Origin of the sequence: Edwardsiella piscicida (assembly GCF_001896205.1) — a bacterium.
In the GTDB taxonomy this organism is placed as follows: Bacteria; Pseudomonadota; Gammaproteobacteria; order Enterobacterales; family Enterobacteriaceae; genus Edwardsiella; species Edwardsiella piscicida.
The window spans coordinates 1,968,542-2,026,212 of record NZ_MPNU01000001.1 but is presented as its reverse complement, the minus strand read 5'-3'; the positions used below and the strand labels follow the sequence as shown (position 1 = coordinate 2,026,212).

Genomic DNA, 57,671 nt, shown 5'->3' with positions numbered 1-57,671 from the left:
CGCCTGCTGTTTTGTGATAGCGTGAGGAGTAACCGGTTGAATTCAGGCATGGCTACCGCGCTGCGGGGCGATGCCGCATGACCGGCGCGTCGCATCGGCCGGTCGCCAATACTCGGACGCGGCGTATGGCAGGGGTGGGCCGGTGAGCCCGCGGAGCACACACTATGGACAGGATTTATGCGCATGATCCCTCGGCTTTCGCCATCGACGGGGTTTGACCCGGCGGTTACGGCATTTATTCAGACGCTGAAGCAACACGGCTTTAACGGCGAGTGCGACACGCGCTATGGGGCGCGTCTGACCATGGCGACGGACAACAGCATCTATCAGCTGTTGCCGGACGCCGTTCTATTTCCGCGCTCTACGGCGGACGTGGTGGCGATCGCCCGCCTAGCCCAGGAGGCGGCGTTTCGCCACCTGAGCCTCACCGCGCGCGGCGGGGGCACCGGTACCAATGGCCAGGCGCTGAACGGGGGCATCGTGGTGGATATGTCGCGCCACATGCAGCGGATTCTGGAGATAAATCTGCAGGAGGGGTGGGTGCGAGTCGAGGCGGGGGTCGTCAAGGATCAGCTGAACGCCATCCTCAAACCCCACGGCTATTTCTTTGCGCCGGAGCTCTCCACCAGCAACCGCGCGACCCTGGGTGGGATGATCAATACGGATGCCTGCGGTCAGGGCTCGCGGGTGTACGGTAAAACCTCCGACCATATTCTGGGGCTGCGCAGCGTGCTGCTGGGCGGTGATATTCTGGATACGGCGCCGATGCCGATTCGGCTGGCCCAGACCCTGGCCCGCCAGGGCGATCGGATCGGCGAAATCTATCGCGGGGTACTGGAGGTCTGTCTGGGGCAGCGCGAGGCCATCGTAGCCAAGTTTCCGCCGCTCAACCGGTTCCTGACCGGCTACGATCTGCGCCACGTTCTCAGCGACGATCTGCAGCGCGTCGATCTGTCGCGGCTGCTGGCCGGTTCGGAGGGAACCCTGGCCTTGGTGACCGAGGCGCGTCTGCGCATCATTCCGCTGCCGCAGGTTCGTCGGCTGGTCAACGTGACGTATGACAGCTTCGATGCGGCGCTACGCAACGCGCCGCTGATGCTGGAGGCCAACGCGCTGTCGGTCGAGACGATCGACTCTCAGGTGCTGGCGCTGGCGCGTCGCGACATCATCTGGCACGGCGTGCGCGATCTGATCGACGATCGCGCCGATCGCCCTCTGCAGGGGTTGAACATCGTCGAGTTTGCCGGTGATGATGAACACGTCATCGCCGCTCAGGTGGCGGCGCTGTGCCAACGGCTAGAGGCGATGGCGAACGCGGGCGAAGGGGGCGTGATCGGCTACCGTCTGTGCGGCGATGAGGCCGGTATCGAACGGATCTACGGCATGCGCAAGCGGGCGGTCGGCCTGCTGGGTAACGCCCAGGGGGCGGCCAAGCCTATCCCGTTTGTCGAGGATACCTGTGTGCCTCCGCCGCATCTGGCGGACTATATCGCCGAGTTTCGCGCCATTCTGGATCAATATCAGCTGAGCTATGGCATGTTTGGCCACGTGGACGCCGGCGTACTGCACGTGCGCCCGGCGCTGGACATGTGCGATCCGCGCCATGAGGCGCTGGTCAGCGAGATCTCCGATCGGGTGGTGGCGCTGACGGCCAAATATGGCGGCCTGCTGTGGGGGGAACACGGCAAGGGATTTCGCGCCCAGTACAGTCCCGCCTTCTTTGGCGCGGCGCTGTACCATGAGCTGCGTCGCATCAAGAGCCTGTTTGATGCAGATAACCGGATGAACCCCGGCAAGATCTGCCCGCCGCTGGGCTGCGATGCGCCGATGAAGCGGGTGGATGCGGTAAAGCGCGGCACCTTCGACAGGCAGATTCCGGCGGCGGTGCGCGGGGCGTTTCGCGGGGCGCTGGAGTGCAATGGTAACGGCCTGTGCTTTAACTTTGATCGGCGCAGTCCGATGTGCCCCTCGCTGAAGGTGAGCGGCGATCGTCTTCACTCACCGAAAGGCCGGGCGGCGCTGATGCGCGAATGGCTGCGCCTGCTGGCGGAGCAGGGCGTCGATCCCCTGGCGCTGGAGCAGCGTCTGGGCACGCTGGCGTCGCTGCGGGCGCTGATCGCCAAAACGCGCCACGGCTGGCGCGCCCGCGGCGGCGAATATGACTTCTCGCATGAGGTCAAGGCGGCGATGGACGGCTGTCTCTCCTGTAAGGCCTGTTCCAGTCAATGCCCGATCAAGATCGATGTGCCGGCGTTTCGCGCCCGCTTTCTGCAGCTGTACCACACGCGCTATCTGCGCCCGCTGCGCGACCATCTGGTGGCCGGGGTGGAGCGCTATACGCCGTGGATGGCGAGGGCGCCGCGGGTCTTTAACTTTTTCCTGCGTCAGCCGCTGCTGGGGCGCCTTGGCGAACGCTGCGTCGGAATGACCGATCTCCCGCAGCTTTCAGCGCCGACCCTGCGCCATGCGCTGGCCGGCCACCCGGCGCTGCTGGACTCCCTGGAGTCGCTGGAGGGGCTGGATGCCGCGGCGCGCGCGCGACGGGTGCTTATCGTGCAGGACCCCTTTACCAGCTACTACGACGCGCGGGTCGTCGAGGCGCTGATCCGACTGTGCGATCGGTTAGGCCTGCGCGCCCAGCTGCTGCCCTTTGTTCCCAACGGTAAGGCGCAGCATATCAAGGGATTCCTGCGCCGCTTTGCCCGTACGGCGCGCAGCGGCGCCGAGTTTCTCAACCGAGTCGCCCGGCTGGGGATCCCGCTGGTGGGCGTCGATCCGGCAATGGTGTTATGCTATCGCGATGAATATAAAACTATTCTGGGTGAGCAGCGCGGCGAGTTTCAGGTACAGTTGATTCAGGAGTGGCTGGCGCAGGTGCTGCCGTCCACCGAGCGGCTCAGGCCCGCGACTGACGAGACGTGGTATCTGTTCGGCCACTGTACCGAAACCTGTGCCGAGCCGGCCAGCGTGGCGCAGTGGCAGCAGGTGTTTGCCCATCTGGGCGCCCGCCTACAGAATGTCAGCGTAGGCTGCTGCGGCATGGCGGGAACCTATGGCCATGAGGTGGCCAACCAGGCGGCGTCGCGCGGCATCTATGCGCTGTCGTGGCAGCCCGCGCTGGCTGCGCTGCCGCCGGCGCGCTGTCTGGCGACGGGCTACTCTTGCCGCGGTCAGGCGCTACGCCAGCAGGGGGTGGCGCTGCGCCATCCGGTTCAGGCTTTACTGGAGATATGTGATGATTTGGAAACGCGCGATAACCCTGGAGCAGCTTAATCAGGTCGGGGAGGCGTGCATGGTCGGCCATCTGGGCATTGCGATCACCCGAATAGGGGACGATACGCTGGAGGGCAGTATGCCGGTGGATCAGCGCACCCGCCAGCCCTTTGGCCTGCTGCACGGCGGCGCATCGGCGGTGCTGGCGGAAACGCTGGGCTCGCTGGCGGGCTACCTGTGCAGCGAGGGGACTCAGCAGGTGGTGGGGCTGGAGATCAACGCCAACCACCTGCGCGCCGTGCGCAGCGGTACGGTGCACGGCGTATGCCGGGCGCTGCATCTGGGGCGCCGGCATCAGGTGTGGCAGATCGATATCCGCGACGATCGCGACCATCTGTGCTGCACCTCGCGCCTGACGACGGCGCTGCTGGACAAGCGCCAATGATGGGCGAGGATCTGCCGCTGGGGCAGGCGATATATGCCCTGCAGCTGGATGGGCAGGGCGGCTGTCGGGCGCTGACGGGCCACGCGCAGGCCTCGCTGGCGCAGCCGGCCTGGCTACACCTGGACTACCGCGAGGCGCCGATCCGCGACTGGCTGGCGACCACGCCGCTGCTGCCGGATCCGCTGCGCCAGAGCCTGTCCGGGGAGAGCCTGCGTCCCCGGCTGACGCGTCAGGGGGAGGGGGTCCTGATCACCCTGCGCAGCATCCATCTCGATCCGGCGGCCGATACGCACCCGGATCCGTGGGTGGTGCTGCGAATGTATGTGACCGGCTCGCTGATCCTCACCTCCGCGCATCGCGACAGCGCGATGCTGGCGCCGGTGGTAGAGGAGTTGCAGGGGGGCAGCGGCGCCGTGAACGGCGCGGGGCTGCTGGTTGCGATTGCCGATGCGCTGGTGGATCAGCTCAGCGACGCCATCGATGCGCGCCATGACTGCATCATCGATATGGAAGATCGGCTGCTGGATCAGCAGTTTCCTCCCCGCGGCGAGCTGGCGATGCTGCGTAAGCAGCTGATCGTGATGCGTCGTTACCTGGCGCCGCAGCGCGATGTGCTGGCGCGATTGGCCTGCGAGCGTCTGGGGTGGCTGGGCGATGACGACCGGCGTCGTCTACAGGATATCGCCGATCGCCTCGGCCGTGGTCTGGAGGATTTGGATAGCTGTATCGCCCGTACCGCGCTGCTGGCAGATGAGATCGCGTCGCAGGTGGCCGATGCGCTGAACCGTCGCACCTATACCATGTCACTGCTGGCGATGCTGTTTCTGCCCGCCACCTTTCTGACCGGCCTGTTCGGCGTCAATCTGGGGGGGATCCCCGGCAGCGAGTCGCCGCTGGCGTTCGTGCTGTTTTGCCTATTGCTGCTGATTTTGGCATTTTGCGTTGTTATCGGGTTAAAACGCAGTAAATGGTTGTAATCTATCGCGCGAGCAATCTTTGTGGCGTGTCAAAGTTCATGCGGTAGGTGGGGAAAAGGCCGGAGGAAATTGAGCAATATCAAACTTCACTCGAAGTAGGTAGGGCAAACTTCATTTCGCAGGTGAATGCAACGTCAAGCGATGGGCGTTGCGCTCCATATTGTCTTACTTCCTAATTTTGAATTATTGCATAGCACAATTTAATTCGTCATATGCCGGTGATTACCGGCATTTTTTTTATTTCTGAACGCGGCGAGACGTCCAGACGCCCCGCCGGGCAGATCACTTCACCTCGACGACGTCCAGGCGCATGCCGTCCGTCTGCGGACGATCGTCGTCGTCGCTCAGGCCGACCGGCTGCAGCGGAATCGTCTGGCGATCGAAGGCCAGATCGCCGCCGTCGATGATCTCACCGCCCTGCTGCAGTCCCTTAAAGTCAAACAGAGCGCCGTCCGCCAGATGCGACGGCACCACATTCTGCATGGCGCTGAACATGGTTTCGATGCGTCCCGGATAGCGCTTGTCCCAGTCGCGCAGCATCTCTTTGATCACCTGGCGCTGCAGGTTAGGCTGGGAGCCGCACAGGTTACACGGAATAATCGGGAAAGCCTTGGCGGCGGCGAAGCGCTCAATGTCTTTTTCACGGCAGTAGGCGAGCGGGCGGATCACGATATGCTGGCCGTCATCGCTCATCAGCTTGGGCGGCATCCCTTTGAGCTTGCCGCCGTAGAACATGTTGAGAAACAGAGTCTCCAGCATGTCATCACGGTGGTGGCCCAGCGCGATCTTATTGCAGCGCAGCTCGTTGGCGGTGCGGTAGAGAATGCCGCGGCGCAGACGCGAACACAGGGAGCAGGTGGTTTTGCCCTCTGGAATTTTCTCTTTGACGATGCCGTAGGTGTTCTCTTCGACGATGCGGTATTCGACGCCCTGGGTCTCTAGGTAGGCCGGCAGGACGGTCTCCGGGAAGCCGGGCTGTTTCTGGTCAAGGTTGACCGCGACCAGGGTAAAGTTCACCGGCGCACTCTGCTGCAGGTTGCGCAGGATCTCCAGCATGGTATAGCTGTCTTTGCCGCCGGATAGGCACACCATAACCCGATCGCCCTCTTCAATCATATTGAAGTCGGCGATGGCTTCACCGACGCAGCGGCGCAGGCGCTTTTGTAGCTTGTTCAGGTTGTACTGCTCTTTTTTGCTGATTTCTTGATTCACTGACATCGTTTCTGTTACCCGGCATAGACAAAAGGGTTGCGGCGGCGCGTCGGGCGACGGCGCAATTATCGGGGGCTGTCATCGTGGACGGCGTGGCGTGTATGGTACGGATTACGGCGGCGAATGCCAGCAGGAATTATGCGGCGCCGGCGCCTCAGGGGCGATAGACGTTGCGTCGCCGTGGCCGTTGCTGTATTTTGTAATAATCCATACAAAATATGGCAGGGAGGTGGAGAGATGCAACGGATTCTGACGTGGGGACTACTGATTATTTTTCTGGCCTCCGGCGCGGCGAAGCTGGCGGGGCTGGCGTTTGAGCAGGCGGCGTTTGCCCGCTGGAGCTATCCGCTGTGGTTTATGTATGCGGTCGGCGCGGCCGAAACTCTAGGGGCGCTGGGGCTGCTGAGTCGCCTACGGCGCTGGGCGGCGGGAGGACTGCTGCTGCTGATGCTGGGCGCCCTGCAGACCCATCTGCGCTTTGGCGAGTGGGGAATGCTGCTGCTGGCCCTGATACTGGCCGCCGGGCTGCTGGTGCGGATCCGTCGCTGAGTCGCGGTGAGGCGCAGGGGAGCGCTCGACGCGAGCCGCCCGTCCCCTGGCTTAAAGGGAGTCACGCCCGCCGGACGGCGGGCGATAGATCCGTCGATCAGGCGATATCCTGCACACGGATATGCGGACGCTGCGCCTCAACGCCAAAGTAGCGCATCATGCCGGCGGCGGCGTGACGCCCTTCGGCGATGGCGGTGACCACCAGATCGGCGCCGCGTACCGCATCGCCGCCGGCGAAGATCTGCGGATTGCTGGTCTGATAAGGAATGTCGCTGTCTACGCGGGCGATGATTCGCCCGGCACGGTCAACGTTTACCCCCTGGGCCTCCAGCCACGGCATGGCGTGCGGGGTAAAGCCGAAGGCGATCACCACCGCATCGGCCGGCATGAGAAACTCGGAGCCGGGGATGGGCTTGGGACGGCGGCGTCCGGCGGCGTCCGGCTCGCCCAGCGCGGTGCGCAGCATGTGGATCCCACAGACCTTGCCCTGCTCATCGACGGCGATGGAGAGGGGCTGCACGTTAAATTCGAACTCGACGCCCTCTTCACGCGCGTTTTTCACCTCTTTCTTCGAGCCTGGCATATTGGCCTCGTCGCGGCGATAGGCGCAGGTTACCCGGGTGGCACCCTGGCGGATGGAGGTGCGCACGCAGTCCATGGCGGTATCGCCGCCCCCCAGCACCACCACCTGCTTACCTTCCATGCTGATATAGGGCGCCTCATCGCTGTGCGGCAGTCCCATCACCTGCTTGGTATTGGCGATCAGGAACGGCAGGGCGTCATAGACCCCCGGCGCCTGCTCGTTTTCTATCCCCGCCTGCATGGAGGTATAGGTGCCGGCGCCGACGAACACGGCGTCAAAGTCGGACAGCAGCTGCGCCAGGCTGACGTCACGTCCCACCTCCGTGTTCAGGCGGAACTCGATGCCCATATCGCTGAAGATCTCCCGGCGCCGTGCCAGGATCGCTTTATCCAGCTTAAACGCCGGAATGCCGAAGGTGAGCAGACCGCCGATTTCTGGATGGCGATCGAACACCACCGCCTGAATGCCATTACGGGCCAGAATATCGGCGCAGCCCAGTCCGGCGGGGCCGGCGCCGATGATGGCGACGCGGCGGTTGACCGGCTTGACATAGGAGAGGTCAGGGCGCCAGCCCAGGGCGAAGGCGCTGTCGCTGATGTAGCGTTCAATGTTGCCGATCGTCATGGCGCCGAACTCTTTCCCCAGCGTACAGGCGCCCTCGCACAGGCGATCCTGCGGGCAGACGCGGCCGGTCACCTCCGGCAGACAGTTGGTTTGGTGAGAGAGTTCGACGGCCTCAAGGATCCGCCCCTCTTTTACCAGACGGATCCAGTGCGGAATATGGTTGTGCAGCGGGCAGGTCCACTCGCAGACGCTGTGGGTGCCGCAGGCCAGGCAGCGTTCGCTCTGCGCCTGCGCCTGTGGGCGGTCAAAGGTCGGGTAGATTTCGTCGAAGCGGGTCTTACGGATAGCCAGCGCGATCTTGACCGGATCCTGGCGCGGCGGGGTTTGACGCATCTGCGCCACCTTGCTGCCGCCGCTGCCGCCGATCGCGGCGCCGCGGGCATCGGCCGCCGCGCTGCCGTTAAACATCCGTCCGGCCTGCTCGTTGAACACGGCGCGCAGCTGACGCTGTTGGCGCAGCTGGGTCAGGGAGGCTTCGCTGATCAGCTGCAGGGCATTGCTGGGGCAGGCGGCAACGCAGGAGGGGCCATCGGCCACCTCATCGCACAGGTCGCACTTATGGGCGTTGGCGCGCACGCTGTCAGGGTGGTTGCTGCGCGGATCGGACTGGGTAATGACCTCGATGGCGCCAAACGGGCAGGCGACGACGCAGGTTTTGCAGCCGATGCACTTCTCCTGCCTGACCTGGATGCTGTCGTTATATTTTTCAATGGCGCCATTGGGGCAGACGTTGGCACAGGGCGCATCTTCGCAGTGACGGCACAGTAGCGCAGTGCGGCGATCGCCGCGGCGGATAACGTGGATGCGCGGCTGAAACTGCGCCGCCGTGAGAACATGCTCACCGTGGTTGTGGGCCATTACGCAGGCGACTTCACAGCTACGGCAACCGATGCAGTTGTTGGCATCGGCAATGACAAAACGATTCATAACGACCTCACCCAAAGACGAAAAGGAGACAACATGTTTGGGATATATGCACATCGCGTGCACAAATGACTGGAAAACCCTTATTAACGACAAGGAAACCTGACGGCTGCGCAATGTATCACAGTTTTTGTTATGAATTGATTAAAAAAGCGCTAAAAATGGGGAAATAATGAGTTGCATCAAAATAACAGGGCAAATTAATTAATCTGAATGTTTCTTTATTATTTATCACGATTATCACTGTGACACGGCGTGAGTTTTTCTATGCGCAAAGTGATAATCGATGTTGTAAATGTAATCGAAAAGTAAAGCGGCGCTGCCCGGGGGACAGCGCCGGTGGGTTACTCGGTGGCAGGGGGCGTTTTCCCCGCCAGCAGGCTGAGCAGGGCGAAACGCTGACGCAGGTTCTCCTCTGCCTCGCGGTATAGCGTCTGCGCCTCCTGCGGCGCCAGGCTGTTCAGCCGACGGAACCGCTGTTCGGCCAGCAGCGTTTGCGCCAGATCGCCGCTGGGCGGCCGGGAGTCCAGCGCCAGGGCGTTCTGCCCCTCGGCGCCGCGGCGCGGATCAAAGCGGTACAGCGGCCAGAATCCATTGGCCGTCAGGCGCTTCATCTGCTCATGGCTGTCGGCCAGATCGTAGCCGTGCTCCTCACAGGGGCTGTAGGCGATCACCAGCGAGGGGCCCGGATAGGATTCGGCCTCCTGCAGCGCCTTGACGGTCTGGTTCAGCTGAGCGCCCAGCGAGATTTGGGCGACGTAGACGTGGCCATACATCATCATGCTGACGCCGAGATCCTTACGCGCTTTGCGCTTACCGTGTTCGCCAAACTTGGTGACCGCTGCCAGCGGCGTCGCCTTGGACTGCTGTCCGCCGGTATTGGAGTAGCACTGGGTATCCAGGACCAGGACGTTGACGTTTTCGCTCAGGCTCAGCACGTGATCCAGCCCGCCGAAGCCGATATCGTAGGCCCAGCCATCGCCGCCGATCAGCCAGATGGATTGCTCTACCAGGGCATCGGCCGTCTGCGCCAGCGCCTGGGCCTGCGGATCGTCGAGCGTCGCCAGGGCCGCGCGCAGCGCCGCTATCTGCTGACGCCGCGTCTCGGTGGGCGTCTCCTCCTGCTGCAGCGCCGCGACCAGCGCCTCTGGCAGCTGTCCGGCCAGCGCATGGAGCAGGCGCAGCGCCCGCTGGCGGTGCTGCTGGGCGCTCAGGCGGAAGCCGAGGCCAAACTCGGCGTTATCCTCAAACAGCGAGTTGGCCCAGGCCGGCCCCCGTCCCTGTGCATCGGTGGTATAGGGGCTGGTGGGGAGGTTGCCGCCATAGATGGAGGAGCAGCCGGTGGCGTTCGCGATCAGCATACGATCGCCGAACAGCTGGGTCAGCAGCTTGATATAGGGGGTTTCACCGCAGCCGGAGCAGGCGCCGGAGTATTCAAACAGCGGCGAAATCAGCTGCGAGGTGCGTATATCGATGCGCTCCAGGCGACGGCGGTCGATCTCCGGCAGGGCCAGAAACGCGTCGTAATGCGCCTTTTCCCGCGCCAGGTGCGCCAGACGTGGTTGCATATTGATGGCCTTGACGCTGGGGTCCTGACGATCCGCCGCCGGGCAGACCGTCACGCACAGGTTGCAGCCGGTGCAGTCTTCCGGTGCCACCTGCAGCACATAGCGCTCGCCGCGCAGATCGCGGGCGCGGACCTCCAGGCTCTCCAGCGTGGCTGGCGCGTGCTCCAGCGCCGCCGGCGCGACCACCTTGGCGCGGATCGCCGCGTGGGGGCAGGCGGCGACGCAGTGGTTACACTGGGTGCAGAGGGCGGGCTGCCAGATGGGGATGGCCTCGGCGATATTGCGCTTCTCCCAGCGGGTAGTGCCGACGGGCCAGGTGCCGTCCGGCGGGAAGGCGGAGACCGGCAGGCTGTCGCCCAGCCCGGCCAGCATGGCGGCGGTAACGGTTTTGACAAAGTCCGGCGCCTGGTCGGCGACGATCGGCGGCCGGCGCGGGCTCTCGGCATCGACCGGGCGCAGGGGAACGGCGTGCAGCGCGCCCTCGACCGCCCCCAGCGCCTGCCAGTTGCGTTCGACGATCTCCTGTCCTTTATTGGCATAGCTGCGGGCGATGGCATCCTGCAGCAGCGGCAGGGCGCCGCCGTTGGGGATCAGGTCGCTGAGGTGCAGGAAGGCCATCTGCATGACGGTGTTGATACGGGCGCCGAGCCGACACTCGCGGGCGATACGGGCGGCGTTGATAACGTAGAACTTCGCCTGCCGTGCGTTGAGCAGCGCCTGCACCTCCTGGGGCAGCCGCGCCCACGCCTCGTCTGCGGCATAGGGGGTATTTAGTAGGAAGATCCCCCCGAGGCGCAGACGCTCAACCATCTGATAGCGTTCAATGAACTGCCACTGGTGGCAGCCGATAAAGTCGGCCTGCTCCACCAGGTAGGCGGAGTGAATGGGCGTTTCCCGTACTCGCAGGTGTGACACGGTCAGGCCGCCGGCCTTTTTGGAGTCATAGACAAAGTAGCCCTGGGCATGCAGCGGCGTGCTGTTACCGATAATCTTGATGTTGTTCTTCGCCGCCGAGACGGTGCCGTCGCTGCCCAGCCCATAGAACAGCGCCTCCAGCCGGTTGCTCACCGGGTGGACATCCGTCCGGCGCGGCAGGGAGAGGTGGGTCACGTCGTCGTTGATGCCCACGGTAAAACGCGGTCGAGGCCGCGGGGTCTCCAGCGCCTCAAATACCGCCAGGGCGCAGTCGGGGCCAAACTCCTTGCTGGAAAGGCCGTAGCGCCCGCCGATGGTGAGCGGCAGCGCGGCGCGTTCGCCGCTGCTAACCGCCTGCGCCAGCGCGGCGATGACGTCCAGGTACAGCGGCTCGCCCAGCGCCCCCGGCTCTTTGGTGCGGTCGAGCACCGCGATGCGCTGCGCGGAGAGGGGCAGCGCGGCGAGCAGGTGACGGGCGGAGAAGGGACGGTACAGCCGCACCTTCAGTACGCCCACCTTCTCCCCGCGCGCGCGCAGCATATCGCACACCTCGGCGCAGGTGCCGCAGGCGGAGCCCATCACGACGATGACCCGGGTGGCCTCGGGATCGCCATCGTATTCAAACGGCTGGTAGCGGCGCCCGCACTGGTCGGCGAAGGCCTGCATGGCGTCGGCCACGTGGTCATAGGCGGCGTCGTACCACGGGTTGCTGGCCTCTCGTGCCTGAAAATAGGTGTCCGGGTTGGCGGAGGTTCCGCGGATCACCGGGTGCTCCGGGGTCAGCGCATGGGCGCGGTGGGCGGCGATGGCCTGCGCTGGCAGCAGCGTCTGCAGCGTATCGTCGGCCAGCGGCACGATTTTGTTGATTTCGTGAGAGGTGCGGAAACCGTCGAAGAAGTGGATAAACGGCAGACGGCTGTTGAGGGAGGCGATATGGGCTATCAGGGCGAAATCCTGGGCCTCCTGCACGCTGGCGGCGCACAGCATAGCGCAGCCGGTCTGGCGTACCGCCATGACGTCGGAGTGGTCGCCGAAAATGGAGAGCGCATGGGTGGCGACGGTGCGCGCGGCGACGTGCAGAACGAAGGGGGTTAATTCGCCGGCCAGCTTATACAGGGTGGGGATCATCAGCAGCAGCCCCTGGGATGAGGTAAAGCTGGTGGCCAGTGCCCCGGTCTGCAGCGCGCCGTGTACGGCGGCGATGGCGCCGCCCTCAGACTGCATCTCGACGACGCGTGGAATATCGCCCCAGACGTTGGGGCGTCCGTCGGCGGACCAGGCGGAGGCCTGCTCGGCCATGCCTGAGCTGGGGGTAATCGGATAGATGGCAATGACTTCGCTGGCTCGATAGGCCACGGACGCCACTGCGCTGTTACCGTCAATGGTGATCATGAAGGTTACCTTTGGCTTCACATTGTGATGTTGTTATTAACAGGATTCTAGCAAACGCGATTTCAGCGTCTTATCAGTTTTATGGCAAATGGTCGGCCCGGCAGGTGATGAATGAATGTGTCTGCGGGTGGATTGCCGCTGGCGTCGACGCCGGATAGAATTGCGCCATATAGACGCAATAGTAATGGGATGAATAAATGAACGGATATCTGTATCTGGCGATGGCGATCGGCGCCGAGGTGATCGCCACGACCGCCCTGAAAGCCACCCAGGGGTTTAGCCGACTCGGCCCGAGTCTGGTGGTGGTTGTTGGATATGCCATTGCTTTCTGGGGACTTTCTCAGGTAGTGAAGAGCATCCCGCTGGGCGTCGCCTATGCGATTTGGTCCGGTATGGGGATCGTGCTGGTCTCGCTGGCCGCCTACTGGCTGTACCAGCAGACGCTCGACTGGGCGGCGCTGCTGGGGATGGCGATGATCGTCGGGGGCGTGCTGGTGATTAATTTATTCTCCCACACGTCGGCACATTAAGTTACATTCTGCAACCGCTCTGTCCATCGCAGACGGCGGCGCTCAGCGGATTTCGAGAAAGCGTACGGCGTCAAGCTTCTGCAGCTGTTGATACAGCTCGCCGACGCGCTGCCGGGGGCGCAGGGTGATCTCCAGGCGGATCTCGCACAGCGTCTCCTCCTGTCGCTGGCGCAGCGACAGGCGCTCCGGCTTCAGATTCAGCTGCTGCAGCGTCAGCAGCAGCGCGCTGACCTCTTCCGGCGGCAGATGGATGATCAGGCCGTGGTGCTCTCCCAGCAGCAGGTTGCTCAGCTGGCGGAATAGCTCCAGCACGATCAGCGTCATCAGCGTGCCATAAATCCCAATCTCATACAGCCCGCTGCCGATCACCAGGCCGATCGCGGCCGTCACCCACATGCCGGCGGCGGTCGTCAGCCCTTTAACGGCCTGTTTCTGAATGATGATGGTCCCCGCGCCGAGAAACCCCATACCAGAGACGACCTGTGCGGCGATACGGCTGGGATCCAGCCCGACGTGGGAGAGCGCGAGAATATCGGCAAAGCCATACTTGGAGACGATCATAAACATCGCGCTGCCGATACCGACCAAAATATGGGTGCGTAGCCCGGCCTCTTTGGCCCGCAGCTGGCGCTCAAGGCCGATTAACCCGCCCAGTAGCCCCGCCAGGGCGACGCGCAGCAATAAGTCGGTGACCATGCTAACCTCTCGTTGTTATCTACCCGCTTGTTTTCTGCCATCATTCGGCGTAAAAACCCATGCCACGCTATCCTTAGCCTGCAGGGCTATGGTAACAAAGATTCCGCACGCTTGCCCTGTGCTGATGGCGCTTGGGCGCGGTGGCGATGGGCGGCAAAGCGTTACGTTTTATGTCAGGGGAGTGATGAGAATGAGAGGGGTTGCTATGGGGATCGGGGGGCTGCTGGTCGTGATGCTATCAGGCTGCGCCAGCGAGCCTGCGGCACAGACGGCCGGCGCGCGGCCGCATATCGCCGCCAGCGCGGCGCTGAGCGAGGGATGCGCACTGATCGGCGGCGAGGTCGCGCTGGCGCATCAGTTGGACGGCACCTCGCTGGTACAGTGTCAGCTGCCGGACGGCAAACGCTGTACGGAGCGGGGCGTGATCAGCGGCCGCTGCCCCAACTGATCGCACGGCCGCCGCTACATCCAGTCGCGTAGCCTATAGCGCCACACCGTTCCCTGCGCATCGCGCAGCGCCAGCGTCTCTCCCCGCAGCGTGAGCCGGGCGCCGTGTCGCAGCATCGTCTCCAGACGGCGCTGCGCCGCCTGCCAGGCGGGATCGGGACAGGGGGACGGCGTGCGCTGCAGCGCGGCGATGCGCAGCGTGCCCCGCCGCAGGGTCGCTTGGCCACTTAGCTGACCGCACAGGCTGACGCTGATCCACAGCCCTTCACCAAACTCCAGATCCGGCGTCAGCGCGCGGGACGCCGCCGTTGCCGCGAGGGGATGGCCATCGATCGTCTGCAGAACATAGCGATGGTGCAGCAGCAGCTGCGCCGTCGGCGGGGCGCTGCAGGCGCCGAGCAGGCCGCACAGCAGGGCGGTCAGGATCCTTTTCATATCAGCTTCTCTCTCCAGAGGGGGGTATCCGCAGGCAAGGCGTAGAATAAATGCAATGATGTCCCGCTTTTCACGGCAGCTTTCTCTGTCTCATCTATACTTGTTATTCGTACGGCAATCCAGCGAGACCACCGCGATGACGGACACGACGTCCGTCGGCTCGCTATCGCCGTAGCGCAATGTGCGGCGCGTTTTCTGCGCCGGTCGCCGTCGTCCGCAGCACGGACGCCGACGATGATTTTGACAGGCAATTGGCATCAGCATCAATACAGAAAGAGGAGTGTGCGAATGGCGATGGTATCCGACCGGCCGGCGGCTGCGTTTAGCACAAACACCATGGATTTTCTGGCCAGCAGTATTGCAATGATGGAGTCACAGGGGCGCAATATCAGTGCGACCGAGGTACAGGGAAATATGACGGCGAAACAGCGGGCGCTGTTCAACGAGCGTCTCGCCTACTATCGCCAGCGCTATACGCAGGAGGAGTTGGTGTAGGCCGCCGCCGCAAATCGTGAACGAAAAAACCCGCCGCAGCGGGTTTTTTTGTGCGCCAAGACACACGTGGCGATCAGGCGGTAAGCCGATTCGGGCAGTGACGATGATGGATCAGATCATCGATGTTCTGCAGGGTGGTCAGCGAGATGCTGGTCAAGGCCTCTTCGGTCAGGAAGGCCTGGTGGCCGGTAAACAGCACGTTATGGCAGGCGGAGAGGCGGCGGAATACGTCGTCCTGGATCACGTCGTTGGACTTGTCTTCAAAGAACAGGTCGCGCTCATTCTCATACACGTCCATGCCCAGGGCCCCGATCTTCTGTTGCTTCAGCGCATCGATAGCGGCGCAGGAGTCGATCAGGCCGCCGCGGCTGGTATTGATGATCATCACCCCGTCTTTCATTTGGGCAAAGGCATCCTGGTTTAGCAGATGGTGATTCTCCGGCGTCAGCGGGCAGTGCAGGGTAATGACGTCGGACTGGGCATACAGGGTCTTCAGATCGACATACTCTGCGCCGAGCTCCAGCGCCTGTGGGTTGGGATAGGGATCGAATGCCAGGATACGCATGCCGAACCCCTTGAGGATACGCATCGTGGCGATCCCGATTTTCCCGGTGCCGATGACGCCGGCGGTACGGTTGTGCATGTTGAACCCGATCAGCCCTTCGAGCGAGAAGTTAGCGTCGCGGGTGCGCTGATAGGCGCGATGAATTCGACGGTTAAGGGTCAGCATCATGCCAACGGTATGCTCGGCGACCGCCTCCGGCGAGTAGGCCGGGACGCGGACCACCTCGATACCCAGCGCTTTGGCGGCGTCCAGATCGACGTTGTTAAAGCCGGCGCAGCGCAGGGCGACGATACGAATGCCCATGGCGGCCAGCTGCTCCAGCACTTCGCGTCCGCCGTCATCGTTGACAAAAATGCAGACCGCATCGAACCCCTGGGCGGTTTTCACCGTCTGTGGGCGCAGCAGAAAGTCAAAAAACTCCAGTTCAAAGCCGAACTGCTTATTTACCAGCTCAATATATTTTCGGTCGTATTGTTTGGTGCTGTAGATGGCGAGTTTCATAAATATTCCCCCAGCTGAAATTGTGATCATCATAGCAAAAATAGAGAAGGTGGACAAAACGGACGGGGAAGTGTGATGTAAATCATTTTTTCCTGTTAGCGCCTTGAATGGCAATAGATTAATCCACTGTCGTCCGGGGTACATTTAGCTAAACTGGTAAGTATGGTATGGTGCGGCGCCGTGGCGTAACGGGTGGGGAAGACGAGTGAAAAAGCGATATATCGGTGCGATAGGCGCGGCGGTGTTACTGTCGGGCAGCGTAGCGGCGTGGTGGAGTTCGCCCTACTGGCTGTCCGCGGCGCTGCGGCCCTGGCTGCCGGCCGGCGCCGATGTGATGATTCCCGCCCGGCCATACTGGTCCGATGGTGCCCTGCGGCTGCCGCGGCTGGACTATCGTCTGGGCGCATGTCCACTGCTGAGCCTGCGCGGCGCGGCATTGAGCTACCGGCGCCCGCACTGGCAGCTCAATGCCGATACGGTCGATCTGGACAGCCGCTGCTTCTCTGCCGCGCCCGGCGGGGGCACCATGCCGTCGATCGCCTCGCTGCAGCAGTCGCTCCCGCCTCTGGCCCTGACCATCGGGCGTCTCAATATCCTGCCGTGGCAGCGCTACGGCGGAACGTTCCGGCTGAATAATCAGGATGGCGCCCAGCGTATCGGCCTGGACGGCGAGCAGCTTAAGCTGGATCTGGCGCTGGAGCATCAGGCCCTGAGCGTGCGCTCGCTGCTGCTGCGGCTGCCGCAGCTCGACGATGCCCTGCAGCTACAGGGGAAGATAGCGCTGGGGCTGGATCTCGCGACCGTGCCGCCGGGAGGACTGCTGCAGGCGCAGTTTCGTCTGTCCGGGCTGCCGCACCCGCTACGCCTACGGCTTATCTGGCAGCGCCAGGGGGGGCGCCTGCTGCTCAACGCGCTGGATCAGCCCCGCCCGCTGGTCGATTTGCCCTGGCAGCAGCAGCAGGGGGCGCTGACGGTCAGCGATGGGCAGTGGTTTTGGCCCTATGGGCCTCAGCCGCTGCAGGGTAGCGCCGCGCTGCAGCTGCGCGACTGGCTATCGGGGTGGCGGCATACCCAGCTGCAGGGGCGGGTCAATATGCTGACTCGGGGGACGCAGGGAAAGGCCAACATGGTGATGCAGCTGGGGCCGGGGCGGCTGGATTTTCAGGCGGGGGCTTTTCCCCTGCGCCTGAACGGCTTGGTTAATCATGGCGGTCTGTCGTTTTCCGCCGCCCTCGATGCGCGGGTCAGCGGCACGCCCGAGGACCCCACCCTAAGGCTGCTGCCCGGTGCGCTGCTGCGCATCTGGGGTAAAACCGATGCCCAGACCACCCTGCAGGAGGTGCGCTGGCCGCTGGCGGGGGTGCGCGTCAGCCGCGACGGCGTCAGCGGACGTCTCCAGGCCATTCTGCGCGTCAGCCACCGCTACTGGGGGCAGGGACAGCTGCATCTGGATGGCCAGGCCGAGGCGTTTCGCCCCGATAAGGGACTCTGGCGCTGGCGCTACTGGGGAAAAGGGCAGATGCCGCCGCTGCGGGCGCGCTGGGACGTTAGCGGGCAGGGCGCATGGCAGGATGATGCGCTGCACCTGGACTATCTCTCCGCCGGCTTCGATCGCCTGACCTATGGGCTGGCACGGGTCATCCGCCCACGCCTGACCCTGACCCAGCCGCTGATGTGGCTGCGGGCGTCGCAGCATGCGGCATTCCACGCCGGGTTTGCCCTGGCCGCCCAGCGGATTGATTTTACCCACGGCGGCTATCTGCCCACGCCGCGTCTCCAACTGACGGCGCAGGGTGAATCGCCGGCGTCGATGCAGCTGCGCGGCGATCTGCGCGCCGGCGCCATCGGCCCGATCCGGCTGGATGGGCGTTGGGATGGTACGCGTCTGCGCGGTCAGGCCTGGTGGGCCAGCCAGCCGGTAACGGTCTTTCAGCCGCTGCTGACGCCATCGCTGGGGGTACGTCTGCACGAGGGGCGATTCCATGCCCAGGCGGCCTTTTCGGCGGCGCGTGGCCAAGGCTTTGTCGCCGGGGGGCATCTGCAGGCCAAGGGCGTGGGCCTGTGGTTAAAGGATGGCCGGGTGGACGCGATGGATCTGACGCTGCCTTATCGGCTGCACGACAGTCGCTGGCAGCTCGGCCCACATACGCCGGTCACCCTGCGTATTGATCGACTGGTCAATCAGTTCGATCTGCGGAAGATCCGTGCCGATCTGCAGGGTTATTACCCATACGACGAGGCCTCCCCGCTGACCCTGAGCGACGTGACGGCCGACATGCTGGGGGGCGAGGTCGGTTTTTCCAGCCTGCGTCTGCCGCAGCATCAGCCCACGCTGCTGCGGCTGCACAATATTGAGCTGAGTGAGCTGATCACCGCGCTGAAGGTGAAGCAGTTTGCCCTGTCGGGCAAGGTGGATGGCGAGCTGCCGCTTTATCTGCATAACCCGCAGTGGATTATTCACCGCGGCTGGCTGGGTAACACCCGCCCCGTCACGCTGCGCCTGGACAAGGATATGGTGGATGCCATCGTCAGCAATAACCCGATCGGTGGGGCGGCCCTTGACTGGCTGCGCTATCTGGAGGTGGGGCGCTCCCACACCTGGATCGATTTAAGCAATCTGGGGGAGCTGACGCTGGATGCGACGCTGTACGGCATTAATCGGCAGAAGGACCATCGGCGGGTTATCGAGCTCAACTACCGCCAGCAGGAGAATGTATTCCAGCTGTGGCGCAGCCTGCGCTTCGGCGATAACGTACAGGAGTGGCTGCAGTCCCGCCTCTCCCGGGCAACGAGGAGTCAGCATGAGTAACCGTAATTTTGCGCTGCCGGCGTTGCTGCTGGCGCTGTGGGCCACGGGGTGTACGCCGCGCATCGAGGTCGCGGCGCCCACGCAGCCTATCACCATCAATATGAACGTGAAGATTGAGCATGACATTCACATTACGCTGGATAAAGAGGTTGAAACCCTGCTGAAGTCCAAGCCTGGGCTGTTCTAAGGAGGAGGGGTGAAACGCTATCGGATTCTGCTGTTTTGCGCCGCGCTGGCGCTGAGCCTGCCGCTGCGGGCGGTAACGCTGGATGAGGCCCGGGCCAGTGGTCGGGTCGGGGAGACCCTCAGCGGCTATCTGGCTGCCCGCAGTCAGGACGCCGAGACGCTGGCGCTGGTGGCGCGGGTCAATCGGGGGCGGGCGGAAAGCTATCAGGCGCTGGCGCAGAGCAACGGCGTCAGTCGCGACAGCGTGGCGCGCCTAGCGGGCGAAAAGCTGGTGGCTCGCGCTCGGCCCGGTGACTACGTGCAGGGCATCAACGGTATGTGGCTGCGCAAGCCGTGATCAGCGTCGGACATCGGGGGTAAAGTGCGCGCCCTGTCACACTCTGACCCGGCGCCCGTCTGTGGTAAGATAGGGAGATAACAGGATATCAACTGCCGCGCCGGGCGAATACGTATCGCACCGGCGCCTTTCCAAGGAATTCTGAACGTGAAATCCCCGCTTGGTGCGCTGGCCGACCAGCTTGATGATGTCATGCTGCGCGATCGCCAGCGTTTGATGCGCCGTCTCCAGGGCGCCAATAAAATCACCCAACCCGATACCCTGCAGGCGACCGCCGCGACGCTGGCGGAGGAGATCGCCCGGGCGCGTCAGGTGACGGCCAACCGGCGCGCCGCCTGTCCGACGATTAGCTATCCGCCGGGGCTGCCGGTCAGTCAGAAGAGCGAGGCGCTGCTGGCGGCGATCCGCGATAATCAGGTGGTGATTGTCGCCGGGGAGACCGGCTCCGGTAAAACGACCCAGCTGCCCAAAATGTGCCTGGCGCTGGGGCGCGGAGTGCGCGGGATGATCGGTCACAGTCAGCCGCGCCGCTTGGCGGCCCGTTCGGTGGCAGAGCGTATCGCCCATGAGCTGGATACCCCGCTGGGTAGCTGCGTGGGCTATAAGGTGCGCTTTAGCGATCGGGTCGGCGACAACACGCTGGTCAAGCTGATGACCGACGGGATTTTGCTGGCGGAGATCCAGCAGGACCGACTGCTGATGCAGTATGACACGCTGATTATCGATGAGGCCCACGAACGCAGCCTGAACATCGACTTTATCCTGGGCTATCTGCGTCAGCTGCTGCCCAAGCGTCCCGATCTCAAGGTGATCATCACCTCGGCGACCATTGACCCGCAGCGTTTCTCCCGCCACTTCAATAATGCGCCGATCGTCGAGGTATCCGGACGGACCTATCCGGTTGACGTTCGCTACCGGCCCATCGCCGATGGCGAAGGCGATCGCGATCAGACCCAGGCGATTATCGATGCGGTGGATGAGCTGCGCCATGAGGCGCCGGGCGATATTCTGATCTTTATGAGCGGCGAGCGAGAGATCCGCGATACCGCCGATGCGCTGAACCGCCTTGAGCTGCCCCATACCGAGGTGCTGCCGCTGTATGCTCGCCTGTCCGCGGCCGAGCAGAACCGGGTCTTTCACGCCCATAGCGGACGGCGCATTGTGCTGGCGACCAACGTGGCGGAGACCTCGCTGACGGTGCCGGGGATCAAATATGTTATCGATCCCGGTACGGCGCGCATCAGTCGCTACAGCTATCGGACCAAGGTTCAGCGGCTGCCGATTGAGCCGATATCCCAAGCCTCGGCCAATCAGCGTAAAGGGCGCTGCGGCCGCGTCTCCGATGGGATCTGTATCCGGCTGTACGATGAGCAGGACTTCCTGTCGCGTCCCGCCTTTACCGATCCGGAGATCCTGCGCACCAATCTCGCGTCGGTGATCCTGCAGATGACCGCGCTGGGGCTGGGCGACATTGCCGCCTTCCCCTTTGTCGAGGCGCCGGATAAGCGCAATATTCAGGATGGGGTGCGTCTGCTGGAGGAGCTGGGTGCGGTCACGGTCAATGCGCGTGGACACCAGCAACTGACCGCGCTGGGACGTCAGCTGGCGCAGCTGCCCATCGATCCGCGTCTGGCGCGCATGGTGATCGAAGGGGAGCGCAACGGTGCCCTGCGTGAGGTGATGGTGATCGCCGCCGGGCTGTCGATTCAGGACCCGCGCGAACGGCCCGCCGACCGTCCGCAGGCGGCGGATGAGAAGCACCGTCGCTTCAGCGATAAAGAGAGTGACTTTCTGGCGCTGGTCAATCTGTGGAACTATCTGCGCGAACAGCAGCAGGCGCTCTCCGCTAACCAGCTGCGTCGGCTGTGTAAAAGCGAGTTTCTCAACTATCTGCGGGTGCGCGAGTGGCAGGATATCTATACCCAGCTGCGTCAGTCGGTGAAATCGCTGGGGTTCCATATTAACAGCGCCCCCGCCGATTACCGGGCGCTGCACTGCGCGCTGCTGAGCGGCCTGCTCTCCCATATCGGACAGAAAGATGTCGAAAAGCAGGAATTTACCGGCGCGCGCAACGCCCGTTTCGCCATTTTTCCCGGTTCGTCGCTGTTTAAGAAGCCGCCCAAGTGGGCGATGGTGGCGGAGCTGGTGGAGACCTCTCGCCTGTGGGGGCGCGTCGCCGCACGGATCGACCCGGAGTGGATCGAACCCTTGGCACAGCACCTGATTAAGCGCAGCTATAGCGATCCGCACTGGGAGAAAAGCCAGGGCGCGGTGATGGCCAGCGAGAAGGTCACGCTGTATGGTCTGCCGATCGTCAACGAGCGGCGAGTGAACTACGGACGCATCGATCCGCTGCTGTGCCGAGAGCTGTTTATTCGCCATGCCCTGGTTCAGGGGGAGTGGCAGACAAAGCACGCCTTTATGCGCGCCAATCAACGTCTGCGCAGCGAGGTCGAAGAGCTGGAGCACAAGTCGCGTCGCCGCGATATTCTGGTGGATGACGAGACGCTGTTTGCCTTTTATGACCGACGGATCGGTCAAGAGGTGGTGTCGGTGCGTCACTTCGATAGCTGGTGGAAGAAAGCGGGGGCCGCGCAGCCCGAGCTGCTCAACTTTGAGAAGTCGATGCTGATCAAAGAGGGGGCCGCCCGCATTAGCGCGCAGGATTACCCCAATGCCTGGCAGCAGGGCAACTTTCGCCTGCGTCTTTCCTACCAGTTCGAGCCGGGCGCGGATGCCGACGGCGTGACGGTGCATATTCCGCTGGCGATCTTGAATCAGATCGAGGATCGTGATTTTGATTGGCAGATCCCCGGTATTCGCCGTGAGCGCGTGATGGCGCTGATCAAGTCGTTGCCGAAGCCGCTGCGGCGTAACTTTGTGCCGGCCCCCAACTATGCCGATGCCTTCCTGGCCCGTGCGACGCCCTTTGAGCTGCCGCTGCTGGAGTCGATGGAGCGCGAACTGCGCCGCATGACAGGTGTGACAGTGTCACGTGATGACTGGCAGCTGGATCAGCTGCCCGATCACCTGAGCGTCACGTTTCGGGTGCTGGACGATCGCAACCGGCCGCTGGCCGAGGGTAAGTCGCTGGAAGCGCTGAAGCAGCGTTTGAAGGATCGTGTACAGCAAACCCTGTCGGCGGTGGCGGACGATGGCCTTGAACAAGCGGGGCTGCATCTGTGGAGCTTTGGTCAGCTGCCGCAGTGCTATGAGCAAAAGCGCGGCGGCTATGCCATCAAGGCCTATCCGGCGCTGGTGGATGAGAAGGAGAGCGTGGCGATCCGGCTCTTTGAGACCGAACAGGAGCAGCAGCAGGCGATGCGCCGCGGTCTGCGCCGGCTGCTGCTGCTGAATATTCCGTCTCCGGTGAAGTATCTGCATGAAAAGCTGCCGAACAAGGCCAAGCTGGGGCTCTACTTTAACCCCTATGGCAAGGTGCTGGAGCTGATCGACGACTGCATCGCCTGCGGCGTGGATACGCTGGTGGCGCGCCACGGCGGCGCCGTCTGGGAGACCGCGGCGTTTGAGGCGCTGCATGAGCGGGTGCGCGGCGAGCTGAATGAGACGGTGGTTGCGATTGCCGCACAGGTCGAGCGCATTCTGACCTGTGCCAACGGGATCAATAAGCGCCTGAAAGGGCGGGTTGACATGACGATGGCGCTGGCCCTCTCCGATATTAAGGCGCAGCTGGGCGGGCTTATCTACCGGGGCTTTGTCACTGCGACCGGCGCGGATCGCCTGGCGGACGTGGAGCGCTATCTGCACGCCATCGAGCGTCGCCTGGAGAAGCTGGGTATCGACCCGCACCGCGATCGGGCCCAGATGCTGCGCGTTGAACAGGTACAGCAGGCCTGGCAGCAGTGGCTTAACCGTCTGCCGCCGGTGCGGCGTCAGACGCCGGAGGTACAGGCTATCCGCTGGATGATCGAGGAGCTGCGCGTCAGCTATTTTGCTCAGCAGCTGGGCACACCCTATCCGGTGTCAGACAAGCGTATCCTGCAGGCGATGGAGGCGGCGGAGCAGCCATAGCCGCGCCGCCCGGGGCCTCAGCGCATTAGACGCTGCAGCCCCGCGTTAATCGCGGTAACGGCGACGGCGCGATTATCGGCCAGCGCTCGGTTTTCCGCCGCCGGCGCCGAGCTTTGGATCGCGACCAGCGTCCATCCGGTCGCCTGACGCATCAGCAGCGGCGATCCGCTGTCGCCCGGCAGCGTATCGCAGCGGTGGCTCAGCACGCCGCTCTGTGCCCAACCGGTGATGAGGCAGTCGCGATGGCGATAGAGCACATCCAGATGATCCTGCGGATAGCCGGCCTGGGTCACCTGGCGGTGCTGCGCCTTCAGCGCCGCGCTCAGCGCTTTCGGTGTCCCTTGCCATACCGGCAGCGGACGCAGATCGGGCAGGGGACCGGCCGTGATCTCCACCAATCCATAATCCTGCGGCGCCGCCGCCGGCGGAACAATCCAGCCATCGCCGTCGGCCTTGAGCTTTTTGTACAGCTGCGGATTGACCCGCGTCTGTAGATGGCGTGACTGGTAGCGCCACTTACCGTCCTGAGACATAAAGCGCAGCGCTACGGCGCGATCGGTTTTTCCCGGCGGTGCCAGCAGACAGTGGCCCGCCGTCAGCGCCCAGCGCGGCGCGATCAGGGTGGCGGTGCACAGGTTGCCGCTGGCGGTTTCGACCTGGCCGATGGCGTTCCATGGCCCGTCGGCGACCTCACTGACGCGATCGCGATCGTCGTGACCGAAGAACAGCTGTCGCTGCTGAGCGGGGGTAAGCCCGTCATCCGCCAGGGCGGCGTGCGGTAGCCAGGGAGTCAATAACAGCGTAATGCTCAAAAGGGCAGGGAAGCGCATGGTTAATTCCGTGAATCATCGTGTTATTTATCGACAGTGTAGTCAATCGGCGGGGCGCTATGCACGTCATCTGATGCAGCTAAACATAAAAACAGGCTGCGATGATGGCGCACAGAATGAGCAATAGCATCAACAGCTCGAAGCGATAGTGACGGAACATAGGAGTACCCCAGGGGCAGAGCGGGCCGATAGGATAATGGTAGAAGATTGGCTGCGCTCCGACTGTGGGGGAATGGTTTCGGCATGTAACCCTTTGTACGGCGTCGCGAGATCTCCAATTAGTTACAACATACATTTATCTCTCTTTTCCCTCTTCTGAACGCTTCCCGCCGTCAGACAGTCACACCGGTTATGAAGGAAAGGAGAGATCGCTGGGTCCATTAGGCGAGGGGCGGGGTAACGACCGCTCGATTTACGCCATTCGTCGATGTCTCCCTGAGGCTAATAAGGCGGCGGCGGGAGCGGTCTTCGCTTACTGCTCGCGGATTGATTCATTAGGTCATAGCGGCTCAGGCTTCCGGCGTTATTCCTCTGCTTAGCGTCAGAAGCAAACGTGCAGTTACCCAGCGCGACATCTAATGATCCTGCCATGACCTCTGAGACGAGACGATGCGCCAATCATAGATGATGCCGATGTTTTAAACTTACAAAATCAAGGATTTCAGCCTAATTGAGGTAATGGCATAATCAGGCCGACGAAAGCGAGAGTGAGCATGAGTGTGAAAATGGATAAAACATCTAAAAATCAGATAGTCGATAGCGACATTGCGCGCTTATTGCTTAAACACAGAAAAACACGCGGCTGGACGGTTGCAGAGCTTGCGCAGCGATCGGGCGTCAGCCAGGCCATGATTAGCAAGGTCGAACGGGGCACCTCCAGTCCCAGCGCGACAATACTGAGTCGCTTAGCTAGCGCCATGAATATTACGCTCTCAACATTTTTCGCAGAGCTTGAGCAACACCAGAATTCACGGGTGCGCTTTGCCCATCAGCAGCAGCATTGGACAGATGAACAGTCGGGCATTACTCGCTGGTCTCTCTCCCCCGTGGGCGCATGTCCAGAGCTGATAAGAGTCGACATTCCCGCGCTGGGTCAACTAACGATCCCTGCCTGCGCGAATGAGCATCTTTCAGGGCAAACACTCTGGATGCTGAGTGGCTGCCTTGATTTTCGGGTCAATCATCAGAACCATCATCTCCAGGCTGGAGACTGTATTGCCCTTACCTTTACAAGCGAATATCAAATGAATAACCCTGATAGGGAGCAGAGCTGTTCATACGTTGTGGCTTTTTGCCAAAAAAATAAATGATATTCTCCCTGCAGCCGCCGTTAACATCCGTCGGCTTTGCGCAGGTGTAATAGGGGATACGGCCTTCCCTGGCTATCCAGGTCGGAACGCCCTGAGACGTTAAAGCCCATATGTTGATAAAACCCTACGGCCTGCTGGTTTTGTTCATTTACATCGACGCTTAAATCAGGGTGAAGCGCCAGTGCATGTGATATCAACCGTTTGCCGACGCCAAGCCCGCGCGCAGAAGCATCGACAAAAAGCGCCTCTAGATGGCCATCATGCAAAAACATAAAGCCCAGTGGACGATCTTCCTGGTTAGTTGCAACCCAGACGGGGGTTTGTGAAAAAAAGCTGATAACCTCATGTTCGATCTGTTGCCGGTCGTGGGCGGTGAGAAAATCGTGCGTAGCATCTACAGCATTGCGCCAAATTTGTATAATTTCGGGTGCCTCAGATAGTCGTGACATTCTGATTTTTAACATTTTGCTACCTTCTCGTGGCCATTATTGGGTGTAGTTACGTCCAAAATTCACCTGCGCAAATTTACTATAGTGGAATTAAATTCACAATAGTGTTCTCGTCGCGATCTCGTATCACGCGTTCAGGATGAACGTTAGCTATCATAGTATTTCTATCCTCTTGGGGTTCTACGCCGGAACCGCCGAAATTTCTGTCAACTCTGGGCTAAGCGTTTAAAACCATAAACCTGTGGTTTATCCTGTATGAGCGGTCGGTTCTTACTCGCTTTTCCGTTACAATTCGATAACAAATAAGAGTGATATTTGTTTGAGCCAAATAGATATTTTTGTATTGACCCGTCTATTGCTTCATAGTTGATACTTCACTTCTGGAGGTGCGGTATGTTCCGAATATCAGAGGTTGCCGCCATTGTAGGTCTATCTCGCACGGCGCTGCTTTACTATGAAAAGCTCGGTATTATTAAAAGCATCAGGCTTCCTAATGGTTATAGGAGTTACAGCGAAAAAGATGTTCAAAGACTGCAATTAGTCATCCATCTGCATGCTGCAGGCCTGACTCTCAAGGAGTGTCTGGTATGTATAAATGTGAAGAGTGATAAGCAACTCTTAACAGCAAGGTTGAAACAACTCGAAGATGATATAGCCATAAAGTTACGGGCTAAAATGTTACTGGAGTCTATGTTAGGTGTTTCAGAAGAACGGACTTGGCATCTGGAGTTGGAAAAAATATCGCCAGATGTGCATTTGCGCTGGCTCAATACTCAGGGGATTAATGAAAAAGAGGCTCTAAGAATTCGCAACCTTTCAAGAAATATTCATGAGCATGATTCATATATGTCTGACTTTAATGAAATATTTCTCGGTCTCATTCGCCTTGGACCAGGCTCTGATCCAGATACGTTAAGAGCGTTAAGCATGGTTCCCGATAATCTAGATAACATTCTTGAGATTGGTTGTGGACGTGGGGTGGCGACTCGATTGTTGGCTTCAAATACTCAGGCTCACGTTACAGCTCTAGATAATGAACCACTATATTTGAATGAGTTATATGGTCTGCGTCACCGCGTAAATCTGTGCTGTGCCAGTATGAGAGCACTTCCTTTCGCCTATGGCGTATTTGATCTTATTTGGTCAGAAGGCAGTGCCTACATCATGGGATTTAATAATGCTTTATTGTCATGGAAGAAGTATCTGAGAGTTGGTGGATGTCTGGTCATCAGTGAAATAGTTTGGTTAAGTAATACACCTAGTGAAAGCGCTAGAAATTTCTGGTTGAAAAATTATCCAGCCATGTTAAATGTTGCACAAAATAAGATGCTGATTAAAAAAGCAGGTTACGATCTAATCTCAGATTTCGAAATAAGTAAAGAAGCCTGGGATCTTTATCTTTCGCCGCTGAAAAAAAGAATTGAACTTTTAAAAAGTAAATTGAGCCACTCGATGGCTTGGCAGGACCTGAAAAGAGAAATAGATATCCATGATACCTGTCTGGGGGAGTATGGATATCAAATTTTTATTATACAAAAGAGACAATAAAATGATTATCAGAGAAGAAAAGAAGCAAGATATAAACCATATAGAAAGGTTAACTTTATTGGCGTTTACAGGACATCCTCATCATGAACCGGGTTCATCCCCAAATGAGCATATGATTATCAATAGATTACGTGATGCGGAAGCAATGACATTATCATTGGTCGCGGAGGATGATAGTGGGATTATTGGTCATCTTGCCTATTCATCCGTAAAAATAGATGGGATAACAACCCGCTGGCATGCTCTGGCGCCTATCTCTGTTTCACCTTCGCGGCAGAGGCAGGGAATTGGCAGTAAAATGATAGAACAATCGATTTTGTTGTTAAAAGAAAGAAATATTGATGGCCTTGTTGTTTTGGGTGACCCAGAGTATTACTCACGTTTTGGTTTCCATCATAATCATCGGTTCATTGTTGAGGGTGTTCCTGCTAAATATTTTTTGGCACAATCACTAATCAATATTAATCAATTGCCTTCTGGGATAGTTACATTCCATAAAGCTTTCGAGTAAAGCTCATTATTTCTTATAATAGGAAAAATCTCTCCCAATTTTTTTGGGGGGGATGTTATTTCGCTACAGTTGCATGAGAAAGTGTTCGATAAACTGTGGGTCTGGAAACCGAAAATTGAACCGTACCGGTTTTGTGGGAGAGTTTTTAGTCCGGGAACTCAGGCTGGCATAACCCCGTTTCCGATGGAAGCGTAATACGCTTTTTCGGCTTCAGCCGGGGGGATGTGACCGACTCGTTCCAGTAACCGACGATTCACGCTGTATCTCCAGCTTCAGATGTTCATCTCGCTGGTCACGCTGACTGCGTGTTTCAGGGAGCTGACGGTAATTTTGGTGCCGGTAGTACATCGATGGGGCGATATTCAGCTCATGACATACCGGTCCGACCCCATGACTACCGCAGAGGGTATCTAGCAGCGGCATTATTTTTTCCACAGACGGTCGAACTCCGCCTTCGCAAAATAAGCAGAGGTCTGCCGCAGGATATCGTTGCTGCGTCGACGCTCTCTAACCTCCCGCTCCAACGCCTTCAGCCGTTGGCGTTCGGCAGTCTTGAGTCCAGCATCACCGCCGCCAACATCGCGTTCATGCTGGCGAAGCCAATAGCGTAGGGTGTCGATGCTACAGCCGATTTTAGGAGCAATGGATTTGATGGCAGCATGTTCAGAAGGGTAACTCTCCCGCTGTTCTATCAGCATTCTGACAGCTCGCTCACGGAGCTCGGGAGAATAACGCTTGGATGATGTCGATGTCATATCGGGTCTCCTTTCACTGAGAGTGTAGTCTCCCAGAAACCCGGTACGGTTCAGTTGCGCCCGCCGCACGGTGGCGATAGCGCAGGGCGACCATCACACTGAGGATAAGATCCCGCGGGGGATATCGCATCGGGCGATGCGATCCATCCTGATTGATTATACGCGGTAGATATTTTAACTTGTTATCTATGGTTTCGCGGTTGTAAGGCAAGGGTATATGCATGATATTAATGATATATTCGCACGGCGTGAGGTCGACGTTCAACGCCTGAGCGCCTATGGGTTTCGCCAAAATGAACAATGCTATATTTACTCTCGTGATGTAGCCGACGGTCAGTTCGTTATGACGGTAACAATCACTCGGCATGGCGAAATATCTGCGGCGGTTGTGGATAGGCTCACGGAGGAGGAGTACATATTACATCGTATCAGGTCGGCGACCGGCGCCTTCGTGGGTAAAATTCGTGAGGAGTATGAAAATGAATTGATAAATATAGCGGAAAAGTGTTTTTCTCTCCATCCGTTTAAAACGGAACAGGCAAAGGAGGTCATTCGGTTTATCAAAGAAAAATATCACAGTGAGCTGGAGTTTTTATGGCCGCGCTCTCCTGATAATGCCATCTTTCGGCGGTCGGATAATGGAAAGTGGTACGGCGCCATATTGCGCATCAAGAGCGCAAAGCTGGGCGGTCTCGACGACGATATGGTTGAAGTTATCGATTTAAAAATGGCCCCGGACGATATTTCGACGCTTGTTGATGGCAGAAGATACTTTCCCGGCTATCACATGAACAAAAAATATTGGGTCACCCTTCGCCTAGACGGCGTGGTTCCTCTCGCTGAGATTTGTAGGCGCATAGACAATAGTTTCACACTGGCGGCCACGCCGGCGATGGCACAGCGGCCAAAGACGGTGGGCTGACGGTGGGTGACATCATCACGATAGGCGATCCGATCGTTAAAAATACCCTGACCGACTCGCGCTCTCACCATTTTTCCCCTGTTACATGGCGCTATTATGCAAAAAAAAGATGATACCCCCGGCGCGAGACAGGGCGCCGGGCGGCAGTTTACCTCTCCGGCAGCAGGCCCGGGGAGGGCACAGCGCGTCTTCCCCAGGGCGTATCGGCGTAAGATTACTGCGCCGCCTGATTGAGCACCGCATTAAATTGCTCGACCGGGCAGAAGCCGTTGGCATCTATCGGACAACCGCTGAGCTCAAGCGTCACCCGCTGCGGCGGTGATGCCAGCGTCAGGGGCACGGCATCGCGTAGCTGGCGAGTGCTTTGATACAGGTACTCAATCTTCATCATCTCCTGGTTTTTTGCCGTATCCCGCCAGCGCTGGAACACGATTTTGCCGCCGATGGGCGTACGCTCATACTGGTCATGCAGTCGGTAGGGTTTGAAATCCAGCGCCGTCAGCAGCGAGGCGATGTTCGAATCATGCCCCACCAGTAGGGTTATCTTCGGCGTTTTCGCCGCGTCGGTCACCAGTGCCTTATCCAGGTATTTTACCAGCGGCTTGGCGACGTTACGCGCCACCGCCGGAGAGGTGAACAGGCTGTCTTGGTAACCGTTTTTCAGCTGCGATAGGCGCTGCCACTGCGCGTCGGTGTTGATCTCGCCCCATGCGACCCGATCCACCGGAAAACCTTGGTAATACTGCAGGGTAAAGGCATCGACCAGCGAATTACCGATCTTCAGCGGCCCAGAGACGCTCGGCTCCTGTCCCACGTTGGCGCTAAAGCGATCCTGCCCGTCCGCCAGCGAACACAGGTGCTTCTCTTTGCATGCCGGGGAATCTTGATAGTCCACGATCTGCGCCAGCAGCCTGTAGCTATCGCCCAGGTGCATTTTCTGCCGTTCACTTTCCATCGCCTTCAGCGCCTGTTCGCGAAACGTCGGCGAGGCATCCGTAATCACCGGGTTAAACGTGGGATCCATGGTGCCCATCTTATCCTGGTGGTGCACCGTGATATCGCACCCTGGAAACGCGCCGGTAATGAAGAACTGCGCAGTGGCGACGGTGCGCTGCAGGCTGTTGGCGTAGGCATACACCGCCTCGGGGGCAGGACATTCGCCGCTGCTGATAAGCCCCTGCTGCGCCAGCCATTCACGCACATAGTGCCCCATGTACACCTCTAGCACGCCGCCTTTGGTAGTGAGCTGTCCACCCGGGACATCCCACTGCGGCCAGGCTTTGGGGGTTGATTGCTCCAGCACGCTCCCGTTATTGGCCAGTGGGGCACGTAGATTGTGCCGACTCATGATCAACACCTGCTGCAGCTGGTATCCCTGCGGTTCACTTTGCGCCTGCGCGGCGCCGGCCGCCAGCAGTGCCCCGACAATAACTGCGACTATCTGTTTTTTCATCCCTAACTCCTTACGCTTTTTTAATACGCCGCAAAAGTGTGACAGGTTGGCAATAATTTGCCTGGCGCTATACCGCAAAGTTACACCTACGCTGCGTTTATACTTTATCGGCAGGCGCTGACCATGGCGCGAGAGCGGGGGGCACAGAAGGCGAAGAGGCGGGGCGCAATAAGCCATCAGAGCCAATCAATCGCCGATGCTAAATACGTCGTCCCGCTTACCAATGGGGCGGTCTTATTATCGCTGGATAGGGCGGTTGGATTTTTAAATAACGCCGCGTTTTTCCAAAGAAGGGTGAGCGTTTAAACGTGATAATCATGGACTCTCATCGTGTAAAGGACGTTCCCTGTGCCAATTAACCGAGCCGCTTTGACGCTTAGCCTCCCGCCATTTCAGGTCGGGGCCCCCGCCGGGAGGCCGCAGATGCCCCCAATGAATGAGAGCCTAAAAAGCAATTTCGACACGCTGCACCGTCAAATGCGCCAGATGCCGCTTTCCCACTTCACCGTAGAGCCGAATGCGCCGGACTACTCAGGGATACGCCAGAGTGGCTTCTTTGCCCTGAGTCAGGGATTTCGCCTGTCGAACGCGAGTGATGATTTCTTCATTCACGCCCGTCGCGAAGCGCCGCAGTACAGGGGCGAATTTATCGGTGACAAGTTCCACATCAGTGTGCAAGAGCAACAGGTAGCGCAGGCCTTTCAAGCGCTATCTGGACTGCTGTTTTCAGAGGACAGCCCGATCGATAAGTGGAAGGTGACCGATATGGCGCGGGTCGATCAGCAATCCCGCGTTGGCGAAGGGGCGCAGTTTACGCTGTATGTCAAGCCGGATCGGGGCGATTCGCAGTACAGTGCGACGGCGCTTCACAAGACGCGGCAATTTATAGCCAGTCTGGAGTCGAGGCTATCGGAGCAGGGGATTATCCCCGGACGCGTCCCCGAGTCGGACGTCCATCCCGACAGTTGGCGGTATATCAGTTATCGTAACGAGCTGCGCAGCGAGCGCGGCGGAGGCGAGATGCAAAGCCAAGCGTTACGAGAAGAGCCTTTTTACCGTTTGATGACAGAGTAGACGCGGCGGCGCGACGAGAAGACATCGCTGACCTGCTCGCCTTGGGCTTTTGCGGAAGGACGGGCAGGTCGGTTGTCATTTCCCGCAGAGGATGGCACCGCGCGTTTGCCGCCGGTCACGCTGACCGAGCGCGACGAGTACGCCGCGCCGGCGGCCGCATCATTATCCTCTAGGCCATCGGAACAGACGGAGTTCTGGGGCTGCTCCCCGGTGCCACCGCCTGTTGGCCCTCATCGCGAACGACGCCGAACGGTGGCCAAACGCCTTAGCGCAGGCTATCGTCCGTCTCACTCCCCAGATAGCGCTGCTCCAGATGGCGCCGCAGGTAATCTGGGTTCAGCGGCTCACCGCAGACGTTGCGGATCAGGGTATCGGTATCCCAGCGCGAGCCATGGCACCAGATATGTTGACGCAGCCAGTGGCCGATCGGGGCGATATCGCCGGCGGCGATCTGCGCCGGGAGATCGGGGATATCGCGGCGGGCGGCGGCGTACAGCTGCGCGGCGTACATCGCGCCGAGGGTATAGGTGGGGAAGTAGCCAAAGGCGCCGTCAGTCCAGTGAATATCCTGCATACAGCCGTCGCGGTAGTTGCCGGCGGTACTCAGCCCCAGCGTGCCGCGCATCTGGCTGTCCCACAGCGCCGGAATATCCTCGACCTCAATCTCGCCTTCAATCAGCGCCCGTTCGATCTCATAGCGCAAAATGATGTGCGCCGGATAGCTGACCTCATCGGCATCGACCCGAATATAGCCGGGCTTGACGCGCTGATTGAGGCGGACAAAGTTTTCCGCGCTGAAGGCCGGATCGTCGCCAAAGGCCTCGATAACCCACGGGCGCAGGAAGTTCAAAAAGCCGTGGCTGCGCGCCAGCTGCATCTCAAAAAACAGGCTCTGAGACTCATGGATCGCAGTAGAACGCGCTTCGCCCAGCGGTTGCCCCGCCCAGGCAGACGGTAGATTTTGCTCATAGCGGGCGTGACCGGTTTCATGCACGATGCCCAGCAGCGCGCTAAGAAAGTCATCGCGGTTATAGCGGGTGGTGATGCGAACGTCTTGAGGCACGCCGCCGCAGAAGGGATGGGCGCTGACGTCCAGGCGGCCGTGGGCAAAGTCGAAGCCCAGCTGCGCCATGATACGCAGCCCCAGCTGACGCTGCGCCTCTTCATCGAAGGGCCCGCGCGGCAGCCGCGGCGGCGTGCGCTGCTGTCGCTCCACTACCCGCTGCAGCAGCGTAGGCAGCCAGCCTTTAATCTCGCCAAACAGGGTGTCCAGGCGCGCGCTGTTCATCCCCGGCTCATACAGATCCAGCAGGGCATCATAGCGGCTGCATCCGGCATGATCGGCGCGGATTTTGGCCTCCTCGCGGCTTAGCCGAACGACCGGGCGCAGATTCTCCATAAATCCATGCCAGTCATTATTGGCGCGCTGCGTCCGCCAGGCATGCTCGCAGCGCATTCCGGCCAGGGATTTCTCCTCGACCAGGGCGGCGGGGAGCAGGCTGGCCCGCGCGTAGCGTCGCTGCATTTCGGCCACATTAGCGCGCTGCTCATCGCTGAGGCTCTCCTGCGCGGCGCGCTGCAGCCAGACGCCGGTCTCTTCGTCGCACAGGATTCGGTGCATCAGCAGGCTAAGCTCGGTGAGCGCCGCTGAGCGAGCGCCGCTGCCGCCGCTCGGCATATAGGTCTGCATATCCCAGCCGGCGATGGCTGATAGATGGTCAAAGCGCGCCAGGCGCTGAAAGATCGTTTCCAAACGTTGATAGGCACTGGTCATAATCGCGACTCCACGGCCCACGGGGGCCGTTAGTAGGGTGATGGGGGTCAGGCTGAGGCGGCGGACGCCGATGGGAGCGTAGCGCTATGACGCGGCCAGGTAAACAGGAAACAGGCGCCGCCCAGCGACGAGCTGCTAATCGCTATTTGTCCCTGATAAGCCTGTACGATACTGTAGACGATGGCCAGACCCAGGCCACAGCCGCCGGTGGCGCGATCGCGGCTGGGATCCAGTCGAACAAAGGGTTCGAAGACCCGCTCGCGCTCGGCGGCGGGAATACCGGGCCCGTCGTCCTCCACCTGGAGGCAGCCATTATCACCGTCAAACCACAGCCCGATACGGAGCTTGCCCTGACTATAGCGCAGGGCGTTGTTGATCAGGTTATCCAGCAGACGCTCGAACAGGCGGATATCGATAGCGCCGAAATCGCCCCGATGGGGGATATCCAGCAAGATCTGCTGCTGGGGATGCATCTGGCGCAGCTCATTGGCCTTATCCTCCAGCCAGGCTGGCAGGTCGATCGCCTCCAGATGGGTGCTGACCTGCGGGCGATCGAGGCGTGCATAGGTCAGCAGCTCATCGATCAGCCCCTCCAGCTGGCCGATATCCCGGTTAATCGCCGCCTGCTCCTCGGCGCTGAGGCTATCGCTCATGGCCAGCCGGTAGCGCAGGCGCACCAGCGGCGTCCGCAGCTCGTGGGCAATGCCGTCAATCAGCTGCTTTTTACTGGCGATCAGGGTATTGATGTTGTCGGCCATGCGGTTAAACGCGACCCCTAAGCGATGCAGGCTGGAGGTGCTGTCGAAGTGCGTGCGCTCCTGCAGGTGCCCTTCGCCCAGGCGCTGGGCGGCGTTCTCCAGCCTGAGCAGATCCTGCCAGTGGGGGCGCATCCACAGAAATACCGGCAGCGCCAGCGAGAGTCCGATAAGCAGCATCAGGGCAAAATCAAACAGGCGCATCTCATGCAGAAAAAACAGGTAGGGGATTGGCCCGACCGCCAGGACATAGTGGCTGCGCGGAATGCGCTGTAAAAAAATGTACTCGCTGTCCAAGGCGACGATCTCGCCCTCACGCAGTTTACGATCCTGTCCGGGTGAGAGATGGCGCTTGCCGAGAGGCTCGATATGAAACTGAAACGACAGATTCCAGTCGAGTTTGTCGATGGTCTTGTTCCAATCGCGCGGCGGGATCTCACGCAGCTGGCTGCGGATCAGATACAGCGAGCTTTTCATCAGATCATCCATCGACTGACGGCCGGCGCGCTCGGCGGTGACCTTATAGACCAGCCCGACCAGCATGGCCATCACCAGAAAGCAGACGAACAGCAGCAGGTAGAACTGAATGAACAGTTTGCGCATCGGTACTATTCCCAGGCGTTAGGCGCAAACAGGTATCCCTTATTGCGTACGGTCTTGATGCGCACGGGCTCCGGCCCGGTATCGTTCAGCTTGCGGCGCAGACGGGAGATGGCCACATCGATGCTGCGATCCAGACCGTCATAGCTGACGCCGCGCAGATTCTGCAGCAGGGCATCGCGATCCATAATGGTGCCGGCGTGGGTTGCCAGCTCCCACAGCAGGTCAAAATCGGAGGTGGAGAGATGTACCTCCGCGCTGCCGAGGCGCACCTCGCGGTTGACCGGATCGATACAGAGCTGACCGAGCTGCAGCGGATTGAGTCGGGCCGACGACGCCGGCGCGGCGCGCGTACTTTCCGGCAGCGGCGTCGCATGCTGGCGCAGGTGCAGACGCAGGCGCGCCAGCAGCACCGCCGGCGGCGTCGTTTTCAGAATATAGTCACTGGCGCCCATCTCCAGCGACAGGATATGGTTCATATCGCTGTCGAGCGAGGTCAGCAGCACGATGGGCCCCGCGTAGGCCGGCCGCAAATCCCGGCATAGGCTCATGCCATCCTTCCCCGGTAGCATGATATCCAGCATCACCAGATCCGGCTTTAGCCGAATGATGGTGTCAAAGGCGGTATCGCCGCGCGGCTCCAGCGTGACATCAATGTCATGTTTCCCCAGATAGGCGGCAATCAGCTGGCCTACGTCGGGATCATCCTCAACAAATACAATTCTGCTCATCGTCTCTACACCTGGTTAACGGTTAGCGCAGGGGACGGCCACCGTCGACCCCTATGGTACGACCGGTAATGAAACGACTATTCAACAGGAAGTCAATGGCATTGACAATCTCTTGTTCGCCTGCGGCAATTTTCATCAGCGACTTATCCAGCGCTTTTTGCCGATAGGCCTCATCATCCTGCGGATTGAACAGGATCAGCGCCGGGGCGATGGCGTTGACCTTGACCTCTGGCGCCAGCTTGCGGGCAAAGGAGCGCGTCATATTGTCCAGCGCGGCCTTGCCGGCGGCATAGGCGATATGGCTATCGCTGCCGCGCTCCACGACATAATCGGTCAAATGGATGATATCGGCGCCGGCGTCTCCCTGCCCACGCAGCAGCGGCTCTAGCAGCAGATTCAGCAGGTAGGGCGTGTGGACATGGATCTGCAGCATGGCATTGAGCGTCTGCTCCGGCGCTACGTCGGGGCGTTCGGCCTGCCAGGCGCTGGCGTTGTGTATCAGCGCCCGCAGGCGGGGCGTGATGCGCTGCACCCGCGCGGCGAAGTCATAGATCCCCTCCGTCGTCGAGAAGTCACTCTGTAGGCAGTGCGCCCCGGCCTGACGCAGCGAGGCCAGGGCAGGGTATTCACTGCGGTAGGCCACCAGTACGGGGATCTCTCTGGCAAGCAGGGAGAGGGCCAGCGCCAGTCCGACGCGGCGGGCGCCGCCGGTGATCACCACCGGCGGCATGGACAGCGTATCCATCTGCAATTTCCTTAACTGAAAAAGGTGTGCGACGGCACGATACCGTTACGGCTCAGCGTACCATCGGCGCGCGGGACATGTACCGCAAAGGTTAAAATTCGCCGGGCAATTATGCCATTTGCTATATATCAATGCCTATAGCGTTAATCGAGTGTAAATGAATATGGCACAATAGAGAAAGCCTCGACGTGCCAGATGATATGATCGTGGTGCTACTCATGTGCGCTGAGTCACAAAATGTTTAGCGCTACATACAGGATAGAAAAGGTTGTGCAAAAGGGATAACTATAATATTTCTCATTTTGTAAATAAAAATAAACAAGGCGTGGAGAATATGTCGTTATTTCTTTAAAAAAGTTTTCCCTATCGCTGTAATACATTTTGCCTATTGGAATATTTAAGTAAAATCAGTTAATTGCGCTTATTTTGCTTTTTCAACTATGTTAACTCGGTGATAATAAAAAACGCACCAGGTTAATCCAACGCTAAAATGTGATGTGGCTTTTGTATGTTTGCTGCCTGAGCCAGATGAGACGCCAACTTTATATTGAACTCTCCGCAATGAGTTGGAATAATAGCCCGACACCGCAGAAATAAAGCCACGCTGCTCATGGATGTTCTAAGCGTTGGCGTGATGCGATTGGGAGCCTGGAATATGTCTGATCTTTATCGGTCTGTCGGAAAACAAGAGCGGGTTTGTTTCGACTACACGCATTTTCTGTCCGCATCGTGTAATAAACGCTGGCGTTTCGTCGATGCCATTTGTGGGGTGATGCCGCTGTTCGGCATGGTGACCCGCGACACGGAGCAGAGCAAACGCAGCACCCAGAGCGCGCGGATCCGCCAGCTGGCGCTGCAGGTGCTCTCAACCCAGGTCAGCGATGAAACCAATATCCTGCGCCTGATTGAGCTGGTAAACCATCAGGGACTGCCGGAGATCGAGATCCAGCTGCCCTATGCGCTGGAAGAGTCCCAGCTGAGCGCGATCCGCGCCCAGTCCGTCATTCCAGTCCGCATTGAGCCGCGCGGCGAGCGGCTGCTGATCGCGCTGAAATAGCGACGAGAGGCGAGGCGCAAAGAGCGTCCTCAGGCTCATGGCCGTTCAGGCAAGGCGTCGTGGCGCACGCCGAAGCGAAAACCCGGATCCGCAGGCCCCCAGGGCGTGCGGATTTTTTTATCTCTTTCTCCAGCTTGGCAGGGGGCGGTTTATCGGCCGCCGCCAGGCTAGCGAGCCCGTCCAGAGACCGCCATATAACAAGGGCCGCAGCGCTATCCGCTGCGGCCCTTTACAACGTCTCACGAACCTCGCCGTCAGTGCAGCATAAACCAGCCGGCGGGCAGGGTTGCCATCAGGAGCAGGCAGATCCCGCTGCGCTCCAGCACGCTCATCCGCTGGCGATCGCACTGAGAACGACGCGCGTGCATAAAGACCAGTAGACCCGGCGCATACAGCAGCACCGACATCAGCAGGTGCGTCAGCCCAGAGGCGTAAAGTAGCCACAGGCCATAGGCGCAGGCCCCGATGGCCGCCAGCGTGATCCAGCGATCGCCTTTTTCCCGCGCGACCTTATACAGGAAGGCGCCGACCAAGAAGTAGGGAACCAGGATCATCTCGGAGGCGATGGTCAACAGGTTGTTGTAGTTTGCGCCGGTCGCCCAGATGATGATCAGCGTCACCTGCACCGCGCCGTTGGTCAGCCACAGCGAAGAGGCCGGCGCCTCTTTGGCATTCTGTTTCCCGAAGATTTTCGGGAAGGCCCCGTGCTGCGAGGCCAAGAACGGCACCTCTGCCGCCATGATGGTCCAGCTCAGGTAGGCGCCGCAGACGGAGATAATCAGTCCGCCGGCGATCACGATTTCGCCAATCGGGCCGATCATCTTCACCATCAGTCCTGCCATGGAGGGGTTGCGCATTTCCGCCAGCTCGGCGCGCGGCACCACGCCGAGGGAGAGCAGGGTTATCAACAGATAGACCACCAGCGCGGAGACGACGGCCAGCATCGTCGCCCGACCCACATCCCGCTTATGGCGGGCGCGGGCGGAGACCACGACGGCGCCTTCCACGCCAATAAAGACCCACAGGGTAAACAGCATGGTGTCCTTGACCTGCTCCCAGACCGGGACGCCCATCTTCAGCCCGGTAAAGTCGATCTTAAACGTATCCAGGCGGAAGGCGATGGCGGCCAGGACCACAAACAGCCCCAGCGGCAGCAGCTTGGCCAGCGTCGCGGCCAGGTTGATCCCCGCCGCGGTTTTAACCCCGCGCAGCACCATAAAGTGCACGACCCACAGCAGAATGGACTCGCCGATCACCGCCTGCCAGGTGTTCCCATCGCCAAACAGCGTCTGCTGCGGCGAATCGGTGAAAAAACTCAGGGCGGCAAACACGATGACCAGATAAGAGACGTTGGCGATCACGGCGCACAGCCAGTATCCCCAGGCCGAGCAAAAGCCCACCAGCTCGCCGAACCCCTCTTTGGCGTAGGTAAAGATACCGCCGTCCAGATCGGGGCGTAAGCGGGTCAACAGCAGCATGGCCAGCGCCAGAAACAGAATGCCGACGCCGGTAATCACCCAGCCGATCAATAGAGCCGCAGGGCTTGCCACATCCGCCATATTTTGCGGCAGGCTGAATACGCCGGCGCCGAGCATGGAGCTCAATACCAACGCCGTCAGGGCGGTAAGTCCGAGTTTTTTTTCCAAGGCAAAATCCAAAAATAGATGAATTAACCAATATTTTACATTTCTACGATGTAAAAACTGACGATGACGGGCTCAGCGGGGGCTAGCCGGTAAAAGTGGCGCCGATTGTACGAAGAGAGCGCCTGACGCGCAATGGAATACTATGCAATTTGAGTAAAAAATTATTCAAAAAATAGCGAGATTGGGCAGCGAAAAGGATAAAAAAACGGCCCCTCGGGGCCGTTCATCATACGGGCGGCGCTTATTTAAACAGATCGGCGCTGACGGTCAGGTTGCCGCCGCTCTGATTTTGCCACTGGCGGGTAATGTGGTAGTACTTGGCGCCCTTCGCCGCCGCACGCTTGGCGGCTTCCGTTGACATATCGGTCATGCTGTTAAAGCGACCGGTAAAGGTGATGGAGTCAAAGGGAACCATCTGGGCGGCGGTGGCATTGTTCAGCTCTTCGATTTTGGTTCCGTTGGGTAATGTTACAGTGTAACGGTGACCGGTAGAGGACTGCGTTTGCCAGAATTGGCCGACGTTGTTGCTCAGGGTAGAGGAGGAGGCAACGCCCGGGATCTCGACGCTAGCGGCCGCGGCACCGCCGGCGGCCAGCGCCGCGCGGCCTGCGTCAGAGTTGGCGGGGATCGCATCAGGGCTCTGCACCTGGCGCTTCGGCGCATCGGCTTTAAAGACGTAGGCGGTGATCGTCTGGTTGCCGCCGTTATTGGTGTCGATCTGACGCACGATATAAAACGCCGCGGCGTCTTTCTTCTTCGCGGCGCGGGCGACGGCGTCGTTTACCTCTGGCTGGCTGTTAAAGAAGCCGCTGACGGTCACGGTATCGAAAGGCTGCAGCGCAACGGCCTCTTGCTTCGGCAGCTCTTTAACCCCCTGGAAGGTACGGTAGCGCTGGCTCTTGTCGACGGTTTCCGCATCTTTCTTATAGACGTTAGCCACGACGCGCCAGTTGCCGCCGTCGTTGCTGGCGTTGGTATCCAGAATATAAAAATAGGCGGCGCCCAGCTGATCGGCCCGGCGAGAAACGGCATCCGCCGCCTCGCTGAGCATATTGAAGCGCCCGCTGATGGCGATTTGTTCGAAAGGCTTCAGCTCCGCGGCTTTTTGCGGCGTGAGTTCTTGGGCCGCCTGGACAGAAAATGCCGTGGCAGAGAGCAGGGCCGACGCAACGAGGGTGGTTTTCAGCTTCATATCAAAAAAATCCTTTACGCCTTATAAGGTTGTTTTGGTTAGCGGCAGAAGCCTACACCGGGGCGTCCGGCTTTTGCCAAACCTTGCCGCGATTGACAATGACAGCACATAATAATGCGCCAGATTATTACACGTAATGCCGCCCCTTGCCTCAGGATTTTATGCGATAAATGCGCCAGCCCACTGTTATTGCCGCGGCTGGCATCCCCCCAGATGGGCGATGGGCAATCCGCCTGGCCGCCGGCCAGCATTTCTGTCCGCGGTGATAACTCGGCTGATAATTAATTGATTTCACTTTTCCTTTTTTAAATCACCGCCACATCCTTCCCGTGGGCTCGCGCATAAACCGCCGTAAATCAGGCATTCGCGGTTATCGCCATGACAAATGCGAAAGTTTTGCCGCTTTTGGCAGCGGACGTGACGATCAGTAGTGGATCGGCGCACCTGTTTTCAGTAGTTTATAGCAAGCTATCAGCAACTTTCGCTAACAGCATACAAGGTCATCGCAGGGTATGGATGACGCTCATCTTATTGACAGGTGAAAAGGGACGATTATGCGTATTGGTGTACCAAAAGAGCGGTTGGCCAATGAAGCCCGCGTAGCGGCGACGCCGAAAACGGTAGAGCAGCTGCTAAAGCTGGGTTTCACGGTGGCAATCGAAAGCGGCGCAGGAAAACTGGCCAGCTTTGAGGATGCAGCCTATCAGCAGGCCGGCGCCGAGGTGGTTGAACTTGACGAGGTTTGGCAGTCTGACGTGATATTAAAGGTCAACGCGCCGGATGATGATGAAATTGCCCGCATTAAGGCAGGCGCTACCCTGATAAGCTTTATCTGGCCGGCGCAGAACCAGGCGCTGTTGGAGAAGCTGGCCGAGCGTCAGGTCACGGTGATGGCGATGGATTCGGTGCCGCGTATTTCGCGTGCCCAGTCGATGGACGCCCTCAGCTCCATGGCAAACATCGCCGGTTACCGGGCCATCGTGGAGGCGGCTCATGAATTTGGCCGCTTCTTTACCGGTCAGATCACGGCGGCGGGTAAGGTGCCGCCGGCGAAGGTGATGGTGATCGGCGCCGGCGTTGCCGGTCTGGCCGCCATCGGCGCTGCCGGTAGCCTCGGCGCCATCGTTCGCGCCTTCGATACCCGTCCAGAAGTCAAAGAGCAGGTGCAGAGTATGGGCGCCGAGTTTCTGGAGCTGGACTTTGAAGAAGAGGCCGGCAGCGGCGACGGCTATGCCAAAGTGATGTCGGAGGCCTTTATCAAGGCCGAGATGGCGCTGTTCGCCGCCCAGGCGCAGGAGGTGGATATCATCGTCACCACGGCGCTGATCCCGGGGAAACCGGCGCCGCGCCTGATCACCAAAGAGATGGTCGCCACCATGAAGCCGGGCAGCGTGATCGTCGATCTGGCGGCGCAGACCGGCGGCAACTGCGAGCTGACGCAGGCCGATCGGGTCGTGACCACGGAAAACGGCGTCAAGATCATCGGCTATACCGATCTGCCGAGCCGTCTGCCGACCCAGTCATCCCAGCTGTATGCTACCAACCAGGTCAATCTGCTCAAGCTGCTGTGCAAAGAGAAAGATGGCACCCTTAACGTGGACTTTGAGGATGTGATCATCCGCGGGGTGACCGTGGTGCGGACGGGAGAGATCACCTGGCCGGCGCCGCCGATCAAGGTTTCCGCTCAGCCGCAGGCCGCCAAGGCAGAGCCGGTGACCGCCCCCGTGTCCAAGCCGACGTCGCCGCTGAAGAAGTACCTTCTGATGGCCCTGGCCATCGTGCTGTTCGGCTGGATGGCCAGCGTGGCGCCGAAGGAGTTCCTATCGCACTTCACCGTGTTTGCGCTCTCCTGCGTGGTGGGCTACTACGTGGTCTGGAACGTCAGCCATGCGCTGCATACGCCGCTGATGTCGGTCACTAATGCCATCTCCGGCATTATTGTCGTCGGTGCGCTGCTGCAGATTGGGCACGGCGGTTGGATCACGTTCTTTGCTTTTATTGCGGTGCTGATCGCCAGTATCAATATTTTCGGTGGTTTCACCGTCACCCAGCGCATGCTGAAAATGTTTCGTAAAAACTGAGGGAGGTAACAAATGTCTGGAGGATTAGTCACCGCAGCATACATTGTTGCCGCCATCCTGTTTATTTTTAGTCTGGCCGGGCTGTCCAAGCACGAGACGTCCAAGCAGGGTAATACCTTTGGCATGGTCGGTATGGCCATTGCGCTGATCGCTACCATCTGTGGTCCCGACGCCGGCAGCATCGGCTGGATCATCGTGGCGATGGTGATCGGCGGCGCGATCGGCATGCATCTGGCGCGTAAGGTCGAGATGACCGAAATGCCGGAGCTGGTCGCTATTCTGCATAGCTTCGTCGGTCTGGCAGCGGTTCTGGTGGGCTACAACAGCTACATCGAGCATCAGCCGGGCAGCATGGAGGCGGTGCTGGAAAATATCCACCTGGTCGAGGTGTTCCTGGGGATCTTCATCGGGGCCGTCACCTTTACCGGCTCTATCGTCGCCTTTGGCAAACTGCGCGGGATTATCTCATCCAAGCCGCTGATGCTGCCGCATCGTCACAAGCTGAATTTGGCGGCGCTGGTCGTCTCGTTCCTGCTGATGCTGTGGTTCGTCAATACCGGCTCCAGCGTGGCGCAGGTGTTTGCCCTGCTGCTGATGACGCTCATTGCGCTGGCCTTTGGCTGGCACCTGGTGGCCTCTATCGGTGGCGCGGATATGCCGGTGGTGGTTTCCATGCTGAACTCCTACTCCGGCTGGGCGGCGGCGGCGGCGGGCTTTATGCTGAGCAACGATCTGCTGATCGTAACCGGTGCCTTGGTCGGTTCGTCCGGTGCCATTCTGTCTTACATTATGTGTAAAGCGATGAACCGCTCCTTTATCAGCGTGATCGCCGGTGGCTTCGGCACCGACGGCTCATCCACCGGTGATGAGGGCGAAATGGGCGAATACCGCGAGGCCAGCGCGGAAGAGGTGGCCGACATGCTGAAGAACTCCTCAACCGTGATCATCACGCCGGGGTATGGCATGGCCGTAGCGCAGGCGCAGTATCCGGTCGCGGAAATCACTCAGAAGCTGCGCGATCGCGGGATCAAGGTACGCTTTGGTATCCACCCGGTGGCGGGGCGTCTGCCCGGCCACATGAACGTTCTGCTGGCAGAGGCCAAGGTGCCGTACGATGTGGTGCTGGAGATGGATGAGATCAACGATGATTTCGTTGATACCGATACGGTACTGGTGATCGGCGCCAACGACACGGTCAACCCGGCGGCCATGGAAGATCCGCGCAGCCCGATCGCCGGGATGCCGGTGCTGGAAGTATGGAAGGCCCAGAATGTCATCGTGTTTAAGCGTTCCATGAATACCGGCTATGCCGGGGTGCAAAACCCGCTGTTCTTTAAAGAAAATACGCAGATGCTGTTCGGCGATGCCAAAGACAGCGTCGAGGCCATCCTGCGCGCCCTGTAACGCGGCGTCGGGATAAAAACGCAAGCGCCCCGCAGTGGGGCGCTTTTTTCATTTTAGGGCGAGGCGCAGTCTACTTACTCATCGTCGTGCTCATCTTCGCTGTCTACCTCCAGCGGCGAGGCGTAGCCGTCCGGCTTAATCGCCAGTAGGTCGCATTTCAGATGATCGATCACATGTTCCGCCGTATTGCCGATAAACGCCGCGGAAATACCGGTGCGCCCCAGGGTGCCGAGCACCACCACGCCGGCATTGAGCCGGGCGGCAACCGCGGGGATCACATCCTCCGGCAGTCCTTTCTCTACGTGGGTTTGCGTCTCTGGGATCGAAAACTTCTGCCGCAGCGCCTTCATGGCCACCAGATGCTGGCCGCGAATGGCCTCGTTGTAGATACGCGGATCAAAGTCTGGAATTTCGATAGCGGCATTGATGGGCGTCACCGGATAGGCCGCCACCAGATGAACCGTGGTCTGGTTCACCTTCTCCGCCAGCGCCAGCGTCTCCCGCACCAGCTTGATATTCAGCGGATCGTGATAGGGTTCCTCGCTGGAGAGGTTCACCGCAACCAGCGCTACGCCATTCTCCGGCCAGGGCTGATCCTTCACCATCCATACCGGGCAGGGGCATTTACGCAGCAGATGCCAGTCGGTGGGGGTAAAAATGACCGACTCCAGCCGATCGTGCTGATGGGCCATCTTCAGCAGCAGATCGTGACCGCCGCGGATCACCTCCTGGATGATGGCCTCGAACGGGCGATTATGCCAGATCACCTTAATCTCAATGGAGATCCCCGCCTCAAGGTAGTAGTGGCACTGCTCGCGGATCCAGGCGGTGCGCTGGCTGACGACGCCTTGGCGCATGGTCACCCGCTCGCTGGGCGACAGCAGGGTCGTCATCTCATAGGAGAGATCGTAGATAGGCAAAAATGCCAGGATCTGGCCGCCGTTACGCTGCACCAGGTATACCGCGCGCCGCAGCGCAGGCTGATCGTTTTGGTTCGGATCGATAGCCACCAGTATTTTCTGATATTGGGCCATATGGACTCTCCTTACTGCCTCATCATTAACGTGTTTTTACGCGAACTTCACCATTCACCATACAATAGAATAGATAAGGAAAATGCCGACGAGCAACAAATCAGAAAATATAATCGAGGGAGGCGTGGGCAGGGAGGGTGACACTAAAAAACGGCCCGCAGGCCGTCTTCTTTATTCGCAGCGGGCGTTCATTCGCCGCAGGGCGTACGCGGATTACCGGCCAGATGGGCCAACGCATCAATATCTTGAATCGTAATATATTTACCCTTTACGCTGAGAATATCGCTTTTCTGAAAGCGGCCCAGCAGGCGGCTGATGGTCTCGACCGTCAGGCCAAGATAATTCCCGATATCGCCGCGAGTCATGGTCAGGCGGAATTCACGCGGTGAGAAGCCGCGCTGGGCAAAGCGCCGCGACAGGTTATAGATAAAGGCGGCCAGACGCTCTTCGGCATTCTTCTTGGAGAGCAGCAGGATCATGTCCTGATCGCCCTTAATTTCGCCGCTCATCAGGCGCATCATCTGCTGACGCAGGCTGGGCATTTTACCGGACAGATCGTCCAGCGTTTCAAAGGGGATCTCGCACACCATGGAGGTTTCCAGCGCCTGGGCAAAGCTGGGGTGCATCTGCGCGCCGATGGCGTCAAACCCCACCAGATCGCCCGCCAGGTGAAACGCCGTGATCTGCTCGTCGCCCTGTTCGGTGATGGTATAACTCTTAATGGTTCCGGAGCGGATCGCGTACAGCGACTTCAGTTCATCCCCCGCCTTAAACAGCGCCTGACCTTTCTGAATCGGCTTTTTACGCTCAATGATGTTGTCGAGCTGATCCAGCTCATGCTCATTAAGCGTAAACGGGATACACAGCTGGCTGATGCTGCAATCCTGACAGTGGATCGCACAACCACCAGACTGGATACGACGAATGACACGTTTTTCCGGAATCATAGGTGTTGCCTAAATAATATTGATATCGGTCAATTTTAACATCTTTTATGGGGGATAATAAACCCTATTGTTGATCCAGATGTGGGGATGCGAATTAAGGCACGTTTCGTGTATAAGCTGTGATGTATAGCACATTATTTATTGGTGACATTGTCACGATAATATGGTTGGCACCATTAATTATGTTAGCGCTATGATTTTTCCTGTTGATGTCGTGTTAGCCGCGGCGGGAATGACGGCGTAAAAATAAGCACAAAGCGAGGCAGCACGGGGCTTGGCGGGGAGAGAACAATCGGAGCGGAAATTAAAAATTACAGCGCGGGCAAGAATAAAATCACACAAATAAATAAAACAACGCAGCGCCATTTAAGTAAGTAATCCGTTTATAATAGCACGATGGGGCGCCGAGAAAATAGCGCGCCGGCGAGCCCGGCGGCGGCCGGCGCGGCGACGCGGATAAGAAATTCACCCCGCGAGCCTTGTAACTGTGCCCGGCGCGACTACAATAGCGCCGTTTCAGCGACTAACCACGGTAACCGCATGCGCCAACCCACACACAAGCTTGAACTCCTCAGTCCCGCCCGCGAGGCGGCCATCGGTCGTGAGGCCATTCTGCACGGCGCCGATGCAGTTTATATCGGTGGACCCAGCTTTGGCGCGCGCCATAACGCCGGTAACTCCCTGAGTGATATTGCCGCCCTGAGCGATTTTGCCCACCGCTACGGTGCTAAAATCTTCGTTACGCTCAATACCATACTGCACGATAATGAGCTGGAGCCGGCGCGCCGTCTGATCCACCGTCTCTACGACGCCGGCGTGGATGCACTGATCGTGCAGGACATGGGGATCCTGCAAATGGACATTCCCCCCATCGATCTGCATGCCAGCACCCAGTGCGATATTCGTAGCGTGGAGAAGGCGCGCTTCCTGTCCGAGGTCGGTTTTTCCCAGATCGTGCTGGCCCGCGAGCTGAGTCTGCCGCAGATTGCCGCCATCCGCGACAGTATCGATGCCAATATCGAATTCTTCATTCACGGCGCGCTGTGCGTCGCCTATTCCGGGCAGTGCTATATCTCTCATGCCCAGACCGGGCGTAGCGCTAACCGCGGCGACTGCTCCCAGGCCTGTCGTTTACCCTATACCCTGAAGGATGAGCAGGGGCGCGTCGTCGCCTATGAAAAGCATCTGCTGTCGCTCAAGGATAACGACCAAAGCGACAACCTAACGGCGCTGATTGATGCCGGCGTGCGCTCCTTTAAGATTGAGGGGCGCTACAAAGATATGAGCTATGTGAAAAATATCACGGCCTACTATCGCCAGCGGCTGGATGCCATTCTGGAGCAGCGGCCAGCGCTGTGCCGTGCCTCCCTTGGGCGTACCCGCCACTTTTTTACGCCGTCGCCGGACAAGACCTTTCACCGCGGCAGCACCGACTACTTTGTGCGCGAGCGACAAATGGATATCGGCGCGTTTGAGTCGCCTAAATTTATCGGGGTTCCTATCGGTGAGGTCACCGCCGTTGCCGCCGAGCACCTGGATGTCAGCGTCAGCGAGACGCTGCACAACGGCGATGGGCTGAACGTGCAGGTGAAGCGAGACATCGTTGGGCTGCGCGCCAATACCGTAGAGGCGCGGGGCGAAGGGCGCTATCGCATCTGGCCTAACGAAATGCCGCCGGCGCTGGCGACGCTGCGGTTGCCTCATCCCTTGAACCGTAATCTGGACCACGACTGGCAGCAGGCGCTGCTGAAAAACTCCAGCGAGCGCCGCGTCGGCCTGAAGCTGCATTTAAGCGGCTCGGCCCAGCGTCTGCAGCTGACGGTCACCAGCGAAGACGGCGTCAGCGTTAGCCAGTCTCTGGAGGGCCACTTTGAACCGGCGCGCCAGGCCGAGCGGGCGCTGCAGGGGCTGCGCGAGGGGCTAAGCAAGCTGGGGCAAACCCTGTATCAGGCCGATGAGGTCGAGATTGCGCTGGCCGAGCCCTATTTTGTTCCCAACAGCCAGTTGAACCAGCTGCGCCGCGAAGCCATCGAGCAGCTGGATCAGGTCCGAGCTCGCCAGGACAATCGTCTGCGGCGCCGGGCCGCGCTAACGCCGCAGTACCCGCAGAGCCATCTGACCTACTTAGACAATGTGTATAACCGCCTGGCCCGTGAGTTTTATCACCAGCATGGCGTCACCCTGATCGACGCCGCCTATGAGGCGCACGCGGAGAAGGGCGAGGTTCCGGTGATGATCACCAAGCATTGCCTGCGCTTTGCGTTTAACCTCTGTCCAAAGCAGGCTAAAGGGATCCAGGGCGTTAAGGGAAGGGCGTCGCCAATGCAGTTGGTGTATCAGGATGAGCTACTGACGCTGAAATTTGACTGCAAACACTGTGAAATGCAGGTGATTGGCAAGATTAAACCCCACGTGCTTAAAATGGCGCTGCCGGGCAGCGTATTGGGAGCCATTACACCGGATGAGTTGCTAAAAACGCTGCCTGGAAAGCAAAGATAATTCTAAAATATCCGTAAAATAACCAATTATTTTCATTTTCTTTACCCATCGGCGGGAGATATCTCCCGCCAAAAATGCGATCTGACTTACATTTCTGACTGCCTACCCACCGCGACCCTCGCCCGGGAATAAAATAATTTGTTGTTTTTATAAGATAAATTCCATTTACCTCTTTTTACTTTATCGCTAATTCGCATTTCGCGTAAGTCGACGTCGCGCAGGCGTTATATATTCATATTCAGAAAATCCATACAATTAACGTGGAGAAGTCATTATGTCACTTCGTTTGTCTGAGGCCGACGCCGACGCGGCGCTGACGCGCCTGCGCAGCCACTACCGGGTTTATGCGCCGGTGGCGGAGTATCGCGGCGGACGCTTTTCTGATACTGATAATATCGTCTACCAAGAGGTGACTCGCTGGCGGGATATTGTCTGGCAGGAAAAGTCCCATATGGCACCCAGCACGATTATATCCCCCATTACCGAGACACTGTTTCACTTCGACAACGATGTGATTCAAATTGCCGATGTCGATCGCCGTCCACGTCTGATCCTGGCGCGCGCCTGTGATATTAATGCCATGAGTCGCCTTGACTATATGTATCTGAAGAACGGCAATAATGCCGACTACAGCTACGCATTGGTACGCGACAGCATCAAGTTTGTGCTGATGGAGTGCGCATCCAGCTTTGAAAACTGCTTCTGCGTTTCCATGGGAACCAACCGTACCGATAACTACAGCGCCGCCATGCGTTTTGATGAGCAGGGGGTGAACGTCGAGATCACCGACCCAACGCTAGAAGCCGCCTTTTCCGGGCTGGGGCAGGCGTGTAACTATCGCGCCGGGTTCGTCAGCGAGAATCCCGAGAAAGTGGTGACCCCGGACCAGGTATGCGATGACCCCAAGCGCGTGCGCCAGATCCTACAGCAGAGTCCGCTGTGGGATGACTACCAGCACCGCTGCATCGGCTGCGGCCGCTGCACCACCGGTTGCCCAACCTGTACCTGCTACAGCATCTTCGATGTCGCCTACGCTGAAAATCCACAGCGCGGCGAGCGCCGCCGCCAGTGGGCCAGCTGTATGGTGGCCGGATTTACCGATATGGCCGGTGGCCACCAGTTCCGCGACAAGGTCAGCGAGCGTCTACGCTTTCGCGCCCTGCATAAGGTCAACGACTACCGTGCCCGCGCCCAAGAGGGTGAGCATATGTGCGTCGGCTGCGGTCGCTGCGACGATCGTTGCCCGCAGTATATAAAATTTTCCAATATTATTAATAAGATGACTGCTGAAGTCGCCCGGGTGCTGCAGGAGGAGCGGGAATAATGTGTAACGGTAACTGTGAACATCGTCACCAGGTGCTGCTGCCAGCGGCATACCCGATTCTGGAGATTGAGAAACATACGGCGCTGGAGTGGAACTTTCGCGTTGCCTGCGACTTTCCGCTGCACTATGGCCAGTTTGTGGAGGTCTCTCTGCCGCTGGTCGGCGAGGCGCCAATATCCGTGTCCGACTATGGCGATGGCTGGGTTGATCTGCTGATCCGCCGGGTAGGCCACGTGACCGACGCGCTGTTTGCGCTGCAGGCCGGTGATAAGGTCTGGCTACGCGGCGCCTACGGCAACGGCTATGACCTGAGCCAGTTTTACGATAAGCGCCTGATCGTGGTCGCCGGCGGTACCGGCGTCGCACCGGTAAAAGGGCTGATGCGCCATTTTTGCGAACATCCGCAGCAGGTGAAAAGCCTGGATATGATCTTAGGCTATAAGAATCCGGACAGCGTCCTGTACAAACGCGAGCTCGACTTCTGGCGCAGCCGGCACAACCTGTGTCTGACCCTGGATGAGGGCGACACCATCGCCGAATACTATCACCTGGGGCGCGTGACCGACCATCTGCCGTACCTGGACTTCAGCGCGCCGGAGGAGATCCAAGCCATTGTGGTCGGGCCGCCGGTGATGATCCGAGCGACGGTCGCCATGCTGCAGAAAAACGGTCTGCGGGATGAACAGATTTGGGTCGACTATGAGCGTCGCATGGCCTGCTCTGTCGGCAAGTGCGGCCACTGCCGCATGGGAGATGTCTATATCTGTGTCGATGGGCCGGTGTTTAACTATGCCGACGCTCGCGCCATGGTTGACTGAAGGAGCCAATAATGAGTATCGATGTCGATATCTACCGCGCTCGGGCGCTGAATGAATACCGTTTCTCCAAGGTGCGCTCTGAGGCCATGGTCAGCGTCAGGATCCCCGGGGGGATCCTGCCCGCGCGTCTGCTGAGCGTAGCCCAGCAGATCGCCGAAGAGTATGGCAACGGGCTGATTCACCTGACGACCCGCCAAAAGCTGGCGATGCCCGGCATTCGCTATGAAGACATGGACAAGGTTAACGCCGCGCTGGAGCCTTTTATCCGTGAGATTGAAATTGAAACCTGCGGGATTGAGGTCGAGGATCCGAAGGCCGGCTATCAGGCCATCGGCGGGCGTAATATCGTGGCCTGTCAGGGCAACCGCATCTGCCAAAAGGCCAATACGGATACCACCGGTATGGCGCAGCGGCTGGAAAAGCTGATCTATCCCAGCCGCTATCATCTCAAGGTGGTGCTGGCCGGCTGCCCCAACGACTGCGCTAAGGCCACCATGGCCGATCTGGGGATCCTGGGGGTCGCCCGGATTCACTTTACCCCCGAGCGCTGCATCGGCTGTGGCGCCTGCGTTCGCGCCTGTAAGCACCATGCCGTCGACTGTCTCTCTCTGCTGAATGGTAAGGCCACGAAGCAGGAGAGTCTGTGCATCGGCTGCGGCGAGTGCGTGCTGGCCTGTCCCACGCTGGCCTGGCAGCGACGTCCAGAGCAGCTATATCAGGTGCGCCTGGGCGGTCGTACCAGTAAGAAGACACCGCGCGTCGGCAAAGTCTTTCTTAACTGGGTCACCGAAGATGTGATCCAGGCTGTCATCAGCAACATATTTGAATTTGAACGTGAAATGCTGGACGGCACGCCGGTGTATCTGCATATGGGGCATCTGATCGATCGCGCCGGCTACAGCGACTTTAAAAAGCGGGTGCTGCGGGGCGTCACCCTGAACCCGGGCGCTCAGGTTGCCGAACGGATGTATTGGCAAGAAGACACCTACGTCGGCAACGTACACCTGAAATCGGTGTAGCGGTTCGTCGAATCTGGCTCAGGTCCGCTCCGGCGGACCTTTTTTGTAAAGTAATTATCTGTAAAAGTGGTTGTATATATTATAATTAATCGTTTTTGTTAATTATTAAATTGTTTTACTCTAGAAACAGTTGATAATAATGAGGGCAATGTGATGAAAGACGTCGTCGATAAATGCAGTAACAAAGGCTGTGCCATCGATATTGGCTCTGTGCTCGATAACGATAATTGCACCACCGTCATTACGCAAGCCTATGCCAGCCGTGACGAGGCCGAGAAGCAACTGGCCCAGCTCACCGCGAAAGCCCAGCGCGTTGCGCAGCAAGAGTACCCTTGCATCATTACCCACGACATCAGTGAAAAAGAAGGGGAGTTTGTTCTTAACGCCCATTTCAATTTTTCATGCCAGGCTGAAACCGTTATTTTTGAACTTTCACTACGCCACGCATAAACGGTAGGATATTGCACTATGGTTAGAGATAAGTTTATTTTAAAAAGTTTTTCAACCATTAAGCTCTGGATTGCCAGCCACGTTCATCTTGGAATTAAAAGCGCCGACGTGGTAGCGATTTCAGGTTATTCCCGCTCTTACTTTCTCCGCGAATTTGAGCTGGCTATGGGAATGACGCTGGCAAACTATATTCGTCTCGAACGCCTCAAGCGTTCACTGCAGCAGTTAGAAGAGACCGACCTGCGCATTAAGGAGATTAGCCACGCGCTTGGCTATCCCAGCCAAAGTACATTCTGCCAGATATTCAAAAATCAGTATCGCGTCTCGCCGTCAGAGTATCGCTTACTGTGTCGCAGGACCTCCCGCCTGGCAAGCTAGCCATTGCCTGCCCATAGCCACGTCGCAGAGACCGGCGGCGCTATGGGCAAGTGTTTCGCAATGTAAAAATAATCTTATATATTAACACTCGCCATGAGTAACACTCTGATACTCTTTACATTAGATAAAATCACTCAAGTTTAAAGTCAGTCTGCCGTTATCAGTAAGACTAACCATTTAAAATTTGTCTTACTTACTACACAGGCAGGCTTATTATGTTCGATTCCATTCGGGCACGGATCCTCGCGACAACCGGCGTCATTGTCGCGGCGTCGCTTTGTGTCAATACGTTGATTAATTACCGCATTGCCAGCGACTCCAACGCAGAAGCCATTCAACATACCCTAAGCTCTTTAACCGCTAGCCATACCGCCACCGTACGCCAGTGGGTGGAAAACAACACGGCGCTGATCGCGTCGCTGACGCCCCACGTGGGGGACAGCGATCCCCGGCCGCTCTTAAAGCAGATAGCCGACGCCGGTGGCTTTATCAGCGTGGATATGGGGTACTCCAACAAGGTGGAGATCTCATCCGATCCCGCCAGCATTCCTCCGGGCTTCGATCCCACGACCCGCGCCTGGTTTATCAATGCCAGAAAAGCGGGGCATCCGATCGTCACCGAACCGTATATGGATGCGAATACCCATACCCTCGTGGTAACCTTTGCCGCGCCCGGCCCACAGGACACGCCGATCAGCGGCGTCGTCGAGGGCGATGTACACATGGATAAAGTGATTGCCAACGTGCGATCCATCCGCCCCACGGAAAACAGCTTTGGCATGCTGCTCAACGCTGACGGAACCATTATTGCTCACCCCAATCAGCAGCTAACGCTGAAGCCGCTGGCCAATATCGCGCCAGGCCTGAGCCTGACCCAGCTGTTAACCTCCGGCAAACCCGTAGAGGCGACCGTTTCCGGCCGTGATGTACTGCTGCTGGCGATGCCGGTCTCTGGAACCAGCTGGTATACCGTCGTGGCCATGGATAAGACAGAGGCCACGGCCGGAATGCGTTCGCTGCTGCTGGCCTCCTGCATTGCACTGTTGGTTCTGATCGTTCTCGCCACGCTGGTGATCGGCATCGTTACGCGTCGAGCGCTGCGTCCGCTGTTCCATATCCGCCAGGCAATGGAAAACATCGGCGCCGGCAACAACGCGGATCTGACCAAGCGATTGGATGTGCAGGGCAAAGATGAGGTCTCGCAGATCGCCCGCGCATTTAACCAGTTCGTGGATAAGCTGGCCCGGGTGATGGTCTCTATTCACAGCACCAGTGAATCGGTTCGCATTGCCGCGCGGGAAATCGCCGCGGGCAACGAAGATCTCTCTAGTCGAACCGAGTCAGCGGCGGCCAGCCTGCAGCAGACCTCGGCGGCGTTGGAGCAGATCTCTTCCACCGTCGCGCAGTCGGCGACCTCTGCCCAGCAGGCCAATGAGGCCGTCAGCTCTGCCGTTCAGGTAGCGCAGCGCGGTGGCAAGATGATCTCGCAGGTCATTGAAACCATGTCTTCGATTGAGGTCGCCTCCGGTAAAATCGGCGACATCACCGGGGTCATCGATGGCATTGCATTCCAAACCAATATACTGGCGCTCAACGCCGCGGTTGAAGCCGCTCGCGCGGGCGAGCAGGGGCGTGGATTTGCCGTTGTCGCCGGCGAGGTCAGAACGCTGGCCCAGCGCAGCGCCCAGGCAGCCAAAGAGATCAAAAATCTGATCGACTCAACCGTGACCAGCGTCGCCTCCGGCTCACATCAGGTACGCCAAAGCGGTGAAACCATGACGGATATTGTGAACAGCGTCGGCGCCGTCAGCGCCATCATGGGTGAGATCACCAACGCGGCGGAAGAGCAAAACCGCGGCATCAGTGAGATCAACAGCGCAGTGATCCAGCTGGATACGATGGTGCAGCAGAACGCCGCCCTGGTTGAGGAGTCAACCGCGGCCTCCGCCGCGCTGCAGGGGCAGGCGAGTGAGCTGGCCGATACCGTAGGTCAGTTCCGCATGTAGTCCGCTTTACGTTATACCGCGTCAACCGAGAGGGTGGCCTAATGGCCGCCCTCTATTTTTTTATTCCTATCTACGATATCTCCCGCCATCGCTGACGTTTTATCACAATATAACAAGCAATATTCCCGCATGACTCCTATGCTTTAACTATCTCTTTTCATCGTGGGACTGAGTGATAACTATCATATTCGATGTGACTGCGTAAGGAGAGTCATGATGAAGTGCCGACATTCACTATTCGCCGCGGCGATCTGTGCACCGTTAATACTCAGCGGGTGCGCCGCCATTCCCGGCGATATACAGGGTAACAACAGCCCGATACTGCAAAAAGATTTTAACCAGATCCGCATGGCGCCCAATCTCTACACGGGTCAGCAGGTTCGCCTGGGTGGGCGAGTGATTAACGTGATTAATCAGCCCAAACAGACGCTGCTGGAGATCGCCGTGCTGCCGTTAAACAGCGCCGCCAGACCGCAGCTAGATCAGCATTATCAAGGACGACTTATCGCCCGTAGCGATCGCTTCCTCGATCCGGTCAACTACCGTCATCATCTGGTCACGGTATTGGGAACCCTCAGCGGCAGCGAGGTGGGTAAAATAGGCTCGTCACCCTATACCTTTGTCATGCTGAACATTCAGGGCATTCAACTCTGGCAGGTGAGCGAAACGCAGCCGCCGGTGGCGGCCTGGGACTACGGCATTGGACCTAACTGGCCGCTGACCTGGCAAAACAATAGGGATCCCGGCTGGGGATGGTACCCGGTGCTACAGCCGGAAACTGCTTCTACACACTAAAACTGCGCGCTATTGTCCATAAATTAGGCGATGCAGCCGTCAATATAGCCGACGGCTGCATTTTTTATGGGCACAGAAGGTGTCGATAGAGAAAATCAGCAGGGTAATCCTGTTAATCGACGCGCAGATTTCACGTAGCGACGCCAATGCAAGGGGGATCGCGACGACCAGCGCAGGGCCGATAAAACGTACCCGGTCAACATATCTGGCACCGTGAACACGGCGCATCATAAAACGTGATGCCATGGCCGCTGGCAAACGACGGAGCGCAGCGCGGCAGCCTTGAGCGATATATCGGCCGCGACGACGGCAGATGATCATCCGTAATGAGGCCGGCGATCGAGGCGACGGATATGGCGATAGTGAGAAATGCATCCACGGCAACATGCATTCAGAATACCGTCTCATCGCAACGCACGTTTCGACCACGCGGAATGATGCGGCGGAAGCAAGAGGCTAAGGTCGGCGCGATATGCGCAGCGCTACCGATAACCATAACAGCGGCAATCAGACAGTGCAGGCGCCGGGGAGATCAACGCCGCAGGGGAGGTGCCAATACGCTAAGGCCAGAGTACACCGATGGAGAAAGTGCCCTGGTTTCTTGGTCCATTCGTAATTTAACATAATATACATTATACGAACTAGCATAATATAGCCCAACGCTACTACGTGAGCCTCTTCAAGCCGGTATGCCTCGTCAACGGATCACTTTTCCTGATAAGGCGTTTGCGCTGGCTATGTCTGACGTCGAGATGTTCTCCGTGAAAATAAGCACCGCTTCAAGATCCTTCAGGATGTCATCGAGCGCAATTCAGATTCTGGCCAGGCTGCAACGGAGTCTCGGTAAGAGACTCGATATTACCCGAGCCTGACTACTGCTGTTGTTCTATCAGCCGAATGCTACGTCAGCCTGAACCACCTGGCGTAAGCCTCCTCCGGCCCAAGATATCGGATCTGAGCAGGCATAAGAAAAGCGAATGCAAATTCACGGTATGTCCTTAGTAAGCAATCCATCAGGCATCTCATGATTCAGTCCGCCTCAGGGTAACACTCAGGCAGCATGAAGACGCCGAGTTAATCCACTGAAATATATTGAGGCCGCCCGATTCGAGTCGGTGAAAAGATCGCCGGCTGGCTTATAGCCCGGCAGCGCTTCCCTACTCCCGCGCTTCACCTATACGCTCGCGCTCATCGGCAACGGAGCAAGGCTTGATGGGCGTCGCGGACGTGATTATGATGACCCAAACTGACCCGAGATTCATACCTTGGCATCAATTGACCCACGCGGTGTGGCGTAATACGGTACGTCAGATGATTTTATCGACGTTATTCGCCATAGCGCTGGCGATACGCTCGCTACGCGATCAAATTGACGTCAAATTCGCCATGTCGCCGCGTTAAAAATGGCGTCGCTACGTGAAATCTGGAATGGAAATAGGATAACTACCCTGCTGATTTCGCCTAACGCATCCTAACGTCGCGCCTGATTATTCGCCGTATTGACAATGCTATCGCCACGAAATAACATATGAACACATATTCAATTGTTGGTATTTATGATGTTAACCGTCGCTGAAAGCACCGTCTCTGAACTGGCCGATATTTTTCGTCTCTTAGGTGATACAACTCGACTACGCATTACGCTGTGCTGTCGAGCGCATCCCATCGCCGTCGGCGATATTGCCGCTTCGCTGGATATTAGCCCATCGCTGGTCAGCCATCATCTGCGCCTCCTCCGCGCCGCTCGAATAGTGACGGCCGATCGTCAGGGTAAACAGGTATTCTACTTCGTGTCGGACTCGCATATTTCCCGGATGGTGGCCAGCATGCTGGAACATCTGGATGAGCCGCACCTGGATCTCGACTGAGGCTGCGCAGCCTCGCCCCTTTTATCGTTGCGCCAATGCAGGATCTTCTGCCATGAATCAACAGCAGCACATGCCGTTTTGCCGCGGCCCCGACGCGGATCACAGCCGTGAGGTGGCCAGTAAACGCAGCACCTGGATCAGCGTGGTCGTCAATAGTGTACTGACGGTGTTTCAGATCGTCGCCGGCGTTTTTTCCGGCTCTCAGGGGCTGATCGCCGACGGTATGCATTCGTTATCCGACGTGGCGGCAGACTTTGTCGT

The 57,671-nt window shown here is 58.9% G+C and carries 47 protein-coding genes, 1 pseudogene and 1 other annotated feature (1 of these 49 cut by a window edge); of the genes and pseudogenes, 29 read left to right on the top strand and 19 right to left on the bottom strand.

The features are described 5' to 3' along the window. Positions 1 to 183 precede the first annotated feature (183 nt). The 3 genes from ydiJ to zntB are packed head-to-tail and all read left to right on the top strand — an operon-like array spanning position 184 to position 4,635. Complete coding sequence (gene ydiJ / locus BRD58_RS09320; RefSeq protein WP_073382494.1) at positions 184 to 3,273, top strand: D-2-hydroxyglutarate dehydrogenase YdiJ; 3,090 nt, start codon at positions 184 to 186, stop codon at positions 3,271 to 3,273. Further along, positions 3,236 to 3,658 (top strand): hotdog fold thioesterase, encoded by a 423-nt coding sequence (locus BRD58_RS09315; RefSeq protein ID WP_015461520.1) that lies wholly within the window; start codon positions 3,236 to 3,238, stop codon positions 3,656 to 3,658. Before ydiJ ends, BRD58_RS09315 begins: the two co-directional genes overlap by 38 nt. Continuing rightward, complete coding sequence (zntB, locus tag BRD58_RS09310) at positions 3,655 to 4,635, top strand: zinc transporter ZntB (RefSeq protein WP_069578645.1); 981 nt, start codon at positions 3,655 to 3,657, stop codon at positions 4,633 to 4,635. The genes BRD58_RS09315 and zntB overlap by 4 nt, the downstream gene beginning before the upstream one ends. 282 nt (positions 4,636 to 4,917) lie before the next feature. On the opposite strand, the gene ttcA is transcribed toward zntB, so the two are convergent. After that, positions 4,918 to 5,853 (bottom strand): tRNA 2-thiocytidine(32) synthetase TtcA, encoded by a 936-nt coding sequence (ttcA, locus tag BRD58_RS09305; protein WP_012848621.1) that lies wholly within the window; start codon positions 5,851 to 5,853, stop codon positions 4,918 to 4,920. A gap of 231 nt (positions 5,854 to 6,084) precedes the next feature. Between ttcA and BRD58_RS09300 the strand changes: the two genes are divergently transcribed. After that, a complete protein-coding gene (locus BRD58_RS09300; RefSeq protein ID WP_073382489.1) occupies positions 6,085 to 6,396 on the top strand; it encodes a DoxX family protein in 312 nt (103 codons plus the stop codon). Between the two features lie 97 nt (positions 6,397 to 6,493). Here the strand turns inward: BRD58_RS09300 and aegA are convergent, their stop codons facing one another. Together aegA and nifJ are read right to left on the bottom strand one after the other, a co-directional pair. Continuing rightward, the gene (gene aegA, locus BRD58_RS09295) at positions 6,494 to 8,530 is read right to left on the bottom strand and encodes a formate-dependent uric acid utilization protein AegA (protein WP_012848619.1); all 2,037 of its coding nucleotides are present in this window, start codon (positions 8,528 to 8,530) and stop codon (positions 6,494 to 6,496) included. Positions 8,531 to 8,871: 341 nt separating this feature from the next. After that, complete coding sequence (gene nifJ, locus BRD58_RS09290; RefSeq protein ID WP_012848618.1) at positions 8,872 to 12,402, bottom strand: pyruvate:ferredoxin (flavodoxin) oxidoreductase; 3,531 nt, start codon at positions 12,400 to 12,402, stop codon at positions 8,872 to 8,874. Between the two features lie 197 nt (positions 12,403 to 12,599). Between nifJ and BRD58_RS09285 the strand changes: the two genes are divergently transcribed. Then, positions 12,600 to 12,932, top strand: a complete 333-nt coding sequence (locus BRD58_RS09285) for a DMT family transporter (protein WP_012848617.1) — start codon at positions 12,600 to 12,602, stop codon at positions 12,930 to 12,932. 42 nt (positions 12,933 to 12,974) lie between these two features. On the opposite strand, the gene BRD58_RS09280 is transcribed toward BRD58_RS09285, so the two are convergent. Beyond that, positions 12,975 to 13,628: an MgtC/SapB family protein gene (locus BRD58_RS09280; protein WP_012848616.1), complete on the bottom strand. Its 654-nt coding sequence runs from the start codon at positions 13,626 to 13,628 to the stop codon at positions 12,975 to 12,977. A gap of 190 nt (positions 13,629 to 13,818) precedes the next feature. Between BRD58_RS09280 and BRD58_RS09275 the strand changes: the two genes are divergently transcribed. Beyond that, entirely contained in the window at positions 13,819 to 14,076 is a 258-nt protein-coding gene (locus tag BRD58_RS09275; RefSeq protein ID WP_034168064.1) for a putative hemolysin, read from the top strand. Positions 14,077 to 14,090: 14 nt separating this feature from the next. On the opposite strand, the gene BRD58_RS09270 is transcribed toward BRD58_RS09275, so the two are convergent. After that, positions 14,091 to 14,510, bottom strand: coding sequence for an META domain-containing protein (locus BRD58_RS09270; RefSeq protein WP_073382484.1), 420 nt, complete (start codon positions 14,508 to 14,510; stop codon positions 14,091 to 14,093). 288 nt (positions 14,511 to 14,798) lie between these two features. On the opposite strand from BRD58_RS09270, the gene BRD58_RS09265 reads away from it, so the two are divergent. Next, a complete protein-coding gene (locus BRD58_RS09265; RefSeq protein WP_015461515.1) occupies positions 14,799 to 15,005 on the top strand; it encodes a hypothetical protein in 207 nt (68 codons plus the stop codon). A gap of 73 nt (positions 15,006 to 15,078) precedes the next feature. Here BRD58_RS09265 and BRD58_RS09260 read toward each other — a convergent pair whose 3' ends face one another. Then, positions 15,079 to 16,071, bottom strand: coding sequence for a 2-hydroxyacid dehydrogenase (locus tag BRD58_RS09260; RefSeq protein ID WP_015461514.1), 993 nt, complete (start codon positions 16,069 to 16,071; stop codon positions 15,079 to 15,081). Between the two features lie 205 nt (positions 16,072 to 16,276). Here BRD58_RS09260 and BRD58_RS09255 point away from each other — a divergent pair, with 205 nt between their 5' ends. The 4 genes from BRD58_RS09255 to hrpA all read left to right on the top strand — a co-directional run bounded on the left by BRD58_RS09255 (position 16,277) and on the right by hrpA (position 23,435). Further along, entirely contained in the window at positions 16,277 to 18,880 is a 2,604-nt protein-coding gene (locus BRD58_RS09255) for a YdbH family protein (protein ID WP_073382480.1), read from the top strand. After that, entirely contained in the window at positions 18,873 to 19,067 is a 195-nt protein-coding gene (locus tag BRD58_RS09250; protein WP_012848609.1) for a YnbE family lipoprotein, read from the top strand. The genes BRD58_RS09255 and BRD58_RS09250 overlap by 8 nt, the downstream gene beginning before the upstream one ends. Before the next feature lie 9 nt (positions 19,068 to 19,076). Next, on the top strand, positions 19,077 to 19,403 hold the full coding sequence (locus BRD58_RS09245) for a YdbL family protein (protein WP_012848608.1): 327 nt from the start codon (positions 19,077 to 19,079) through the stop codon (positions 19,401 to 19,403). Positions 19,404 to 19,550: 147 nt separating this feature from the next. Beyond that, positions 19,551 to 23,435: an ATP-dependent RNA helicase HrpA gene (gene hrpA, locus BRD58_RS09240; RefSeq protein WP_073382476.1), complete on the top strand. Its 3,885-nt coding sequence runs from the start codon at positions 19,551 to 19,553 to the stop codon at positions 23,433 to 23,435. Positions 23,436 to 23,452: 17 nt separating this feature from the next. On the opposite strand, the gene BRD58_RS09235 is transcribed toward hrpA, so the two are convergent. Beyond that, complete coding sequence (locus tag BRD58_RS09235) at positions 23,453 to 24,265, bottom strand: trypsin-like serine peptidase (protein WP_073382471.1); 813 nt, start codon at positions 24,263 to 24,265, stop codon at positions 23,453 to 23,455. A 79-nt stretch (positions 24,266 to 24,344) separates the two neighbouring features. Next, positions 24,345 to 24,425, bottom strand: coding sequence for a small membrane protein YdgU (ydgU, locus tag BRD58_RS18400; protein ID WP_455709036.1), 81 nt, complete (start codon positions 24,423 to 24,425; stop codon positions 24,345 to 24,347). A 565-nt stretch (positions 24,426 to 24,990) separates the two neighbouring features. Between ydgU and BRD58_RS09230 the strand changes: the two genes are divergently transcribed. Beyond that, complete coding sequence (locus BRD58_RS09230) at positions 24,991 to 25,575, top strand: helix-turn-helix domain-containing protein (RefSeq protein WP_012848604.1); 585 nt, start codon at positions 24,991 to 24,993, stop codon at positions 25,573 to 25,575. A gap of 20 nt (positions 25,576 to 25,595) precedes the next feature. Here BRD58_RS09230 and BRD58_RS09225 read toward each other — a convergent pair whose 3' ends face one another. Next, positions 25,596 to 26,039 (bottom strand): acetyltransferase, encoded by a 444-nt coding sequence (locus tag BRD58_RS09225; protein ID WP_015683361.1) that lies wholly within the window; start codon positions 26,037 to 26,039, stop codon positions 25,596 to 25,598. Positions 26,040 to 26,417: 378 nt separating this feature from the next. Between BRD58_RS09225 and BRD58_RS09220 the strand changes: the two genes are divergently transcribed. Then, complete coding sequence (locus tag BRD58_RS09220) at positions 26,418 to 27,572, top strand: MerR family transcriptional regulator (RefSeq protein ID WP_073382466.1); 1,155 nt, start codon at positions 26,418 to 26,420, stop codon at positions 27,570 to 27,572. Next, a complete protein-coding gene (locus BRD58_RS09215; RefSeq protein WP_197500818.1) occupies positions 27,535 to 28,083 on the top strand; it encodes a GNAT family N-acetyltransferase in 549 nt (182 codons plus the stop codon). Before BRD58_RS09220 ends, BRD58_RS09215 begins: the two co-directional genes overlap by 38 nt. A 255-nt stretch (positions 28,084 to 28,338) precedes the next feature. Here the strand turns inward: BRD58_RS09215 and BRD58_RS09205 are convergent. After that, a pseudogene (locus BRD58_RS09205) lies at positions 28,339 to 28,838 on the bottom strand (transposase); the annotation flags it as partial. Next, positions 28,435 to 28,551: a sequence feature (AL1L pseudoknot), on the bottom strand. Its footprint overlaps the pseudogene before it by 117 nt. A gap of 217 nt (positions 28,839 to 29,055) precedes the next feature. Here BRD58_RS09205 and BRD58_RS09200 point away from each other — a divergent pair. Beyond that, positions 29,056 to 29,760, top strand: a complete 705-nt coding sequence (locus BRD58_RS09200) for an MmcQ/YjbR family DNA-binding protein (RefSeq protein ID WP_073382458.1) — start codon at positions 29,056 to 29,058, stop codon at positions 29,758 to 29,760. Between the two features lie 214 nt (positions 29,761 to 29,974). Here the strand turns inward: BRD58_RS09200 and agp are convergent, their stop codons facing one another. Further along, entirely contained in the window at positions 29,975 to 31,213 is a 1,239-nt protein-coding gene (gene agp, locus BRD58_RS09195; protein WP_073382454.1) for a bifunctional glucose-1-phosphatase/inositol phosphatase, read from the bottom strand. A 348-nt stretch (positions 31,214 to 31,561) separates the two neighbouring features. On the opposite strand from agp, the gene eseH reads away from it, so the two are divergent. After that, on the top strand, positions 31,562 to 32,287 hold the full coding sequence (gene eseH / locus BRD58_RS09185) for a type III secretion system effector phosphothreonine lyase EseH (protein WP_034168068.1): 726 nt from the start codon (positions 31,562 to 31,564) through the stop codon (positions 32,285 to 32,287). Positions 32,288 to 32,552: 265 nt separating this feature from the next. Here the strand turns inward: eseH and BRD58_RS09180 are convergent, their stop codons facing one another. The 4 genes from BRD58_RS09180 to folM are packed head-to-tail and all read right to left on the bottom strand — an operon-like array spanning position 32,553 to position 36,892. After that, a complete protein-coding gene (locus tag BRD58_RS09180; protein ID WP_034168069.1) occupies positions 32,553 to 34,061 on the bottom strand; it encodes a carboxypeptidase M32 in 1,509 nt (502 codons plus the stop codon). Positions 34,062 to 34,108: 47 nt separating this feature from the next. Continuing rightward, the gene (gene rstB, locus BRD58_RS09175) at positions 34,109 to 35,419 is read right to left on the bottom strand and encodes a two-component system sensor histidine kinase RstB (RefSeq protein WP_073382449.1); all 1,311 of its coding nucleotides are present in this window, start codon (positions 35,417 to 35,419) and stop codon (positions 34,109 to 34,111) included. A 5-nt stretch (positions 35,420 to 35,424) separates the two neighbouring features. Continuing rightward, positions 35,425 to 36,147 (bottom strand): two-component system response regulator RstA, encoded by a 723-nt coding sequence (gene rstA / locus BRD58_RS09170; protein ID WP_012848594.1) that lies wholly within the window; start codon positions 36,145 to 36,147, stop codon positions 35,425 to 35,427. Positions 36,148 to 36,169: 22 nt separating this feature from the next. Then, positions 36,170 to 36,892, bottom strand: coding sequence for a dihydromonapterin reductase (gene folM / locus BRD58_RS09165; RefSeq protein WP_012848593.1), 723 nt, complete (start codon positions 36,890 to 36,892; stop codon positions 36,170 to 36,172). Between the two features lie 655 nt (positions 36,893 to 37,547). Here folM and BRD58_RS09160 point away from each other — a divergent pair. Continuing rightward, positions 37,548 to 37,949 (top strand): preprotein translocase subunit SecD family protein, encoded by a 402-nt coding sequence (locus tag BRD58_RS09160; protein WP_034168070.1) that lies wholly within the window; start codon positions 37,548 to 37,550, stop codon positions 37,947 to 37,949. Positions 37,950 to 38,203: 254 nt separating this feature from the next. Here the strand turns inward: BRD58_RS09160 and BRD58_RS09155 are convergent, their stop codons facing one another. Further along, the gene (locus tag BRD58_RS09155) at positions 38,204 to 39,595 is read right to left on the bottom strand and encodes an amino acid permease (protein WP_012848590.1); all 1,392 of its coding nucleotides are present in this window, start codon (positions 39,593 to 39,595) and stop codon (positions 38,204 to 38,206) included. 241 nt (positions 39,596 to 39,836) lie between these two features. Further along, complete coding sequence (gene ydgH / locus BRD58_RS09150) at positions 39,837 to 40,787, bottom strand: DUF1471 family protein YdgH (RefSeq protein WP_012848589.1); 951 nt, start codon at positions 40,785 to 40,787, stop codon at positions 39,837 to 39,839. A 554-nt stretch (positions 40,788 to 41,341) separates the two neighbouring features. Here ydgH and pntA point away from each other — a divergent pair. Continuing rightward, on the top strand, positions 41,342 to 42,868 hold the full coding sequence (gene pntA, locus BRD58_RS09145; protein ID WP_073382446.1) for a Re/Si-specific NAD(P)(+) transhydrogenase subunit alpha: 1,527 nt from the start codon (positions 41,342 to 41,344) through the stop codon (positions 42,866 to 42,868). A 12-nt stretch (positions 42,869 to 42,880) separates the two neighbouring features. Then, the gene (gene pntB, locus BRD58_RS09140; protein ID WP_012848587.1) at positions 42,881 to 44,272 is read left to right on the top strand and encodes a Re/Si-specific NAD(P)(+) transhydrogenase subunit beta; all 1,392 of its coding nucleotides are present in this window, start codon (positions 42,881 to 42,883) and stop codon (positions 44,270 to 44,272) included. A 74-nt stretch (positions 44,273 to 44,346) separates the two neighbouring features. On the opposite strand, the gene uspE is transcribed toward pntB, so the two are convergent. Both uspE and BRD58_RS09130 read right to left on the bottom strand, forming a co-directional pair. Continuing rightward, positions 44,347 to 45,306, bottom strand: coding sequence for a universal stress protein UspE (uspE, locus tag BRD58_RS09135; protein WP_015461497.1), 960 nt, complete (start codon positions 45,304 to 45,306; stop codon positions 44,347 to 44,349). 188 nt (positions 45,307 to 45,494) lie between these two features. Beyond that, complete coding sequence (locus tag BRD58_RS09130; protein WP_012848584.1) at positions 45,495 to 46,253, bottom strand: FNR family transcription factor; 759 nt, start codon at positions 46,251 to 46,253, stop codon at positions 45,495 to 45,497. Between the two features lie 540 nt (positions 46,254 to 46,793). On the opposite strand from BRD58_RS09130, the gene BRD58_RS09125 reads away from it, so the two are divergent. The 10 genes from BRD58_RS09125 to BRD58_RS09070 all read left to right on the top strand — a co-directional run. Then, positions 46,794 to 48,752, top strand: a complete 1,959-nt coding sequence (locus BRD58_RS09125) for a peptidase U32 family protein (protein ID WP_034168071.1) — start codon at positions 46,794 to 46,796, stop codon at positions 48,750 to 48,752. 274 nt (positions 48,753 to 49,026) lie between these two features. After that, positions 49,027 to 50,076 carry an anaerobic sulfite reductase subunit AsrA gene (gene asrA / locus BRD58_RS09120; protein ID WP_012848582.1) on the top strand — a complete coding sequence of 350 codons (1,050 nt, stop codon included), beginning with the start codon at positions 49,027 to 49,029 and terminating at the stop codon, positions 50,074 to 50,076. Next, the gene (gene asrB, locus BRD58_RS09115) at positions 50,076 to 50,894 is read left to right on the top strand and encodes an anaerobic sulfite reductase subunit AsrB (RefSeq protein WP_012848581.1); all 819 of its coding nucleotides are present in this window, start codon (positions 50,076 to 50,078) and stop codon (positions 50,892 to 50,894) included. Before asrA ends, asrB begins: the two co-directional genes overlap by 1 nt. An 11-nt stretch (positions 50,895 to 50,905) precedes the next feature. Further along, entirely contained in the window at positions 50,906 to 51,913 is a 1,008-nt protein-coding gene (asrC, locus tag BRD58_RS09110) for a sulfite reductase subunit C (RefSeq protein ID WP_012848580.1), read from the top strand. A gap of 153 nt (positions 51,914 to 52,066) precedes the next feature. After that, complete coding sequence (locus tag BRD58_RS09105; protein ID WP_012848579.1) at positions 52,067 to 52,363, top strand: DUF406 domain-containing protein; 297 nt, start codon at positions 52,067 to 52,069, stop codon at positions 52,361 to 52,363. 18 nt (positions 52,364 to 52,381) lie between these two features. Then, positions 52,382 to 52,741: a helix-turn-helix transcriptional regulator gene (locus BRD58_RS09100; protein WP_012848578.1), complete on the top strand. Its 360-nt coding sequence runs from the start codon at positions 52,382 to 52,384 to the stop codon at positions 52,739 to 52,741. Positions 52,742 to 52,956: 215 nt separating this feature from the next. Beyond that, the gene (locus BRD58_RS09095) at positions 52,957 to 54,747 is read left to right on the top strand and encodes a methyl-accepting chemotaxis protein (RefSeq protein WP_069578628.1); all 1,791 of its coding nucleotides are present in this window, start codon (positions 52,957 to 52,959) and stop codon (positions 54,745 to 54,747) included. 216 nt (positions 54,748 to 54,963) lie between these two features. After that, positions 54,964 to 55,542, top strand: coding sequence for a Slp family lipoprotein (locus tag BRD58_RS09090; protein WP_015461491.1), 579 nt, complete (start codon positions 54,964 to 54,966; stop codon positions 55,540 to 55,542). 1,559 nt (positions 55,543 to 57,101) lie between these two features. Beyond that, positions 57,102 to 57,410, top strand: a complete 309-nt coding sequence (locus BRD58_RS09075) for an ArsR/SmtB family transcription factor (protein WP_015461490.1) — start codon at positions 57,102 to 57,104, stop codon at positions 57,408 to 57,410. Between the two features lie 52 nt (positions 57,411 to 57,462). Then, positions 57,463 to 57,671 carry the beginning of a cation diffusion facilitator family transporter gene (locus BRD58_RS09070; RefSeq protein ID WP_015461489.1) on the top strand. 721 nt of this gene lie beyond the right edge of the window, so 209 of the gene's 930 nt are visible here — the first part of the coding sequence; its start codon is at positions 57,463 to 57,465; its stop codon lies off the right edge, out of view.

Bases quoted from the DNA above. Each gene is read 5' to 3' on its own strand.
- ydiJ (WP_073382494.1), top strand. From the start codon at position 184: ATGATCCCTCGGCTTTCGCCATCGACGGGGTTTGACCCGGCGGTTACG.
- BRD58_RS09315 (WP_015461520.1), top strand. From the start codon at position 3,236: ATGATTTGGAAACGCGCGATAACCCTGGAGCAGCTTAATCAGGTCGGG.
- zntB (WP_069578645.1), top strand. From the start codon at position 3,655: ATGATGGGCGAGGATCTGCCGCTGGGGCAGGCGATATATGCCCTGCAG.
- ttcA (WP_012848621.1), bottom strand. From the start codon at position 5,853: ATGTCAGTGAATCAAGAAATCAGCAAAAAAGAGCAGTACAACCTGAAC.
- BRD58_RS09300 (WP_073382489.1), top strand. From the start codon at position 6,085: ATGCAACGGATTCTGACGTGGGGACTACTGATTATTTTTCTGGCCTCC.
- aegA (WP_012848619.1), bottom strand. From the start codon at position 8,530: ATGAATCGTTTTGTCATTGCCGATGCCAACAACTGCATCGGTTGCCGT.
- nifJ (WP_012848618.1), bottom strand. From the start codon at position 12,402: ATGATCACCATTGACGGTAACAGCGCAGTGGCGTCCGTGGCCTATCGA.
- BRD58_RS09285 (WP_012848617.1), top strand. From the start codon at position 12,600: ATGAACGGATATCTGTATCTGGCGATGGCGATCGGCGCCGAGGTGATC.
- BRD58_RS09280 (WP_012848616.1), bottom strand. From the start codon at position 13,628: ATGGTCACCGACTTATTGCTGCGCGTCGCCCTGGCGGGGCTACTGGGC.
- BRD58_RS09275 (WP_034168064.1), top strand. From the start codon at position 13,819: ATGAGAGGGGTTGCTATGGGGATCGGGGGGCTGCTGGTCGTGATGCTA.
- BRD58_RS09270 (WP_073382484.1), bottom strand. From the start codon at position 14,510: ATGAAAAGGATCCTGACCGCCCTGCTGTGCGGCCTGCTCGGCGCCTGC.
- BRD58_RS09265 (WP_015461515.1), top strand. From the start codon at position 14,799: ATGGCGATGGTATCCGACCGGCCGGCGGCTGCGTTTAGCACAAACACC.
- BRD58_RS09260 (WP_015461514.1), bottom strand. From the start codon at position 16,071: ATGAAACTCGCCATCTACAGCACCAAACAATACGACCGAAAATATATT.
- BRD58_RS09250 (WP_012848609.1), top strand. From the start codon at position 18,873: ATGAGTAACCGTAATTTTGCGCTGCCGGCGTTGCTGCTGGCGCTGTGG.
- BRD58_RS09235 (WP_073382471.1), bottom strand. From the start codon at position 24,265: ATGCGCTTCCCTGCCCTTTTGAGCATTACGCTGTTATTGACTCCCTGG.
- ydgU (WP_455709036.1), bottom strand. From the start codon at position 24,425: ATGTTCCGTCACTATCGCTTCGAGCTGTTGATGCTATTGCTCATTCTG.
- BRD58_RS09230 (WP_012848604.1), top strand. From the start codon at position 24,991: ATGGATAAAACATCTAAAAATCAGATAGTCGATAGCGACATTGCGCGC.
- BRD58_RS09225 (WP_015683361.1), bottom strand. From the start codon at position 26,039: ATGTTAAAAATCAGAATGTCACGACTATCTGAGGCACCCGAAATTATA.
- BRD58_RS09220 (WP_073382466.1), top strand. From the start codon at position 26,418: ATGTTCCGAATATCAGAGGTTGCCGCCATTGTAGGTCTATCTCGCACG.
- BRD58_RS09215 (WP_197500818.1), top strand. From the start codon at position 27,535: ATGGATATCAAATTTTTATTATACAAAAGAGACAATAAAATGATTATC.
- BRD58_RS09200 (WP_073382458.1), top strand. From the start codon at position 29,056: ATGCATGATATTAATGATATATTCGCACGGCGTGAGGTCGACGTTCAA.
- agp (WP_073382454.1), bottom strand. From the start codon at position 31,213: ATGAAAAAACAGATAGTCGCAGTTATTGTCGGGGCACTGCTGGCGGCC.
- BRD58_RS09180 (WP_034168069.1), bottom strand. From the start codon at position 34,061: ATGACCAGTGCCTATCAACGTTTGGAAACGATCTTTCAGCGCCTGGCG.
- rstB (WP_073382449.1), bottom strand. From the start codon at position 35,419: ATGCGCAAACTGTTCATTCAGTTCTACCTGCTGCTGTTCGTCTGCTTT.
- rstA (WP_012848594.1), bottom strand. From the start codon at position 36,147: ATGAGCAGAATTGTATTTGTTGAGGATGATCCCGACGTAGGCCAGCTG.
- folM (WP_012848593.1), bottom strand. From the start codon at position 36,892: ATGGATACGCTGTCCATGCCGCCGGTGGTGATCACCGGCGGCGCCCGC.
- BRD58_RS09160 (WP_034168070.1), top strand. From the start codon at position 37,548: ATGTCTGATCTTTATCGGTCTGTCGGAAAACAAGAGCGGGTTTGTTTC.
- ydgH (WP_012848589.1), bottom strand. From the start codon at position 40,787: ATGAAGCTGAAAACCACCCTCGTTGCGTCGGCCCTGCTCTCTGCCACG.
- pntA (WP_073382446.1), top strand. From the start codon at position 41,342: ATGCGTATTGGTGTACCAAAAGAGCGGTTGGCCAATGAAGCCCGCGTA.
- pntB (WP_012848587.1), top strand. From the start codon at position 42,881: ATGTCTGGAGGATTAGTCACCGCAGCATACATTGTTGCCGCCATCCTG.
- uspE (WP_015461497.1), bottom strand. From the start codon at position 45,306: ATGGCCCAATATCAGAAAATACTGGTGGCTATCGATCCGAACCAAAAC.
- BRD58_RS09130 (WP_012848584.1), bottom strand. From the start codon at position 46,253: ATGATTCCGGAAAAACGTGTCATTCGTCGTATCCAGTCTGGTGGTTGT.
- BRD58_RS09125 (WP_034168071.1), top strand. From the start codon at position 46,794: ATGCGCCAACCCACACACAAGCTTGAACTCCTCAGTCCCGCCCGCGAG.
- asrA (WP_012848582.1), top strand. From the start codon at position 49,027: ATGTCACTTCGTTTGTCTGAGGCCGACGCCGACGCGGCGCTGACGCGC.
- asrB (WP_012848581.1), top strand. From the start codon at position 50,076: ATGTGTAACGGTAACTGTGAACATCGTCACCAGGTGCTGCTGCCAGCG.
- asrC (WP_012848580.1), top strand. From the start codon at position 50,906: ATGAGTATCGATGTCGATATCTACCGCGCTCGGGCGCTGAATGAATAC.
- BRD58_RS09105 (WP_012848579.1), top strand. From the start codon at position 52,067: ATGAAAGACGTCGTCGATAAATGCAGTAACAAAGGCTGTGCCATCGAT.
- BRD58_RS09100 (WP_012848578.1), top strand. From the start codon at position 52,382: ATGGTTAGAGATAAGTTTATTTTAAAAAGTTTTTCAACCATTAAGCTC.
- BRD58_RS09095 (WP_069578628.1), top strand. From the start codon at position 52,957: ATGTTCGATTCCATTCGGGCACGGATCCTCGCGACAACCGGCGTCATT.
- BRD58_RS09090 (WP_015461491.1), top strand. From the start codon at position 54,964: ATGAAGTGCCGACATTCACTATTCGCCGCGGCGATCTGTGCACCGTTA.
- BRD58_RS09075 (WP_015461490.1), top strand. From the start codon at position 57,102: ATGTTAACCGTCGCTGAAAGCACCGTCTCTGAACTGGCCGATATTTTT.